The organism is Vibrio sp. 10N.247.311.14, assembly GCF_041467715.1.
GTDB classification, from domain to species: Bacteria; Pseudomonadota; Gammaproteobacteria; order Enterobacterales; family Vibrionaceae; genus Vibrio; species Vibrio crassostreae_C.
This window is the reverse complement of record NZ_JBFSVE010000001.1, coordinates 213,316-254,815: the sequence shown is the minus strand read 5'-3', so window position 1 is coordinate 254,815 and position 41,500 is coordinate 213,316. Positions and strand designations below refer to the sequence as shown.

General features: G+C 44.7%; 35 protein-coding genes and 2 tRNA genes. 28 read left to right on the top strand and 9 right to left on the bottom strand.

Going from position 1 to position 41,500, the window contains the following annotated elements; translation table 11 throughout:
* Nucleotides 1-386: 386 nt before the first annotated feature.
* On the top strand, nucleotides 387-1,511 hold the full coding sequence (locus AB6F11_RS01185) for an efflux RND transporter periplasmic adaptor subunit (RefSeq protein WP_102393170.1): 1,125 nt from the start codon (nucleotides 387-389) through the stop codon (nucleotides 1,509-1,511).
* Between the two features lie 10 nt (nucleotides 1,512-1,521).
* A complete protein-coding gene (locus tag AB6F11_RS01180; RefSeq protein WP_102393171.1) occupies nucleotides 1,522-4,614 on the top strand; it encodes an efflux RND transporter permease subunit in 3,093 nt (1,030 codons plus the stop codon).
* 84 nt (nucleotides 4,615-4,698) lie between these two features.
* On the opposite strand, the gene AB6F11_RS01175 is transcribed toward AB6F11_RS01180, so the two are convergent.
* The gene (locus AB6F11_RS01175; protein ID WP_065584911.1) at nucleotides 4,699-5,988 is read right to left on the bottom strand and encodes a peptidoglycan DD-metalloendopeptidase family protein; all 1,290 of its coding nucleotides are present in this window, start codon (nucleotides 5,986-5,988) and stop codon (nucleotides 4,699-4,701) included.
* Between the two features lie 129 nt (nucleotides 5,989-6,117).
* Between AB6F11_RS01175 and tyrS the strand changes: the two genes are divergently transcribed.
* The gene (tyrS, locus tag AB6F11_RS01170) at nucleotides 6,118-7,305 is read left to right on the top strand and encodes a tyrosine--tRNA ligase (RefSeq protein ID WP_017059402.1); all 1,188 of its coding nucleotides are present in this window, start codon (nucleotides 6,118-6,120) and stop codon (nucleotides 7,303-7,305) included.
* Nucleotides 7,306-7,686: 381 nt separating this feature from the next.
* Complete coding sequence (locus AB6F11_RS01165; RefSeq protein ID WP_102393172.1) at nucleotides 7,687-8,532, top strand: magnesium transporter; 846 nt, start codon at nucleotides 7,687-7,689, stop codon at nucleotides 8,530-8,532.
* Nucleotides 8,533-8,642: 110 nt separating this feature from the next.
* Here the strand turns inward: AB6F11_RS01165 and dacB are convergent, their stop codons facing one another.
* Nucleotides 8,643-10,070 (bottom strand): serine-type D-Ala-D-Ala carboxypeptidase, encoded by a 1,428-nt coding sequence (dacB, locus tag AB6F11_RS01160; protein ID WP_102393173.1) that lies wholly within the window; start codon nucleotides 10,068-10,070, stop codon nucleotides 8,643-8,645.
* A gap of 111 nt (nucleotides 10,071-10,181) precedes the next feature.
* Nucleotides 10,182-11,255, bottom strand: coding sequence for a porin (locus tag AB6F11_RS01155; protein WP_102393174.1), 1,074 nt, complete (start codon nucleotides 11,253-11,255; stop codon nucleotides 10,182-10,184).
* Between the two features lie 512 nt (nucleotides 11,256-11,767).
* Between AB6F11_RS01155 and greA the strand changes: the two genes are divergently transcribed.
* Entirely contained in the window at nucleotides 11,768-12,241 is a 474-nt protein-coding gene (greA, locus tag AB6F11_RS01150; protein ID WP_017059397.1) for a transcription elongation factor GreA, read from the top strand.
* Nucleotides 12,242-12,366: 125 nt separating this feature from the next.
* Here the strand turns inward: greA and yhbY are convergent, their stop codons facing one another.
* A complete protein-coding gene (yhbY, locus tag AB6F11_RS01145) occupies nucleotides 12,367-12,663 on the bottom strand; it encodes a ribosome assembly RNA-binding protein YhbY (protein WP_004738252.1) in 297 nt (98 codons plus the stop codon).
* A 114-nt stretch (nucleotides 12,664-12,777) separates the two neighbouring features.
* Between yhbY and rlmE the strand changes: the two genes are divergently transcribed.
* From rlmE to AB6F11_RS01060, 17 genes are all read left to right on the top strand, one after another.
* On the top strand, nucleotides 12,778-13,407 hold the full coding sequence (gene rlmE, locus AB6F11_RS01140) for a 23S rRNA (uridine(2552)-2'-O)-methyltransferase RlmE (RefSeq protein ID WP_017059396.1): 630 nt from the start codon (nucleotides 12,778-12,780) through the stop codon (nucleotides 13,405-13,407).
* Between the two features lie 107 nt (nucleotides 13,408-13,514).
* The gene (gene ftsH, locus AB6F11_RS01135; RefSeq protein WP_017068905.1) at nucleotides 13,515-15,482 is read left to right on the top strand and encodes an ATP-dependent zinc metalloprotease FtsH; all 1,968 of its coding nucleotides are present in this window, start codon (nucleotides 13,515-13,517) and stop codon (nucleotides 15,480-15,482) included.
* Between the two features lie 88 nt (nucleotides 15,483-15,570).
* A complete protein-coding gene (gene folP / locus AB6F11_RS01130) occupies nucleotides 15,571-16,401 on the top strand; it encodes a dihydropteroate synthase (RefSeq protein ID WP_102393175.1) in 831 nt (276 codons plus the stop codon).
* A 21-nt stretch (nucleotides 16,402-16,422) separates the two neighbouring features.
* Nucleotides 16,423-17,763: a phosphoglucosamine mutase gene (glmM, locus tag AB6F11_RS01125; protein WP_102393176.1), complete on the top strand. Its 1,341-nt coding sequence runs from the start codon at nucleotides 16,423-16,425 to the stop codon at nucleotides 17,761-17,763.
* A gap of 294 nt (nucleotides 17,764-18,057) precedes the next feature.
* The gene (gene secG, locus AB6F11_RS01120; protein ID WP_017059392.1) at nucleotides 18,058-18,390 is read left to right on the top strand and encodes a preprotein translocase subunit SecG; all 333 of its coding nucleotides are present in this window, start codon (nucleotides 18,058-18,060) and stop codon (nucleotides 18,388-18,390) included.
* A gap of 16 nt (nucleotides 18,391-18,406) precedes the next feature.
* A tRNA-Leu gene (locus AB6F11_RS01115) sits at nucleotides 18,407-18,491 on the top strand.
* 53 nt (nucleotides 18,492-18,544) lie between these two features.
* Nucleotides 18,545-18,621: transfer RNA gene (locus tag AB6F11_RS01110), tRNA-Met, on the top strand.
* Between the two features lie 234 nt (nucleotides 18,622-18,855).
* Nucleotides 18,856-19,311, top strand: coding sequence for a ribosome maturation factor RimP (gene rimP, locus AB6F11_RS01105; RefSeq protein WP_004738265.1), 456 nt, complete (start codon nucleotides 18,856-18,858; stop codon nucleotides 19,309-19,311).
* 35 nt (nucleotides 19,312-19,346) lie between these two features.
* Complete coding sequence (nusA, locus tag AB6F11_RS01100) at nucleotides 19,347-20,834, top strand: transcription termination factor NusA (RefSeq protein WP_017059230.1); 1,488 nt, start codon at nucleotides 19,347-19,349, stop codon at nucleotides 20,832-20,834.
* A gap of 22 nt (nucleotides 20,835-20,856) precedes the next feature.
* A complete protein-coding gene (gene infB, locus AB6F11_RS01095; RefSeq protein WP_017059231.1) occupies nucleotides 20,857-23,547 on the top strand; it encodes a translation initiation factor IF-2 in 2,691 nt (896 codons plus the stop codon).
* Between the two features lie 134 nt (nucleotides 23,548-23,681).
* Nucleotides 23,682-24,095 carry a 30S ribosome-binding factor RbfA gene (gene rbfA, locus AB6F11_RS01090; protein WP_017065964.1) on the top strand — a complete coding sequence of 138 codons (414 nt, stop codon included), beginning with the start codon at nucleotides 23,682-23,684 and terminating at the stop codon, nucleotides 24,093-24,095.
* The gene (gene truB, locus AB6F11_RS01085) at nucleotides 24,095-25,048 is read left to right on the top strand and encodes a tRNA pseudouridine(55) synthase TruB (protein WP_017059233.1); all 954 of its coding nucleotides are present in this window, start codon (nucleotides 24,095-24,097) and stop codon (nucleotides 25,046-25,048) included. The genes rbfA and truB overlap by 1 nt, the downstream gene beginning before the upstream one ends.
* Before the next feature lie 218 nt (nucleotides 25,049-25,266).
* Entirely contained in the window at nucleotides 25,267-25,536 is a 270-nt protein-coding gene (gene rpsO / locus AB6F11_RS01080; RefSeq protein ID WP_010436144.1) for a 30S ribosomal protein S15, read from the top strand.
* Nucleotides 25,537-25,914: 378 nt separating this feature from the next.
* Complete coding sequence (gene pnp / locus AB6F11_RS01075; RefSeq protein ID WP_017059234.1) at nucleotides 25,915-28,035, top strand: polyribonucleotide nucleotidyltransferase; 2,121 nt, start codon at nucleotides 25,915-25,917, stop codon at nucleotides 28,033-28,035.
* A gap of 124 nt (nucleotides 28,036-28,159) precedes the next feature.
* Nucleotides 28,160-29,083, top strand: a complete 924-nt coding sequence (nlpI, locus tag AB6F11_RS01070) for a lipoprotein NlpI (protein ID WP_017059235.1) — start codon at nucleotides 28,160-28,162, stop codon at nucleotides 29,081-29,083.
* A 153-nt stretch (nucleotides 29,084-29,236) separates the two neighbouring features.
* The gene (locus AB6F11_RS01065) at nucleotides 29,237-29,644 is read left to right on the top strand and encodes a MarR family winged helix-turn-helix transcriptional regulator (RefSeq protein ID WP_017056675.1); all 408 of its coding nucleotides are present in this window, start codon (nucleotides 29,237-29,239) and stop codon (nucleotides 29,642-29,644) included.
* 89 nt (nucleotides 29,645-29,733) lie between these two features.
* Nucleotides 29,734-31,071: an MATE family efflux transporter gene (locus AB6F11_RS01060; protein ID WP_050633591.1), complete on the top strand. Its 1,338-nt coding sequence runs from the start codon at nucleotides 29,734-29,736 to the stop codon at nucleotides 31,069-31,071.
* 85 nt (nucleotides 31,072-31,156) lie between these two features.
* Here the strand turns inward: AB6F11_RS01060 and AB6F11_RS01055 are convergent, their stop codons facing one another.
* The 3 genes from AB6F11_RS01055 to AB6F11_RS01040 all read right to left on the bottom strand — a co-directional run bounded on the left by AB6F11_RS01055 (nucleotide 31,157) and on the right by AB6F11_RS01040 (nucleotide 35,275).
* Entirely contained in the window at nucleotides 31,157-32,035 is an 879-nt protein-coding gene (locus tag AB6F11_RS01055) for a U32 family peptidase (RefSeq protein ID WP_017059237.1), read from the bottom strand.
* An 18-nt stretch (nucleotides 32,036-32,053) separates the two neighbouring features.
* Nucleotides 32,054-33,067 (bottom strand): peptidase U32 family protein, encoded by a 1,014-nt coding sequence (locus AB6F11_RS01050; protein WP_017068227.1) that lies wholly within the window; start codon nucleotides 33,065-33,067, stop codon nucleotides 32,054-32,056.
* Between the two features lie 168 nt (nucleotides 33,068-33,235).
* Nucleotides 33,236-35,275, bottom strand: coding sequence for a bifunctional diguanylate cyclase/phosphodiesterase (locus AB6F11_RS01040; RefSeq protein ID WP_017072096.1), 2,040 nt, complete (start codon nucleotides 35,273-35,275; stop codon nucleotides 33,236-33,238).
* A 258-nt stretch (nucleotides 35,276-35,533) separates the two neighbouring features.
* On the opposite strand from AB6F11_RS01040, the gene AB6F11_RS01035 reads away from it, so the two are divergent.
* From AB6F11_RS01035 to AB6F11_RS01010, 6 genes are all read left to right on the top strand, one after another.
* Nucleotides 35,534-36,061 carry an SCP2 domain-containing protein gene (locus AB6F11_RS01035; RefSeq protein WP_029235120.1) on the top strand — a complete coding sequence of 176 codons (528 nt, stop codon included), beginning with the start codon at nucleotides 35,534-35,536 and terminating at the stop codon, nucleotides 36,059-36,061.
* Complete coding sequence (locus AB6F11_RS01030; RefSeq protein WP_017063279.1) at nucleotides 36,045-36,548, top strand: GNAT family N-acetyltransferase; 504 nt, start codon at nucleotides 36,045-36,047, stop codon at nucleotides 36,546-36,548. The genes AB6F11_RS01035 and AB6F11_RS01030 overlap by 17 nt, the downstream gene beginning before the upstream one ends.
* 198 nt (nucleotides 36,549-36,746) lie before the next feature.
* Nucleotides 36,747-37,145 (top strand): DNA polymerase III subunit psi, encoded by a 399-nt coding sequence (locus tag AB6F11_RS01025; RefSeq protein ID WP_102393177.1) that lies wholly within the window; start codon nucleotides 36,747-36,749, stop codon nucleotides 37,143-37,145.
* A complete protein-coding gene (gene rimI / locus AB6F11_RS01020) occupies nucleotides 37,138-37,593 on the top strand; it encodes a ribosomal protein S18-alanine N-acetyltransferase (protein ID WP_017059243.1) in 456 nt (151 codons plus the stop codon). The genes AB6F11_RS01025 and rimI overlap by 8 nt, the downstream gene beginning before the upstream one ends.
* Nucleotides 37,594-37,765: 172 nt before the next feature.
* Nucleotides 37,766-39,346 (top strand): peptide chain release factor 3, encoded by a 1,581-nt coding sequence (prfC, locus tag AB6F11_RS01015; protein ID WP_017059244.1) that lies wholly within the window; start codon nucleotides 37,766-37,768, stop codon nucleotides 39,344-39,346.
* A 106-nt stretch (nucleotides 39,347-39,452) separates the two neighbouring features.
* Nucleotides 39,453-40,283: a LysR family transcriptional regulator gene (locus tag AB6F11_RS01010; RefSeq protein ID WP_102393178.1), complete on the top strand. Its 831-nt coding sequence runs from the start codon at nucleotides 39,453-39,455 to the stop codon at nucleotides 40,281-40,283.
* Here AB6F11_RS01010 and AB6F11_RS01005 read toward each other — a convergent pair.
* Nucleotides 40,280-40,969 (bottom strand): hypothetical protein, encoded by a 690-nt coding sequence (locus tag AB6F11_RS01005; protein WP_102393179.1) that lies wholly within the window; start codon nucleotides 40,967-40,969, stop codon nucleotides 40,280-40,282. The genes AB6F11_RS01010 and AB6F11_RS01005 overlap by 4 nt on opposite strands.
* Before the next feature lie 96 nt (nucleotides 40,970-41,065).
* On the bottom strand, nucleotides 41,066-41,500 hold a 435-nt coding region (locus AB6F11_RS01000), incomplete at its 5' end, for a hypothetical protein (protein WP_372179351.1).

Here is a 41,500-nt window from a genome sequence, read left to right as displayed (position 1 = left end):
AATGCAGCGACCCCTTTTGACCCTCAATACCAAGAATATTTGGTGAAGAGAAAATCTAAAAGGCTAGCTCGTAACTCTTGGAAAGAGCCTGTCCCGACTGCGTTATAAGTTGCTGGGTATCAATGATGCCTTAGTGGAGGCTTGAGCCGTATGCAGTGAAAGTTGCACGTACGGTTCTTAGAGGGGCGGCACTTGGTAACAAGTGTCGTCTACTCGACAAAGCATTCCTCTCATTTTTAGTACACGGCATATTTTTTAAACTGTCGATAGCGTCCAACTTCGTTGAGGATTGGTCTGTTAAGGTTACCTTTGTGCATAAGGAAGTTGCACATCACGCTATTAAGCCAACTAGCGCGCCTGAATGACATCGGACAAAAGGATTTGTTATGCCCACTCTATTTTCTAACTCACCACTTTTTCAGAAATTGAAGCAGCCGTGGCTGGTTTCTCTGACTCTAGTCGTGTTGTTGTCGATCTGGCTTGGTTTAGGCGTAGGGCAAGCAGAAGAGTCGCCTGAGAAAAAAGCAACAGAAATTCCGCTGGCTAAGGTTTCCTTTCAAACCTTCACCTCATCACCGACCTTTAAAACGATTGATCTATATGGAAGAACGGCGCCCGATAGGCATGCTCGTCTAGGTGCAGAAGTCGCGGGTAAGATTGTCAGATTGAATGTTGTTAAGGGGAGGGTGGTTAAAGCAGGACAAGCCATTGCCCAGATAGATAAGGGTGATTTAGAGATTCAACTAGAGCGAGCATCTGCGTTATATCGCTTGAAGCAGAAAGAGTTCAAAGCGGCGCAGTCACTGAAGAAAAGAGGACTGCAAGGTGAAATCGCCTACACCACAGCTGAGGCTTCATTAACAGAAGCAAAAGCCATGATGCGCAATGCGGAGTTGGCTTTAAAGAATACTGTGATTACTTCGCCTTTTTCGGGTGTGGTTCAAGATTTGATGGTGGAGCTCGGTGATTTCGTTAGTGTTGGCGATCCTGTTGCTGGCGTGATTGACCTCGATCCTTTGGTTATTGAGGCGGATGTCAGTGAGCGTCATATCCAACATTTGCTAGTCAATCAATCTGCTTTGGTTCGTTTGTTAGGGCGAGAAGAAGCGGAAGGCCGTTTACGCTATGTTTCTCGTATCTCTTCTGTTGCTACTAATACCTTCCCAATCGAGATAGAAATCGATAACTCTAAAGGCCTATTACCAGCAGGTGTCAGTGCCGAAGTTAAACTCAACCTAGAAACAAGAGATGCAATAAAGATAACACCGGCGATGCTAGCATTGGATGAGGCGGGTAACCTAGGGGTCAAAACCTTGGTTTCAGTCGATGACTCACCAACGGTGAAGTTTGTAGGCATTCAGCTAGTAAAGGCCGAACAAGATGGAGTGTGGCTCACGGGGCTAGGTCAACGCGTCGATATCATCACAGTAGGCCAAGGGTTTGTGCGTGATGGTGATTCGGTGATTGCTGTTGAGCAAGTCGCTGAACTCTCTAACGTAACCGCAGAGTAGGAGATAACCGATGTATTCAATTATTGATGCAGCCTTGTCTCGTGCTCGAACAATGCTCTCCCTTTTAGCGTTAATCCTTGTAGCCGGTGTCGTCACCTATATCACGATACCTAAGGAATCGAGCCCAGACATTACCATCCCAATTATCTACGTTTCAGTCGGGCATCAAGGGATCTCGCCAACGGATTCAGAACGTTTATTGGTTCGACCTATTGAGCAAGAGCTTAGGTCAATCGAAGGCGTAAAAGAGATGACAGCAACCGCAGCAGAAGGGCACGCCTCTGTGGTGTTAGAGTTTAATGTTGGCGTCGATCTTACTAAAGCGATGGCTGATGTTCGTGACGCTGTTGATCTGGCTAAGCCCAAATTGCCAGAAGATAGCGATGAGCCGACTGTAAATGAAGTTACCCTCGCTTCTGAGCAGCCTGTGTTGTCTGTGGTTCTGTTTGGTACCGTGCCTGAGCGCACCATAGTGCAAATTGCTCGAGAACTTGGGGATAAGCTCGAAAGTTATCGTCAGATCCTTGAAGTCGATATTGCGGGCGATCGCGATGACATCGTCGAGATCATTGTCGATCCGCTGTTGATGGAGAGTTACAGCCTAGATCAAGCGGACATCTATAATCTGATCGCTCTGAACAATCGAGTGGTGGCCGCAGGTTTTGTTGATACTGGCTACGGACGTTTTTCTGTCAAAGTCCCTTCGGTATTTAACTCCTTAAAAGACGTGCTTGAGTTGCCTATTAAAGTGGATGGCAAGCAGGTGGTCACTTTTGGCGATGTCGCTACGGTTCGTCGAGCGTTTCGAGATCCTGAAAGTTTTGCTCGTTTAGATGGCAAATCTGCGGTGGTGTTGGATATCAAGAAGCGTGCAGGTGAGAACATCATCGAAACCGTTGAGCTAGTCAAAGCGGTAATGGCTGGTGCTCAGCAGCAAGCGGAATGGCCAAATAACCTGTTGGTCAAATACACCTGGGATGAATCTAAAGATGTGAAGATCATGCTTAATGATCTGCAAAACAATATCTTATCCGCCATTATTCTGGTGGTGATCGTTATCATCGCGATTCTTGGTGTGCGTACCGCTTTGTTAGTGGGTATTTCCATTCCAGGCTCATTCCTAACCGGGTTATTGGTTCTTTCGGTGTTTGGCTTAACCGTCAACATCGTAGTGCTGTTCTCTCTGATTATGGCGGTGGGGATGCTAGTAGACGGTGCGATTGTGGTGACCGAATTTGCAGACAGGCGAATGCAAGAGGGTGAAGGGCGCAAAGCCGCTTACCGAGATGCAGCGAAACGGATGGCGTGGCCGATAACCGCATCGACTGCCACAACCTTAGCCGCATTTGCTCCGTTACTGTTTTGGCCTGATGTGACGGGCGAATTTATGAAGTTCTTACCACTAACTCTGATCGCGACTTTAACTGCATCATTGATCATGGCGTTGTTGTTTGTGCCCGTGCTGGGCGGTTTGATTGGCAAACCTCAATACGTATCGTCTAAAAGCCAAGCTCGAATGGTCGCACTGCATAATGGTGACTTTTCACAGGCTACTGGTTTAACCAAGGCTTACTACCACACGCTTTCTTTAGCGATTAAACACCCCTTTAAGATTTTGTTCAGTGCGATACTGCTCGCGGTTGCAGTTGGTTTTACTTATTCAAAAGCGGGTCTAGGTGCAGAGTTCTTCCCAGAAGTTGATCCGCCATTCTTTAATGTCAAAGTTCGCTCGCATGGGGATCTGTCTATCCAAGAAAAGGATGACATCATGCGTGATATTGAACTGATGATGCTCAATCATGATGAGTTCGATACCGTTTACACGCGTACTGGTGGTGACGACCAGATTGGTTTGATCTCAATTACGCCTGTTGACTGGCAATATCGACGCAGCGTTAAGGCGATTATTGATGAGTTGAAGGTACAAACCGATCAATACGCTGGTGTTGAGATTGAATATAAGTTCCCTGATGCTGGGCCTCCGGTTGAAAATGACTTAGTGATTGAGCTGTCGGCAAGAACTCCAGAGCAGCTCAATCAAGCTGCAAAAATTGTGAGAGGTTGGGCTGATGGAAATAAAGCACTGACCAATATCAGCGATACTGCGAGTAAAGATGGCATCGATTGGAAGGTGGATATTCGCCGCGACGATGCTGCGCGCTTTGCAGCTGATGCGACCTTAGTGGGTAACACCGTTCAATTCGTGACTAATGGTCTCAAGATTGGTGATTATCTGCCCGATGACTCTTCAGAAGAGGTCGATATCTTGGTGCGCTACCCTAATGATAAGCGTGATATCGGGCGCTTCGACCAGCTTAGGGTGAAAACGCCAGCAGGTTTAGTACCTATTACTAATTTCGCTCAGATCGTTCCCGACCATAAGCAAGACACCATTAAACGCCTTGATGGCAAGCGTGTGGTGAACATCATGGCGGATATGGAAGAAGGGTATAACCTTGCTCTCGAACTACCAAAGATCGAACAAGCATTGAGTGAGCTAGGGCTGCCGAGTAGCGTGGAATTTCGCATCCGTGGTCAAAACGAAGAACAAGAAAACTCGTCAGCCTTTTTACAAAGTGCTTTCTTGGTTGCTTTGGCGGTAATGGCTTTGATTCTGATTACTCAGTTCAATAGCTTCTATCAAGCGTTTTTGATTCTGAGTGCTGTATTGTTTTCGACCGTTGGCGTGTTCGTTGGCTTACTGATCTTCCAACGTCCGTTTGGCATTGTGATGTCGGGAATTGGGGTAATAGCGCTCGCCGGCATAGTCGTGAACAACAACATCGTGTTGATTGATACTTATAATCAGCTCATCAAAAGAGGCTTGGACAAGCGAGATGCGATTCTAAGAACCGGTGTTCAGCGTTTAAGGCCAGTAATGCTCACGACGGTTACGACTATCTTAGGTTTAATGCCGATGGTGTTAGAGATGAACATCGACCTGATTAATCAAAAGATAGAGTTTGGCGCGCCAAGTACACAATGGTGGTCACAGCTTGCGACCGCTATTGCTGGTGGTTTGGCGTTTGCCACGGTGCTGACTTTAGTATTAACCCCTTGTTTGTTAATGCTTGGACGGAACAACAAACCTGAAAAACAGTAGCTAGTTGTGGTATGTGAGCATAAAAAAGAGCGCCTTGATGGGCGCTCTTTGCATTTTTCTATTTTGCAGTGAAGCTACAAACGCCTAGTTAGTCGCTAGTAACTGACCGTATCGCTCAAGGTTTCTTAATCGAATCTCTGAGTTGGCAATAAAGGTTGCTTTTGCTTTACCAGTTAACGACTTGGATTGAGGCAATTTCACGGTACGCGCATTTTTATGTACGCCATTAACCAAGAATTCATAATGTAAGTGCGGGCCAGTCACACGGCCTGTACCGCCCAAAGTACCAATGGTTTGGCCTTGTTTTACGCGCTGACCGGTTTTCACCATACGTCGCTTCATGTGCAGGTACTTGGTGATGTAGGTGTTGCTGTGGCGGATGAACACGTAGTTACCATTGAATTGGTTGTAACCTGACTTCTGAACAATACCGTCACCGGCTGCCCAGATAGGCGTGCCAACAGGGGCTGCGTAGTCAGTACCGCGGTGAGCTCGAATCTTACCGGTTACTGGGTGTCTCCTGGTAGGGTTAAAGTTCGATGTTACGCGACGAAAATCAATTGGTGAGCGCAAGAACGCCTTCTTCATCGCACGACCATTTTCATCGAAGTAGTTGCCGCTTTTATCATCCAATACCGCGGTAAATGAATCGCCTTGGTTTTTGAACACGGCTGCCATGATCTTACCGCGACCAACTACTTCACCTTCAACCACTTTCTCTTGGTATAAGATTTTGAAGCTGTCGTTCTTACGAATATCTAACGCAAAGTCGATATCCCAACCGAAGATGCCGGCCAGTTCCATAATTTGGTTTGCGGTTAAACCTGCGCTGACGCCAGCGTTCCAGAAGTTAGAGGTGATGTTGGCTTCGGCATAATTGTATTGGTATACCACTTCTTTTTTGTCGAAACTTGATGAGAAAGAATCGCCAGATTTAGTGATCTTGAAGCTTTCAAACGCACTAAGTTGTCGTTTTAACTGAATAAGGTCGTTGTTTTCATCAAAGCCGAACTGCAAGACATCACCAGGTCTTAGGTTAGACAGCTGCTTCTTAATATCATTATTGGTATTGAGTAGCGTGATCAGCAGACGGTATGAGAGGCCAATACGTTCAAATAAAACAGAGGTGCTTTCGCCAGAACGAACGGTGTATTTCTCCCAATTGAGCACTGCCGTCGGTGGAGCGTCACTTGAGCTAATAAGTGCAGAGGCATTGATAGTCAGTGGGTAATGTTTTCCCACAACTAAAGCGCCCGAATCGTCACGCAAACTGTTGACGTCGGGGAGTAAGAAAATCGCGACGAAAATTATGGCACTAAAAAATGCGATAAAAGCCCGGTGCAAAATAGGAAGGCGTGCAAAAATAGACAACATGTTCCGGTTCGTTCTGTAAATATTATGAAAATCGACGACGGAATAGTGTAACTGGTTTCAAAATACATCGCTATTCAAGTAAGATGTCTAATTAATGTATTTTTGCCAAATCTGTGGGAGTGAACAAGAATGGCGAGTATTGAAGCTGCACTAGCCGAGATCAAACGTGGCGTAGAAGAACTGATTCCAGAAGACGAACTGATTGCGAAACTAAAAGAAGGTCGTCCTTTACGCATTAAGCTGGGTGCCGATCCAACAGCTCCAGATATCCACCTAGGCCATACGGTTATCTTTAACAAGCTTCGTGCTTTTCAAGAGCTTGGTCATGAAGTGACATTCCTTATCGGTGATTTCACTGCAATGGTTGGTGACCCATCAGGTAAAAACTCAACACGTCCACCACTAAGCCGTGAAGACGTATTGAAGAATGCTGAAACTTACAAAGAACAAGTATTCAAAATTCTAGATCCTGCGAAAACGCAAATTCGTTTCAACTCTGAATGGCTATCTGAGCTTGGTGCTGAAGGCATGATTCGTCTTGCTTCTAACCAAACTGTTGCTCGTATGCTTGAGCGTGATGACTTCAAAAAGCGTTACGCTGGTGGTCAACCGATCGCAATCCACGAATTCATGTACCCACTTCTACAAGGTCACGACTCTGTTGCACTAGAGAGCGACGTTGAGCTTGGCGGTACTGACCAGAAGTTTAACCTTCTAATGGGTCGTGAACTGCAAAAAGCAGCAGGTCAAAAACCACAAGCGGTACTAATGATGCCACTACTTGTTGGTCTAGACGGTGTTAAGAAGATGTCTAAGTCTGCGCATAACTACATCGGTATTAGCGAAGCACCAAGCGAGATGTTTGGTAAGATCATGTCTATCTCTGACGATCTAATGTGGAGCTACTACGAGCTGCTGTCTTTCCGTCCTCTTGAAGAAGTTGCGGAACTGAAAGCTGGCGTTGATGCAGGTAAGAACCCGCGTGACGTTAAAGTGCTTCTTGCTAAAGAGATCATCGCTCGTTTCCACAGTGAAGCAGATGCCGAAGCCGCTGAGCAAGAGTTCGTTAACCGTTTTGCTAAGAACCAAGTTCCTGATGAAATGCCGGAGTTTGAATTCGAAGCAGGCCTGCCAATTGCGAACGTTCTAAAAGAAGCGGGTCTTGTAAACTCGACTTCTGATGCGATGCGTATGATCAAGCAAGGTGCGGCTAAGCTTGAAGGCGAGAAGATTGAAGACAGCAAATTCGTGCCTGAAGCAGGTACTGCCGTTTACCAAGTAGGTAAGCGTAAGTTTGCTCGTATTACTATTAAGTAATAATGCACATCAATAATTGAACCAAAGGCATCCACGGATGCCTTTTTTATTGACTTAAAATTGACGAAACTTTGAAACGCCTATTGCTACACTATGCGCGCTGTCAAATTGACAGTAATTCTGGAGATTTTTATGAACAATACCGACCATCCTCCTAGTTTGAATGGAGAAGAATAACCTGTCTCGGTATTGATCTATTGTCCTGCCGTTCAGGTAGGGTATCTTTGTTTTCCCCCGCATTCTTTTCCACACACTAGATTCTAACAAGTAGACACATCAGTAGCTTTCAGCTCTTGGTGCGCTTAGCTGTACGCTCTTGGTGTATTAGCTATAGGCTATTTGTTTTGATGGTCGTTACCTTTGCCAATCGGGAGATTCGCCATGACGGTAATGAACAACACTTTTTTATCTATTGAAGCTCTGTACTCAGAGCAAGACATCCAAGCTGTATCGAATGCATTTCAACAGTACGGACGTGAACAACAAATTAATCTTTTGAATCGAATGCCGCTCGAAGATGCGGTGCTAGTGCTGGGGCAATGCTCTTTGAGTACGATTCAGACTTTACTTAGTGAGCTAGAAGAGCAGGGCTTTGAGAAGCGCTCTCGACATCTAGCTCACCAACTAGGGCTGATCTACTCTGAGGTAGAACCTCAACAGGGTTACCTTTCGACTGGCGTCATGAGCCACGTCAGGCAGCGTATCGGTTGGATTATTGCGTTAGCACTATTGGGAATCGTCTCAGGGCTTATCATTGCTCAGTATGAAGACATTCTCAGTCAGTTGGTTCTTTTGGCAATCTACATGCCGGTAATTGCTGCTGCTGGTGGTAATACCGGAACACAAGCCGCGACTTTGGTGATCCGAGCCTTAGCCACCGGTGAGTTGAAAAAACGCCAATGGGCTAACGTGCTGTGGAAAGAGTTTAGAGTTGCTATTTGTTTAGCTCTAGCGATTGCCGTAGTTATGATTGGGCGCATTTTGCTATTCAGTGAAAACCAATCGACAGGTGGTTATGACATCAACATGATTGCATTAGCGATTGCGGTCGCGCTGTTTATTCAGGTGACCATATCAACTGTACTCGGCGGAGGGTTACCGATAGTTGCTAGGCTATTTAAGCTTGATCCAGCGGTGTTAGTGAGCCCAGTACTTGCATCGATAGTGGATATCTCAGGAATGTGGATCTACTTCACTGTGGTGAACTTATTTCTAGGAATCGCTTAAAAGCTGATAAAAATAGCTAAATACATCTGAGAAATAAAAATGGCGCTGAAGATTGAAGGTCTTCAGCGCCATTTTTGTTATTAAAGTAGAAGTTTACACAGAGCTAAGCATTACTTAGATTTGCTTTGTGTTTGACTGAACTCGACCACATCTTTGTAGAAAGCACGTTCAAACTGGGTGATAGGTGCTTCCACTGGTTTGTCTGGATCTTGTTCTTCAGGGAAGTAATCACGAACAAACTGCACAAACAGAGAGCTTGGTTTTCCCGCCTTATCTAATCCGTATCCCGCCATGTTGTAACTGCCGTATAGAGAACCACTTTTGGCGATAATGTTGCCTTGAATCGGTGCTTTTCTCATGCTTTGACGGTATTTGAGCGTTCCATCAGTGCCAGATGTAGGCATAGCCTCAATCAGGTTGAGCTGTTGATCGTTTTCCCAGATATAACGAAGCACTTGAGCCATGGTCTGTGACCTCATTCGGTTATTTCTGGATAACCCTGAACCATCGACGAGCTGCGCTTTACGGAGGTCAATATTAGCCTTGGTCAGTAATATCTGTTTTATCGCTTCAGTACCGTTATTGAAGCTACCCGGTTGAACATAAAATGTCGCTCCTAGCGTTTTAGTTAGATTATCTGCGATAAGGTTATCCGACTTTTTGAGCATGATATCGAGCAGTTCAGGAAGCTTTTCTGAGTTGTGACTAGCGACTAACGTGGTTTTGTCTGCTTTCGCTTTTTTACCAATAATCACATCACCTTTTACTTCTATTTTCAGTTCTTTGAGAAGCGACGTAACGACTTGATAGGTATAAAGTTCTGGATTTTGAATCGCGAACTTGAGTGGCAGTGGCTTTTTACGTTCAACTAAGCAACCAGAGAGCTTGTAAGCGTTATCTGGTGTGGTGATGAGCTCTAAGTCGCATTGTGTTGCCTTTTGCCCAGAGCGAGTTACCGTGGTGGCAGTGGTCGTCACGTCTATCGGATAGTGAGCGGGAATATAAACGCGTGTCGTACCATTATCTTTTGTATAAATAGAGGCTTGTGCGCAGTTGCTGTCTAAGGTCATTGCACTAGAAGGCGCGCTGTAACAAACGCCTAGAATGTCCCAAGGCCAACCCACCGCTCGCTGATAGCCCGTAAAAGTCGAGTTATCGAGGTATAAGTTGCCCTTTATGGTTCTTGATTGAGACTTAGCGTATTGAGCCAAAAGGCTTTTAAGCTGTTCTCGTTGCAGCGTTGGGTCGCCACTAAATGAAATGATTGAGTCATTCCCAGAACGGGCAATGCTGGTCATGTAGTGAAAGTCATCCCCTAATTCCAACTTAGCCGCCAAAGCTGTCACCAGCTTTAAAGTACTGGCGGGTGGATAGAAGCCATCACTGTTGGAATTCATTTTATTTGAGACGCCACTCAGGGATTCCAAAATCACACTGGTGCTACTGCCATCAGGCAGTTTATCTAAAGGGGCGTAAGCGTTAACTGAGAAAGCGCTAATGGAAAAACTACATACAAGTAGTGTGGATAGAAGGCGCATAGAAGATTTCTTGGATGGCTGATGTTTTCAGTATACAGATATAAAAAACGCCCGCTAGATAGCGGGCGTTTTGATTCTCAATTAACTAATTAATCAATTAGATAATCAGAATTAGAAGTCGTAACGTAGACCTAGAGCGATTTCGTCTTCAGCTTGAGCAGAGGTTGCGTTGCCGTTTGCCACTAGGTTTGTTGTACCGATCTTGTCGCCTTCAGAGATTAGGTTGAAGTTGTACGAGATGTAAGTACGGAAGTTAGGCTTGAAGTAGTAAGTTGCATCGATTGCAACGTTATCTGCAGAAGTTTCACCGTCAGTTTCTGCATTGTTGTACGTTAGCGTGAATGCAGTTTGATCTAGTGTGTAAGCCGTTGCAAATTCGTAACCTGTGTAATCTACAGATCTGTTGTTGTATTCAGCGCCAGTTGCTGTCGTCGCTTGTTTTTCACCATCAGTGAATACACCTGCGAAGTAGAAATCGCTCATGCGGTAAGATGCAGAAAGCATGTACTCGTTAGATTGATCTTGGTCTGCGTAACCAGCACCTAGTTTAACGCCAGAATCACCGATTGCGTAGATAGCAGATAGAGAGTAGCCATCTTTGCCGTTGTCGTTGATTTCACCGTTTACTTTACCGCCATCACTGTCAGCGAAGCGGTAGCTTGCTTTAACGCCTAGATCTTGGAATTGACCTTTGTACGAAAGCATGTTGTCTGAACGGTCAGCAACTGCGATTTTGTCTGCCGCTGAGTTACCGTGGTAAGACATGATATCGGTAAAGTCAGTGATAACGCCTAGCGCACCGTCGTTTTTACCGTATGTAACTTCACCGAATGTACCGCCAATACCAGCGTATGTGTAACGGTTTGTGATGCTGTCGCTGTTGCTGTCTGTAGCACCACCGTTTTCAGCAGTTGTGAATTCGCCTTCGTAGAAACCAACGCCGTATAGGCCGTCTTGGATTTCAACTTTACCTAGGAAGTTAAGACGTACACGTGTTTTGTCTTCAGCTTTGCCATCTTTCATCGATAGACGAGCTTCCGCACGACCACCGATCTCTAGAGAAGTGCCGTTTGAGCTGTATACAGAAGTACCGGCAATATCACCAGCTTGTTTACCGTCGGCTGCCACTGCGTTAGTAGCAAGAGCTGCAGCAGATACAGCAAGCGCGATCATAGTCTTGTTCATGTTATAATTTCCTAATTACTGTCCATAGAAGTTTTATTAAGGATTTGAACCCTTTTGTGTATTGCCTGTATTAATCAGGCTTCATAATCATGATTAGAACAGAAGTCTGAAAATGCCAGTGCAATCCATGGGTTACTTTTTACCTCTAAAGTTCCATGGTCAGTTAGTAAAATGATATAAAACTAAAAAATGAACACTGTTTTATTATGTTCTTTTTTGTTTAAGTAGTTGTTTTTGAGTGTATTTTATAAAAGTGTGATCTGTGTTTATTTTGTTTGTTTTTTGTTTTTTTAGGTATTTAACTCTCCACTTATTGATGGGGAAGTTATTATTCATTTTTGTGATGTCTGTAATTTAGACCTAGATAAAGCTTTTATAACGCAAAGTGGAATAAAGGTGATTTAGCCATAAAGTTTGTTTACACTAAGCCAAATCGTTTTGTTTCTATCACCCAATAAATACGTTGGGTGTATTTATGTTGGCCAAAGAAAGCTTTGGCATAGAGGTAAAAAATGGAAAAGGTTCCAATGACAGTACGTGGCGCTCAGCAGCTACGTGACGAATTAGATCGCCTACTTAAGCTACGCCCTGTTATCTCAGCAGCTATTGGTGAAGCACGTGAACTAGGTGACCTGAAAGAGAATGCTGAATACCACGCCGCTCGTGAAGAGCAGGGTATTTGTGAAGCTCAGATCCGTGATATTGAATATAAGCTATCACTGGCTCAGATCATCGATGTAACGCAAATGGATAATACGGGCAAGATTATCTTTGGTACGACAGTGACACTGATTGATGTGGATACCGATGATGAGTTCCGCTACCAAATCGTTTCAGAAGACGAAGCAGACATCAAAACGGGTCGCATTTCTGTGAAATCGCCAATTGCTCGCGGTCTTATCGGTAAAATGGAAGGCGACGAAGTCATGATCTCTACCCCTGGTGGTGACAAAGACTTCGAAATCGACAAAGTAGAATATATCTAATTGAATTTTCTTTGTTTCTGATAAGTAAAAAGGTCGCTAAATGCGACCTTTTTCGTTTCTCACGCTACACTAAAAGATAAGCGCTGTGGCTTCCTATTAGTGAAGTTAGCTTATATCAAACTCGCTTATTTACGTGGAATCTCGATTTTACGTGCTTCTGACTGGCGGAACAGTACTAGAACTTTACCGATAGTCTGTACTTTCTCAGCTTTAGTTTCACGTACAATTGCATCGATAATCAGTTGCTTAGTCTCACGGTCTTCTGATGCAACTTTAATCTTGATCAGTTCGTGGTGGTCTAGAGCTAATTCGATTTCCGCTAGAACAGCTTCAGTAAGTCCATTTGCGCCCATTAGCACAACAGGTTTTAAACTGTGAGCTAGGCCCTTTAGATGCTGCTTTTGTTTGGTACTTAGGTTCATTACGCGGCCAATTTTCTTTACTATTAGGGTTGAAAAAACCTATTTTAACGCCATCTAAAGCTGAAGACTATAATTTATTCAGCAATTAGTACTTTCCTCCAATTTAGGTATCCAATGAGCAAACAGAAACACTCGGCCAGTTCAGGCCGTTGGTTGAAGGAACACTTCGACGACAAGTACGCAAATGAAGCAAGAAAGAAAGGCTATCGTTCACGTGCTTATTTCAAAATGGAAGAGATTCAAACGAAAGATAAATTGCTGTCTCCTGGGATGACCATTGTGGATTTGGGTGCAGCACCTGGCGGTTGGTCTCAATATGCTGCTAAGATTGTTGGAGACAACGGACAAATCATTGCGTGTGACTTGTTACCAATGGATCCGATTGCTGGTGTTAGCTTTTTACAAGGCGATTTCCGCGAAGAAGCTGTGCTAGATGCCTTGTTGGAACGTATACAACCAAACATGGTTGATGTCGTGATGTCAGATATGGCACCTAATATAGCAGGCAACAACTCTGTGGATCAGCCAAGAGCTATGTATTTAGTTGAATTAGCTTTGGATATGTGTCGACAAGTTCTAGCTACCAATGGTAGTTTTGTTGTAAAAGTATTCCAAGGCGAAGGGTTTGACCAATACGTTAAGGACGTCCGCGAGATGTTTAAAACAGTAAAAGTTAGAAAACCCGACTCTTCTCGAGCTCGATCTCGTGAAGTGTTTATCGTAGCCACTGGTTACAAAGGTTAACGATTCTCTTCCAAGAGTGAGAGTTAACAACATGGCTACAGGTTACAAACTGTAGTACCCTACCTTTAATTACAATTAGTTATCGAGAGGCTTACACCTTGAGTGACATGGCAAAAAATTTAATTCTGTGGCTTGTTATCGCGGTAGTGTTGATGTCGGTATTCCAGAGCTTCGGCCCTGGGGAGAGTAACGGCAGAGCAGTAGATTACACCACGTTTGTACAGGAAGTTGGCCAAGGCCAGATTCAAGACGCACAGTTCAATAACAGCGAAATCACTTTCACACGTCGTGGTGGTGGTTCTAAGTATGTAACTTACATGCCTGTTTATGATCAAAAGCTACTTGATGACTTAATTAATCAAAACGTAAAAGTTCAGGGTACACCACCTGAAGAGCAGAGCCTGCTTGGCACTATCTTCATCTCATGGTTCCCAATGATCTTACTGATTGGTGTATGGATTTTCTTCATGCGTCAAATGCAAGGCGGCGGCGGCGGTAAAGGCGCGATGTCTTTCGGTAAGAGTAAAGCTCGAATGATGAGCGAAGAACAAATCAAAACCATGTTTGCTGATGTTGCTGGTTGTGACGAAGCAAAAGAAGACGTGAAAGAGCTTGTGGACTACCTTCGTGACCCAAGCCGCTTCCAAAAGCTAGGTGGTAAGATCCCGACAGGTATCCTGTTGGTTGGTCCTCCTGGTACGGGTAAAACATTGCTTGCAAAAGCGATTGCCGGTGAAGCGAAAGTACCGTTCTTTACTATCTCTGGTTCTGACTTCGTTGAAATGTTTGTTGGTGTTGGTGCATCTCGTGTGCGTGACATGTTCGAACAAGCGAAGAAAGCGGCACCTTGTATCATCTTTATCGATGAAATTGATGCTGTAGGTCGTCAACGTGGCGCTGGTGTTGGTGGTGGTCACGATGAACGTGAACAAACACTGAACCAAATGTTGGTTGAGATGGATGGTTTCGAAGGTAACGAAGGTATTATCGTTATCGCTGCGACTAACCGTCCAGACGTACTAGACCCTGCATTACTTCGTCCTGGTCGTTTTGACCGTCAAGTTGTGGTTGGTCTACCGGATGTACGTGGTCGTGAACAGATTCTTAAAGTACACATGCGTAAAGTGCCACTATCAGGTGATGTTGAACCGTCGCTGATCGCTCGTGGTACTCCAGGCTTCTCTGGTGCAGATCTTGCGAACCTTGTGAACGAAGCGGCGCTATTTGCTGCTCGTGGTAACAAGCGCAATGTATCTATGGTTGAGTTTGAACTTGCGAAAGACAAAATTATGATGGGTGCAGAGCGCCGTTCAATGGTTATGTCTGAAGAAGTGAAAGAGTCAACGGCTTACCACGAAGCGGGTCATGCAATTGTTGGTCGTTTGGTACCTGAACACGATCCAGTGTACAAGGTGTCAATCATTCCACGTGGTCGTGCGCTTGGTGTAACCATGTATTTGCCAGAGCAAGATCGTGTGAGCATGTCTCGCCAACATCTAGAGTCTATGATTTCTAGCCTGTACGGTGGTCGTCTTGCTGAAGAACTGATTTACGGTAAAGACAAAGTGTCAACTGGTGCGTCTAACGATATCGAACGTGCAACTGATATTGCTCGTAAGATGGTTACGCAGTGGGGCTTCTCTGAGAAATTGGGTCCTCTTCTTTACGCAGAAGAAGAAGGTGAAGTTTTCCTAGGTCGCGGCATGAGCCAAGCTAAGCACGTTTCTGATGACACGACTAAGCTTATCGATGAAGAGATTCGTATCCTTATCGACCGTAACTACGATAGAGCTAAGAAGATTCTTGAAGATAACATGGATATCATGCATTCGATGAAAGACGCTCTAATGAAGTTCGAAACGATCGATGCAGGTCAAATTGATGACTTGATGGAGCGTAAGCAAGAGATTCGTGATCCAGCTGGTTGGGGTGATCAGGTAAAAGCTGAACCTACAAAGGAAGAAGCAAAACCTGAAGCTAAGGCAGAAGAAGCTAAAGCGGAACCAAAAGCTGAAGAGTCGAAAGTTGAAGAAGTTAAATCTGAAACAGATGATGCTCAAAACAAAGATTCTTAATCGCTAAGTTATAAATTAAAACCCTGAGTACGCTCAGGGTTTTTCTGTTTCTAGCCCTAGATGTTTTTACCTTTAAGACCCACCTTCCATGATATTAAAAGCACATAATAAAACGCTCGTTTTAGACCGCCCACATGTGATGGGTATCCTCAATGTTACGCCTGACTCTTTCTCTGATGGCGGAAAATTCAATTCATTAGATAATGCTTTACTGCAAGCAGAGCGAATGATTCAAGCTGGTGTTAGCATTATTGACATTGGTGGTGAATCAACTCGCCCGGGAGCGCCTGACGTTCCTTTAGAAGAAGAGCTCGCTCGCGTTATTCCTGCCATTAAAGCAATTCGCGCTAAGTTTGATGTGTGGATCTCCATTGATACCAGTAAAGCTGAAGTGATGCGCCAAGCCGTTGAAGCGGGGGCTGATTTGATCAATGATGTGCGCGCACTGCAAGAGCCCGGAGCTTTAGAAGCGGCCGCCGATGCTAATGTGCCCGTTTGCCTGATGCACATGAAAGGTCAGCCAAGAACCATGCAAGCTAACCCTAATTACGATGATGTCCTAATGGATGTTGAAGCGTTCTTAAAAGAAAGGGTGGAGGCTTGTGAGGCTGTTGGTATATCAAAAGATCAGCTGATTCTGGATCCTGGTTTTGGTTTTGGTAAAACCATTGAGCATAATTACCACCTATTAGCGCACCTTGAAAAGTTTCATTCGTTAGGCTTACCTGTTTTAGCGGGGATGTCGAGAAAATCGATGATCTTTAAATTGCTAGACAAGGTTCCGGCCGACTGCATGGTCGCAAGCGTCACTTGCGCGACGATTGCCGCGATGAAAGGCGCACAAATTATTCGCGTTCATGATGTCGAGGAGACACTGGAAGCGATGAAAATAATCGAAGTGATGAACAACAATCACTAAATATAATTAAGGAAAATCACTATGTCTGATAAAAGACGTTATTTCGGCACAGATGGTGTGCGTGGCAAAGTAGGCCAGTACCCGATTACACCTGATTTTGTTCTGAAGCTTGGCTGGGCTGCGGGTCGTGTTCTTGCGAAGCAAGGCACAAAGAAAGTCATCATTGGTAAAGATACTCGTATCTCTGGTTACATGCTTGAGTCAGCGCTAGAAGCTGGCCTTGCTGCTGCTGGTCTTCAGGCTACGTTTACTGGCCCAATGCCAACACCTGCTGTGGCTTACCTAACTCAAACCTTCCGCGCTGAAGCCGGTATTGTTATCTCTGCATCACACAACCCATACTACGATAACGGTATCAAGTTCTTCTCTTCTGAGGGAACAAAACTGCCGGACGATATCGAGTTGGCAATTGAAGCAGAGTTGGATAAAGACATCGAATGTGTTGATTCTTCAGAGCTAGGTAAAGCCGTACGTTTGAACGATGCGGCTGGCCGTTACATCGAGTTCTGTAAAAGTACGTTCCCACATAAAATGACATTAGCTGGCATGAAGATCGTTATCGATTGTGCACATGGTGCGACTTACCACATTGCGCCTGCTGTATTTAAAGAACTGGGTGCTGAGGTCGTTGCGATTGGTGTTGAGCCAAACGGTACTAACATCAACCACGAAGTCGGTGCGACGGATGTACGTGCTCTGCAAGCAAAAGTGCTTGAAGAAAAAGCGGCATTAGGTCTTGGCTTTGATGGTGATGGTGACCGTATCATCATGGTTGACGAGCTAGGCAACAAAGTTGATGGCGACCAAATCGCTTACATTATTGCTCGTGATGCACTGCGTCGTGGTGAGTTGAAAGGCGGCGTTGTTGGTACACTAATGACCAACCTGGGTATGGAAAACGGCCTTAAGCAGTTAGGTATTCCGTTTGTACGTGCTGCTGTTGGTGACCGTTACGTAATGGAACAGCTTCTTGCTAAAGGCTGGAAGATCGGCGCTGAAAACTCGGGGCACGTTATCCTACTAGATAAAGTGACGACGGGTGATGCTATCGTTGCTGCTCTGCAAGTTTTGGCTTCAGTTGTTGATAGCGAAATGACACTGAATGAGTTGTCTCAGGGCATGACGTTGTACCCTCAAGTTCTAGAAAACGTTCGTTTCAGCGGAGATTCAAACCCACTAGAAGCCGAAGCGGTAAAAACAGCGGTTGTTGAAGTAGAAGCTGAGCTTGGCGAGAAAGGTCGTGTGCTATTACGCAAGTCTGGTACCGAGCCACTACTGCGTGTCATGGTTGAAGGCGAAGATGCAGAGCTTGTTCAAGCATCAGCGCTTAAGATTGCAGATGCAGTAAAAGCAAACTGCTAATTTAACCTTTTACTTAGCTGGCGCAGCGAATAGCGCCTGTGATTAGAAGTGATTGAGTTATCTCACGGTCAAAAGATATAACGGTCAAGAGAGACGTAAATGAGTTTTGTGTCGCTTTTGACCTTTTTTTGACCACTCACTTGGTAAAGGCTTATTTTTTAGCAAATTCTCCTTGTCAGCCATCGTCGCATTCGCTAGTATTGCTCGGCCTTCAGTTAGGAGGTCGCTAGCCTTGTTCTTAAAAATAGTTTTTTGAACGGCGCTGGCTCAACAATTAGGAACATAGGTGGAAAAATGTTTACAGTTCTACTTGTGATTTACCTGTTGGCAGCGCTTGGTGTAATTGGCCTAGTGTTGATTCAACAAGGTAAAGGCGCAGATATGGGAGCCTCTTTCGGTGCTGGCGCTTCAAACACTGTGTTTGGTGCTGGTGGCTCAGGAAATTTCCTTACCCGAATGACTGCAATTTTTGCAACTACATTTTTTATCCTTAGCTTAGTGCTTGGTAATATGTCTACACATAAAACTGAGTCACAATGGATTGACCCGACCCAAGGTCAGGTGATTCAACAAGCTGATGATGCAGTGAGTGAAGTTCCGGCGCAAGGCGACGAAATTCCACAATAATCTGTAAAGATTTGATGCCGAGATGGTGAAATTGGTAGACACGCTAGCATGAGGTGCTAGTGCCTTAGGGTGTGAGGGTTCGAGTCCCTCTCTCGGCACCATGTTTACAAACTTGTAAAACATCTTGTTGGGCGTATAATGCTCGCAAGTCGGACGCGGGATGGAGCAGTTTGGTAGCTCGTCGGGCTCATAACCCGAAGGTCGTCGGTTCAAATCCGGCTCCCGCAACCAATTTCAATGCTATTATATAGCTTGTATTGGTAGCAAGTTTGCACAGTGTGAACCTCACTGTGAGTTAGGTGCGATATCGAATGTGATGGCACTTAACATATAAGGGTCCAGCAACAAAAACCCCGGCTTATACGGGGTTTTTTGTTATCTAAGCATTTGTAAATGTATTTAGATAATGTTTGCTTGGAATTTAAATTGGGCTTTGAGCCCTTTTTTTGTTTCTGGAGTGGTTAAATGACTGGTTTAGAAAGACAACTTACTGAAATGCTTGACGCTCCAGTAGCAGCATCAGGTTATGAGTTAGTTGGATTAGAATTTATTCGTGCTGGTGAGCACTCAACGCTACGTATTTACATCGATTCACCAAACGGTATCAATGTAGATGATTGCGCTGAAGTTAGCCACCAAGTAAGTGCTGTAATGGACGTTGAAGATCCAATTTCAGTGGCTTATAACCTTGAAGTGTCTTCACCAGGTTTAGAGAGACCACTGTTCAAAGCAGAGCATTACCAACAATTTATTGGTCACGAGGTAAGCATCGTTTTGAAAATGGCTGTCGGCAACCGTCGTAAATGGAAAGGTGATATCCAATCTATCGAAGGCGAGACAGTGAAAGTATTGGTTGAAGGACAAGAAGAAGAATTCGTCCTTAGCAATATTGCGAAAGCTAACCTGATCCCTAAATTTTAGTTCTCCTAGAGAGAAGAGCTTAAGAGGCTAGATTAATGAACAAAGAAATTTTGGCGGTAGTAGAAGCTGTTTCAAATGAGAAAGCAGTTCCTCGTGAGCGTATTTTTGAAGCGCTTGAAATCGCGCTTGCAACGGCAACAAAAAAGAAAAGCGAACTAGAAATTGAAGTTCGTGTTGAAATTGACCGTAAAACGGGTGATTTCGAAACTTTCCGTCGTTGGGAAGCTGTTGAGGAAGTTGAATTCCCAACAAAAGAAATCTCTATTGAAGCTGCAAAGTACGATGACCCAGAGATCGAACTTGGCGGTTTCATTGAAGATGATATCGAATCAGTAACGTTTGACCGTATTACGACTCAAACGGCTAAGCAAGTTATCGTACAGAAAGTACGTGAAGCTGAACGCGCTCAAATCGTTGAGCAGTTCATCGATAACGAAGGCGAGCTAGTAACTGGCGCAGTTAAGAAAGTTAACCGTGACACTATTATTCTAGACCTAGGTAACAACGCTGAAGCGGTAATCCTTCGTGATGACCAACTTCCTCGTGAAAACTTCCGTCCAGGTGACCGTGTTCGTGGTCTTCTTTACGCAGTTAAACCAGAAGCTCGTGGTTTCCAGCTTTTCGTTACTCGTTCGAAGCCAGAAATGCTAGCTGAACTATTCCGTGTTGAAGTGCCTGAGATTGGTGAAGAGCTAATTGAACTTAAAGGTGCTGCACGTGACGCTGGTTCTCGTGCTAAAATCGCTGTGAAAACAAACGACAAACGTATTGACCCAGTTGGTGCGTGTGTTGGTATGCGTGGCGCACGTGTACAAGCTGTTTCTAACGATCTTGGTGGTGAACGTATCGATATCGTTCTTTGGGATGATAACCCGGCTCAATTCGTAATCAACGCAATGGCTCCTGCTGATGTTGCTTCAATCATCGTTGATGAAGACGCACACTCTATGGATATCGCTGTTGAAGCGGATAACCTAGCACAAGCGATTGGCCGTAGCGGTCAAAACGTACGTCTAGCGTCTCAACTTACTGGTTGGGAACTGAACGTAATGACTGTTGCTGATCTTGAGAAGAAGCACCAAGAAGAAGCAGTTGCCTCTATTGAAAACTTCATGAAGCACCTAGACATTGAAGAAGACTTTGCTCAAATGCTTGTTGAAGAAGGCTTCTCTACGCTTGAAGAAGTAGCATACGTTCCTGTGAACGAGCTTCTTGAAGTAGACGGTCTAGACGAAGGTATCGTTGAAGAACTACGTAACCGCGCAAAAGACGCACTGACTACTCTAGCGCTAGCGAAAGAAGAAACTTTCGACGGTGTTGAGCCTGCTGAAGACTTACTTGCACTTGAAGGTCTTGAGCGTGAAATGGCTTACAAGCTAGCAGCAAAAGGCGTTGCGACACTGGAAGACCTAGCTGACCAAGGCGTTGATGAACTAGAAGGCATCGAAGACCTAACTGCAGAGCGTGCAGGCGAGCTAATTATGGCTGCGCGTAACATCTGTTGGTTCGGCGACGAAGAATAATTCAGCAAGGAGAGAAAGCGGTATGACACAATTAACAGTTAAAGCACTGAGTGAAGAGATTGGTACGCCAGTTGACCGCTTAATTGAACAACTTGCTGATGCAGGCATGAAGAAAGCAGGGTCGGATCAAGTGACTGATTCAGAGAAGCAAACATTGCTAACGCACCTTAAAAAGGAGCACGGCGATACTTCAGGCGAAACAGAACCGACTCGTTTAACTCTTCAACGCAAGACCCGCAGCACGCTAAGTGTTGCCGCTGGAGGCGGTAAGAGTAAGGATGTTCAAGTAGAGGTACGTAAAAAGCGTACTTACGTGAAGCGCAGCACTATTGAAGATGAAGCGAAACGTGAAGCTGAGGAAGTAGCTAATCGTGAAGCGGAAGAGAAAGCACAACGCGATGCTGAAGAGCAAGCGAAACGTGATGCTGCAGAGAAAGCACAGCGCGAAGCTGAAGAAAAAGTAACACGTGAAGCGGATGCAAAACGTGAAGCTGAAGAGAAGGCTCAACGCGCACAAGCTGAAAAGGCTAAAAAAGACATGAATTCAAAAAATGCAGACGCTAACGCACAAGCGAAAAAAGAAGCGGATGAACTTAAAGCTCGTCAAGAGCTAGAAGCAACTCGTAAAGCAGAAGCTGAAGCAGCTAAGCTTGTTGAAGAAGCTCGTAAGTTAGCAGAAGAGAACCAAGAACGTTGGTCTGAAGAAGAGAAGAAGAAGAAAGAGCAAGAGAAATCTGCGGATTACCATGTGACTACTTCTACTTACGCTCGTGAAGCTGAAGATGCGGCAGATAAGAAAGATGAGAAAGCACCTCGTCGTCGCAAGAAGAAAGCAGCTCCTGCTAACCAACCTGCAAACAACCGTGGTGGTCGTAACCAACGTGGTCGTGGCGGTAAAGGTAAGCTTGCTAAACCAACTTCAATGCAGCAAGGCTTCGATAAGTCAGCAACTGTTGCTAAATCTGACGTTGCTATCGGCGAAACTATCGTTGTTTCTGAACTGGCTAGCAAAATGTCAGTTAAAGCAACTGAAGTTATCAAAGTAATGATGAAGATGGGCGCTATGGCGACTATCAACCAAGTGATCGACCAAGAAACAGCACAACTTGTTGCTGAAGAAATGGGTCACAAGGTAATCCTACGTAAAGAAAACGAACTTGAAGAAGCAGTACTAGCTGACCGTGATAGCGATGCTATCGCTGAAGGTCGTGCTCCTGTTGTTACTATCATGGGTCACGTTGACCACGGTAAAACTTCAACACTTGATTACATTCGTAAAGCACACGTTGCTTCTGGCGAAGCTGGCGGTATCACGCAGCACATTGGTGCTTACCACGTAGATACTGACAACGGTATGATCACTTTCCTTGATACTCCTGGACACGCGGCGTTTACAGCTATGCGTGCTCGTGGTGCTCAAGCGACAGATATCGTTGTACTTGTAGTTGCAGCAGACGATGGCGTAATGCCACAAACAATCGAAGCAATCCAGCACGCGAAAGCGGCAGGCGTTCCTCTGATTGTTGCTGTGAACAAGATCGATAAAGAGGGTGCAAACCCAGACAACGTTAAGAATGAGCTAGCTCAATACGACGTTATCCCTGAAGAATGGGGTGGTGAGAACATCTTCGTTCACATCTCTGCTAAACAGGGTACAAACATCGATGGTCTTCTAGAAGCTATCCTTCTTCAGTCTGAAGTTCTTGAACTTACAGCGGTTAAAGAAGGCATGGCGTCTGGTGTTGTTGTTGAATCTCGTCTTGATAAAGGTCGTGGTCCAGTTGCAACAGTACTAGTACAGTCTGGTACTCTAAACAAAGGCGATATCGTTCTTTGTGGTCAAGAGTACGGCCGTGTTCGTGCAATGCGTGATGAAAACGGTAAAGACATCGAAACTGCAGGTCCATCTATTCCTGTAGAAATTCTAGGTCTTTCTGGTGTTCCTTCGTCAGGCGATGAAGCGACTGTTGTACGTGATGAGCGTAAAGCACGTGAAGTTGCGAACTACCGTCAAGGTAAATTCCGTGATGTTAAACTAGCTCGCCAACAAAAAGCGAAACTAGAGAACATGTTCGCGAACATGACGGCTGGCGAAGTTGCTGAGCTTAACGTGGTACTTAAAGCTGACGTTCAAGGTTCTGTAGAAGCGATTGCTGACTCTCTACTGAAACTGTCAACTGACGAAGTGAAAGTGAACATCGTAGGTTCTGGTGTTGGTGGTATTACTGAAACTGATGCAACGCTTGCTGCAGCTTCTAACGCTATCATCCTTGGTTTCAACGTTCGTGCTGACGCAACTGCGCGTAACACGGTTCAGAACGAAAACCTAGATCTACGTTACTACTCAATCATTTACCAACTAATTGACGAAGTTAAACAGGCGATGGGCGGTATGCTTGCTCCTGAATTCCGTCAAGAGATCATTGGTCTTGCACAAGTTCGTGACGTATTTAAGTCGCCTAAACTTGGTGCAATCGCTGGTTGTATCGTGACTGAAGGTACGATTAAGCGTAGCAACCCAATCCGTGTACTTCGTGAAAACGTTGTTATCTACGAAGGTGAACTAGAGTCACTTCGTCGCTTTAAAGATGACGTTCAAGAAGTTAAGAACGGTTACGAGTGTGGTGTCGGCGTTAAGAACTACAACGACGTTCGCGTTGGTGACCAGATCGAAGTATTCGAAATCGTTGAGGTTAAACGTACTCTAGACTAATCAGTCTGTACGACTCGACATATTGACTAAGGTTACTAACATTACTAGTAAAGGTAATAAGTAATCGGTTGTTGAATACACCATGGGGGGCTGGTTATTACCAAGCCCCCCATCTTTCTAAGTGAGAAAAGAAAATGTCAAAAGAATTTAGCCGCACACAACGTGTGTCTCAGCAGCTTCAAAAAGAGCTTGCGCTTATCCTACAACGTGAAGTTCGTGACTCACGTATTGGTATGGTAACTATCTCAGACGTAGAAGTGTCTCGTGACCTTGCTTACGCAAAAGTGTTCGTGACTTTCCTATGTGTTGGTGAGCAAACACCGGAATCATGCCTTAAAGCTCTTAAAGAGCATGAAGTGCCAGTTCGTATGGCTCTTGGTAAGCGTATTCGCCACCGTCTAACGCCTGAAGTTCGTTTTACTTACGACAACACACTAGTAGAAGGCATGCGTATGTCTAACCTAGTAAGTGAAGTTCTGAACGACGACAAGCGTAAGCAAGAAGAAGCTGGCCGCACTGACGAAACTCAGTCTAAGGGCGAAGAGTAATGGCTCGCCGTCGTAAAGGTCGCCCTATCAACGGGGTAATTCTATTAGATAAGCCGACTGGTATTTCGTCTAATGATGCACTGCAAAAAGTAAAGCGTATTTACTTTGCAGAGAAGGCAGGGCACACCGGTGCTCTGGATCCTCTTGCGACTGGCATGCTGCCAATTTGTCTTGGTGAAGCGACGAAGTTCTCTCAGTTTCTTCTAGATTCTGATAAGCGCTACGTTGTTATCGCTAAGCTTGGTGAGCGTACCAATACCTCTGACTCTGATGGTGAAGTGGTAGAGACACGTGATGTTAACGTGACTCAAGAACAGCTTGAGCGTTGCATTGCGAGCTTCAAGGGTGAAACCGATCAGATACCATCAATGTTTTCGGCATTGAAGTATCAAGGTAAGCCTTTGTACGAATACGCACGTGCAGGTATTGAGGTTCCTCGTGAGTCTCGTAAGATCACTGTGTACTCTATTGAACTGCTTCGCTTTGAAGGTGATGAAGTTGAAATGGAAGTGCATTGTTCGAAAGGCACATACATCCGCACAATTACCGACGATCTTGGTGAGATGCTAGGTTGTGGTGCTCACGTGACCATGCTTCGTCGTACAGGTGTCGCGAAGTACCCATACGAGCGTATGGTGACTTTGGAGCAGTTAAACGAGATCTTAGAGCAAGCACAGGCGCAAGAAATTGCACCGAAAGAGCTGCTTGATCCACTGCTGATGCCAATGGACACTGCCGTTGAAGACTTACCAGAAGTAAACCTGAACGCGGAACTGACTGACCTAGTTCAGCACGGTATGCCAGTTCAGGTTGCTGGTGCGCCAACTGAAGGCACGGTTCGTATGACAAGTGGCGAAGAGAAGCTGTTTGTCGGCGTAGCTCAGATTGCTGAAGATGGCCGAGTTGCACCGAAGCGTTTGGTTGTTTTCAGAGATGAAGAGCCACAAGCTTAGCGCTTATATCGAGTCAGATCTTAGCGGTTTGCCTTGAAATGCGAGCAAATAAGACAGAAAGCGAACGCCTAATTTAGGTGGTTCGCTTTTTTTGTTTTTAATGGGTTCGATTGTTATTGCACCAACTGACAAACTTCCCTATAATCCTCGGCTCGCGTAGCGGCTGAATCAGAGATTGGCTGCTACAAATATAAACTTACTCTTATCAGGAGAGAATTATGTCTCTGAATGCAGAAACTAAAGCAGCAATCGTTGCTGAATACGCACAATCTGAAGGCGACACAGGTTCACCAGAAGTACAAGTAGCACTACTTACTGCTTCTATCAACCACCTACAAGGTCACTTCAAAGCGCACAAACACGATCACCACAGCCGTCGTGGTCTACTACGTATGGTTTCTAGCCGTCGTAAGCTTCTTGATTACTTGAAAGGCAAAAACCTTGCTCGTTACCAAGACCTAATCAAGCGTCTAGGCCTACGTCGCTAATAGCGATGTCTGCAAAGACAGTTTGAAGAAAAGGAGCATTTATGCTCCTTTTTTTGTGCCTGTAAGAAAATGCTAGGCTGGATGCTCAGAATATCATCTGGCTTTTTCTGATAGGAAATATATCTCCTAATAAAAATAGTTTATACTACGCCCGCCTATAGCGTTTTCAGCGTTTGGCAATCAACCTCTCAAGAGATTACAGTCACAGATGTCGGCCAATAGGTCGCGACTATTCAAAGGCGGATTTGGTCTTAATTCGGCGTATGAACACATACAAAGAGTCACCATCCTAAGTCCCTTTTCACTAGTCGCGATTGGTAATGTCTTGAGTCATTATTCACTTAATCTAAAGTCTGACTTTAGAGCTAAGGATATACAATGTTTGAAAAACCAGTTGTAAAATCGTTCCAGTACGGTAACCACACCGTTACTCTAGAAACGGGCGTAATTGCACGTCAAGCTACTGCTGCTGTAATGGCGACTATGGACGATACTTCAGTATTCGTTTCTGTTGTTGCTAAGAAAGAAGCAGTTGCAGGTCAAGACTTCTTCCCACTAACAGTAAACTACCAAGAGCGTACATACGCTGCGGGTAAAATCCCTGGTGGTTTCTTCAAGCGTGAAGGTCGTCCATCTGAAGGCGAAACACTAACAGCTCGTCTGATTGACCGTCCAATTCGTCCACTTTTCCCAAGTGCGTTTAAAAACGAAGTTCAAGTTATCGCTACGGTTGTTTCTATCAACCCTGACGTAAACCCAGACATGATCACTATGATCGCAACATCTGCTGCGCTTGCTATCTCTGGTGCTCCATTCAATGGTCCTATCGGTGCTGCACGTGTTGGTCACATCGACGGCGAACTTGTTCTTAACCCATCAAATACTGAGCTTGAAAACTCTAAACTAGACCTAGTTGTGTCTGGTACAGAAGGCGCAGTACTTATGGTTGAATCTGAAGCAGATAACCTATCTGAAGAAGAAATGCTTTCAGCTGTTGTTTACGGTCACGACCAACAACAAGTTGTAATCAAAGCAATCAACGAGTTTGCTGCTGAAGTTGCAACTCCATCTTGGAACTGGGAAGCACCAGCAGTTAACACTGAGCTTAAAGCTCAAGTTGCTGAACTTGCTGAAACTCGTCTATCTGACGCGTACCAGATCACTGAGAAAATGGCTCGTTACGAGCAAGTTGGCGTAATCAAGAACGACGTTGTTGAAGCTCTAATTGCACAAGACGAAAACCTAGATGAGCGCGAAATCCGCGGCATGCTTGGTTCTCTAGAGAAAAACGTAGTACGTAGCCGCATCATCGCTGGCAACCCACGTATCGATGGCCGTGAAAAAGACATGGTTCGTGCGCTAGACGTACGTACTGGTGTTCTTCCACGTACACACGGTTCTTCTCTATTCACTCGTGGTGAAACTCAAGCACTTGTTACTGCAACGCTTGGCACACAACGTGATGCTCAAATCATCGACAGCCTGATGGGTGAGAAGAAAGACAACTTCCTTCTACACTACAACTTCCCTCCATACTGTGTAGGTGAAACTGGTTTCGTTGGTTCTCCTAAGCGTCGTGAAATTGGTCACGGTAAGCTTGCTAAACGTGGTATCCAAGCAGTAATGCCTTCTGTTGAAGAATTCCCATACACAGTTCGTGTTGTATCGGAAATCACAGAATCTAACGGTTCTTCTTCAATGGCTTCTGTATGTGGTACATCTCTAGCTCTTATGGATGCTGGTGTTCCAATCAAAGCTTCTGTTGCGGGTATCGCAATGGGTCTTGTTAAAGAAGGCGACGATTTCGTTGTTCTTTCTGACATCCTTGGCGACGAAGATCACCTAGGTGACATGGACTTTAAAGTAGCAGGTACTAACGCTGGTATCACTGCACTTCAAATGGACATCAAGATCGAAGGTATCACTAAAGAGATCATGCAAATTGCACTTAACCAAGCGCAAGGTGCACGTAAGCACATCCTTTCTGTAATGGATGAAGCTATCTCTGGTGCTCGTGAAGATATCTCTGAATTCGCTCCACGTATCCACACAATGAAAATCAGCTCTGATAAGATCAAAGATGTTATCGGTAAAGGCGGCGCAGTTATCCGTGCTCTTTGTGAAGAAACTGGTACTACAATCGAAATCGAAGACGATGGCACAATCAAGATTGCTGCTACTGAAGGCGCAGCTGCTAAAGAAGCTATCCGTCGTATCGAAGAGATCACAGCTGAAGTTGAAGTTGGCCGCATTTACCAAGGTAAAGTTGCTCGTCTAGCTGACTTCGGTGCATTCGTTACTATCCTTCCAGGTAAAGATGGTCTAGTACACATCTCTCAAATCGCTGACAAGCGCGTTGAGAAAGTGTCTGACTACCTAACTGAAGGTCAAGAAGTTCCTGTTAAGGTTCTTGAAATTGACCGTCAAGGCCGTGTACGTCTAAGCATGAAAGAAGCAGTTGAAACGCCAGCTGAAGGCGAAGCACCTGCTGCTGAGTAATTCTCAGTGTGTCGATGGTGATATCGCTTTTTAGTGATTTCTAACCTATCGTCAACAAAGCATGTTATAAAGGGGAGCATATCGCTCCCCTTTTTTATTGCGGTCATAACAGGAGTAATTATTTGTGAAATGGTTTCAAACCGCGAGTATGTGTTTACTGCTTGTACTAACAGGTTGTGCGACAACATCAGATAACACCTCAAGTTGGGTTTATCCACCGATGGCTGTGCCACTGCAACCAAGCGTTCAGCAAGAAGTTCAAATTGCACGTCTTAGTCAGTTATTACAGCGCCCAGATTTGAACGATGAAGTTCGAGCTAAGATGCTGTTTGAACGTGGTAACTACTACGACAGTGTTGGCCTGCGTGATCTCGCGCGTCTCGACTTCAACCAATCTCTTTCATTGAACCCTGCTCAACCTGATATCTTCAATCTTTTGGGTGTTTACTTTACGCAGGTAGGGGAGTTTGATGCGGCTTATGAATCTTTTGATTCTACGTTAGAGCTTGATCCTGCAAACTCTTACGCAGAAAGGAACCGCTCTATCGCGCTTTACTATGGCGAGCGTTACGACTTAGCCAATGAAGAGATGATGAAGCACTATGCCGACGATCCTAGCGATCCGTTTCGCGCTCTGTGGTTGTACATCATTCAGCATGAGCTGACGCCAGAGCAGGCTAAGCTTGATTTGCAAAAACGTTACGAGAGCCGTGATGAGCAGTGGGGTTGGGTATTAGTCGCGATTATGCTTGATGACATTACTGAAGAGCAGGCTTTCAAGGCGATCTTAACCGGTACTCGTGACAACACGTTACTTGCGCAGCGTCTAACAGAGACGTACTTCTACCTTGCTAAGCGTTACCATATGAATGGTGATTACGCGAATGCTATCTCTTTGTACAAGTTAGCGGTTTCTTTTAACGTGTATGAATACGTAGAACATCGTTACTCTTTCTTAGAGTTAAGCCGTATCTTCACTACACTTAAAGCTGAGCACTTAGCGCAAGTTAAGCTGGCTGAGGCCGAAGAAGAAGCCAACGCTAAGTAAGCAACACATTTTGATTCCGAAAAGCCGCTGTCTGTCAGCGGTTTTTTTATGCTCCTTTTTTATGATCTTCATCTCGTTTTGATTGCTTTTTATTTAAACAACACTAAAATAGTTAGCCTTGCTAACTAAATGCTATTCTTTGATTAGGTGAGTATGCTGAACCAGAATTTAGAAAAGATTGAGCGCTTCGCCTCTAAGATATGGCGCACTCAGGTAAATGAAGATCCTATTTGCCAATTGAGCTTCAATGAATATGACTATTTGAAGGTCATTCAAGCCTCTCCTGAACCGATCCGATTGACAGATCTGGCGATTGAAATGCAAGTAACCAAGCCTTCAGCAACTACTATGGTTCAAAGGTTAGAGAGAAAAGGTCTCGTTGAGCGTAAAGCTTCGCTCGAAGATGCGAGGTCTAAGTTGGTCGTACTGACCAGCAAAGCGGAAGTCGGCTTGGAAGAAGAAAGTAAGATCTATCAGGTCATGGCACAGATACTGGAAAGCCGTTTGTCTGAGCAAGAATCTCAGCAGTTAAACCTATTATTAAATAAAGCTTTAAAGTAAATAATTTAGATATTTAGTTAGCCTTGTTAACTAATTTTTCGAGTCATATCTTGTTGATATGCGACTCACAAATGAAAGTAGAGTAAGAAATGAGTAACTCAATTAGTCGTCAATTTTGGCGATACACAATCCCTACCGTGGCGGCCATGTTGGTTAATGGCCTGTACCAAGTGGTGGATGGCATCTTCATTGGCCGCTATGTGGGGGCTGATGGACTTGCAGGTATCAATGTTGCGTGGCCTGTGATTGGTTCGATTCTTGGTATTGGTATGTTGGTGGGTGTGGGCACAGGTGCGCTTGTCTCGATTCGCCAAGGTGAAAAAGATACTCAAGGCGCTAAGCAGATCTTAGCAACGGGCTTAACCTTGTTGTTAGCGATAACGCCTATTGTCTCTGCATTGCTGTTCTTGTTTGCTGATAACTTCTTGCTTTGGCAGGGCGCTGAAGGGCGAGTGTATGAACTTGGTCTGCAGTACTTACACATTCTGATTGGTGCTAGTGTCTTCACGCTAGGTTCGATCGCGATGCCGTTTCTACTGCGTAACGATGACAGTCCGAACTTAGCGACGATACTGATGATCGTTGGTGCGGTGATTAATATCGTGCTCGATTACCTGTTTATCGCTCTCTATGGCTGGGAGTTGATGGGTGCAGCATTAGCAACAGCGATTGCCCAGTTTGTAGTAACGGCTCTCGGCTTGGCTTACTTCTTCTCGCGTCGAGCAAACCTACGTTTACGTTGGAATGAGTTGAGATTGAAGCTGGATGTGATTCCACAAATCTTCGCCATTGGTACATCAAGCTTCTTTATGTACGCTTATGGTTCGATGATGGTGGCGTTGCACAATGCGTTGTTCTCTCAATATGGCGACCAGTTGATGATTGGTGCGTACGCGATTTTGGGCTATATCGTGACGGTTTATTATCTCACGGCTGAAGGTATCGCCAACGGCATGCAACCTTTGGTGAGCTACAACCATGGTGCGCGTAACCAAGCGAACATCCGCAAGTTACTTAAGATAGCGATGATGAGTTCAGTATTGATTGGTGTGGCGTTCGTGCTACTTCTGAACGCGTTCCCACGGGAGTTTGTATCAGTATTTAACTCAGACGAACCTCAGTTAGTTGAGTACACGGTGTTGGGTATTCGACTACACATGTTTGCATTGGCGCTGGACGGTTTCTTAGTGGTAGCGGGTGCTTATTACCAAGCGGTAAACAAGGGCAGCAAGGCGATGTTTGTAACGATAGGCAATATGCTAATCCAACTGCCGTTCCTGTATATCATGCCTAAGTTGTACGGTGTGCCGGGGATCTGGATTGCGTACCCACTGTCTAACATCGCACTAAGTGTGGTGGTGATGGTAATGCTCTACAAAGACTTAAAGAAGCTCGATGCCTCACCGATGGAAACAGCGACGGCATAGGCCGTGTTTCTTAAGTCGCATTAAAAAGGTCTAGCGAACGCTAGACCTTTTTTGTATCTGTTGCTGGTTAGTCCAATGCGAGGAACTAGATGTTCTTAACGTCTAAACCTGCAAGCTGATGCCAGTAACCATTACATTGGCGGCTTTCAATCTTCATCGGTTTTTGACCTTGCTCGTTCGCTCTGAAGTTATTGATTTCAGAGAAGGTATCGATACCGAGAGGGCTTAAACGAACCACATCAACCAGGTCGTGCATGTTCGGTAAATCATTGACTAGGTTGTAGCAGTAGCCTGATTGCGTCTGAATACCGTTAAGGTTGAAGACTGATTGGCCTTCTTGGCTTTCTACTTGTAGCCCTGTTGGGTACTTGATACAGCAGGTTTCGCAATCGTCTTTAGCTTTGTTTTCAGCGCGAGCGGTAAAGCAGCGTGCTGAGTAAGCAAGCGGCAGGTAGCCGTGGCTAAACACTTCAACTTCGAACTTGTTACGAATATTTAGCTCTTCGCACTGGGTCATTACGTTGCTTAGCCATTCGCGAGAAAGCTCAACCGGCATACACCAACGCGTCATGCCTTGTTTCAAGAATAGGTTCAGGGTGCGTGCGTTGTAGGTGTTTACTGCCGGGCCAACCACGAAAGGTACTTTGCTTTCGCTGGCCAGTTGAATTGCAGACACATCATTGGCTTCGATCGCAAAGTCACCGTTATCGATGTACTTCTTCATGATGTTGACTTCGCTTGGTGCTTCTAGCAATGCCATGGTGGAAAGTACGACTTGCTTACCTGAAGCCGACAGCTCTTTAGCAATGTCCATCCAGTGTTTCGCTTTCATCTCACGACGCTTTGAACACACCGCTTCACCTAGGTAGATGATATCGGCTGAGCTTGATTTCGCTTGCTCATAGAAGCTTTCAACGTCTTGTTTTGGCCAAAAATAAAGTAGAGGGCCTAATGCGTATTTCATTGAGTTCTCCATTTGGCTCTATTGCCATTTACGGTGATAAGCGCCAAGCGTGGTTTGTGTACCTTCAGATACATTCGCCAGTGTCGCATTCCAAGCTTGTTCCACTTGGTATTGTTCTGGGTTCGCTAAGTAGCGATCGATAGCTGCGCGCCAAGTGCGAGTGACTTGTTCAACATAAGCAGGGCTACGTTGGCGACCTTCAATCTTCACTGAGGCAACGTTTGCCGCGAAAAGCTCAGGCAACATGGATAGCGTGTTGAGGCTAGTTGGCTCTTCAAGTGCGTGATAACGCTTACGTTCACCATCGATCTCGGCTTCAAAGCGGCCTTTACACAGCGTTGGGTAACCTGCGTTCTCACCTGCTTCATACTTATCGATAAGGATTTCGTTCAAGCGAGACTCGAGGCCAGTTTCTGTTTCTTGCCAGCGAACGTATTTTGCGGGAGAACAAGCACCAACGGTATTTGGTGATTCGCCTGTCATGTATGAAGAGAGGTAGCAACGGCCTTCTGCCATGATGCACAAGCTACCAAAAGCGAATACTTCAAGGTCAACGTCAGAAGTGATGTTACGAGAAAGCTGTTTGACCTGATGAATCGACAACACACGCGGTAGTACGACACGCTTAACGTTGAAGTTTTTATGGTAGAAGTCGATAGCCGCCGCATTGGTCGCAGATGCTTGCACTGATAGGTGCAGTTCGAGATCTGGATACTTATTTGCTGCGTACTCAAGCACCGCGATGTCTGCGATGATCAGCGCATCAACACCCAGAGCAGCGGCGTTGTCTACGGCATTAGTCCAACGGTCGAAGCCATTTGGGTGAGCAAACGTATTTAGGGCAACATGAATTTTCTTGTTGTGGTCATGCACATACTGCACAGCACGATCGAGCTTTTTACCCGCAAAGTTTAGGCCTGCAAAGTGTCGGGCATTGGTATCGTCTTTGAATCCGATATAGACAGCATCCGCACCACAATCAATAGCGGTTTTCAAAGCAGGTAAGTTACCCGCTGGGCATAAGAGTTCCATTTGCTCACTACCAGTAGAATTAAGTTGAAGCGAGCATTTTATGAAGAATTGTGAATGACGGAATTGATGTAAGGCAGGTTTAGATGGATAAATCTGCTTTTACTCCGTTTGAGGTACTGACGAGTGACCGTTTTACATGTTGGCTTGGTTTAAATATGAGGTACTTGATTAGTTCTTATGACGGCGGTTTTGGGCAAACAACTCTTCGACATCTTGTTTTGGTTGCGGACGGTAGAAGTGGAAGCCTTGAATCGAACTGCAGTTGAGGTTCGATAGCAGAGTTGCTTGCTCACTGGTTTCGACACCTTCAGCAACCACGGTCAAATCGAGAGATTTACCTAGGTTGATGATGTTTTCAATTACGGTGATTTGCTTTGGTAGGGTATCGATATCAGAGATGAAAGCACGGTCTATCTTAAGCTCATCAATTGGGAAGCGAGCAAGGTAAGACAGTGAAGAGTAACCTGTACCAAAATCATCAATGGAGAGAGCAAAGCCAAGTTTCTTGATGGCGTTAAGCATTTGGAGTGTGTGTTCACTATCACTCATCACCGCACTTTCCGTTAGCTCGAACGTAATCGCACTTGGATCAAGCTCAGTCGAACGCAGTAGCTTTTCCATGTAATCAATCAGTTTCGGGTTACCAAACTGTTCTGGTGAAAGGTTGATAGCCACTCGACCTGGAAGGATACCTTGCATCTTCCAGCGCTTAACCGTAGCAAATACTTCACGCATTACCACTCGGCCAAGTTGTTCAATAAGCCCTGCTCGTTCCGCCACAGGAATGAACGCGGCCGGACTGATATAACCTTCGACAGGATGCTTCCAACGTACCAGAGCTTCAGCGCCGTTGATGGTGAAGTCACGGGCATTGACCTTAGGTTGATACCAAACCTCAAGTCCATTTTGTTGCAGTGCTTTTTGGAGCTCTATCTCAAGCCACAGTCGCATACGCGCTTCTTTATTCATCTGTTCGTTGAACTTGATCAGACGATTACGACCACGATCTTTCGCTTCATACATTGCTGTGTCTGCATTTTGCAGCAAGATACGAGCATCAGTACCATCTTGAGGAAAGCTCACACTACCAATAGAGCAGGCTAAGCGCTTGCTAAAGTGGTGAAGATCGAAGGGTTGATTGATCAGGGAAATGATCTTTTCAGCGAGCATTTCAGGTGTTCGCTGATGTTCAGGTTCTGGAAGGATAATACCAAACTCATCCCCGCCTAAATGTCCAATCACGGCCTTACGAGGCAGTAAGCGTTTAAGACGCGAAGCGACCTCTTTAATCACCTTGTCACCGATGTGATGACCAAGTGAGTCATTGATATTCTTGAAGTTATCAATGTCTAAGTAGAGCATCACCACCGGCGTATCGTTGTGAATGAACTGCTCAAGACGCTTAGTAAACCCAACTCGGTTGTAGAGCTTGGTCAGTGCATCGATGTAGGCATCTTCACTGTTTGCCGGTGTGTATTGTTTTGCGGTTTCTTGTGCGTCTTGGATAAGCACCAACTGAGTGTTGCTTCCAAGAACAGTGGTGGAGTCGATGTTGAGCTGAACCTTACGTTCAAAGCCGCATCGTGCACCCGTTAAGCAAACCAAACCAGACTCAGAAATAATAGAGCTGAGGTTATTATTGAAGACTGTTTTGGTTTGTTCATCGATAAATAGGCGTCCCAGCTGTTCGCCAATTAACTCTGTGGTTGAGTTAAAGCCAAGCAGGCGCGCTGCCGCTGGGTTGGATGACAAGATATAGTCACTTTCAACGAGCAGTAATCCGTCAGGGAGTAGTTGAGATAGTTTGTGGAATTTGGCTTCGGATTCTTCTAAAGAACGGACAAGTACTTGGTTTTCTGATGTATCGAAGGCGTGAAAGACGATGTAGTCGGTTTTGTTGCCATTGGTAAGCGGAGATAGGCTGAAATGAAGGCTGGTATCGAGGTCTGTTTCGTTGAGGGTGACTTCGGCCTCAATCGTTTCGCCACTGAATGCACGCTCATAGTAAGGCTTGAGATGTTGGTAGAACTGTTCGCCCAATGTTTGGCGATCATTCATGCCTGCAAGCTCTGGTTGACTCAAACCAGCAATATCGCAGTAACGCTCATTCACCATAAAATAGTTATGTTGAGCATCAAGTACTGCAAAAAAGAACGGACTATTTGCAGTTAGCTGGGTAAACCAATGTTGTAGTTGTTGGGGAGGCATCAAAGTACTACCAATTCTCCAAGAGCTTGAATATTCACTATCGATAAATATTTATTACTTTTTGTGTGGCTATCGATATTTACCTGTGAGTGCAGCGATCCGCTGTAATTCTCATTACCTGAGTTACTATAACTGTGATTTTCAGGATATTAAAGGTCGAGTATCAAACAGAAGTTAATTTGATACATAACAGTAACTGAGATCTCAACATCATCTATGATGCATTCCATATTATTGACAAAGTTACGGATAAGTCACGTGATAAACAAGATTCGCACTCAACTAGTTCAAAATGCCGCATCAATTTTGCGATCTCCAGTCCAGTTATTGCCTAAAACAGTACAAAAAAGAGCCTTATTGGAGGCGCTTAAGAATGTATTCAAGGAAGCTTTAGAGGACGGTGACTTTGAGTTTTTAGAAGACAAATGGCTGAAAGTCTCAATAAAAGACATGGGGTTAAGTTGGTGTATTAGCTACAAAAATGAGCAACTGGTTGTAGCTGATAAAGAGGTGGTTGAAGATGTAAGCTTTAGCGGCAATCTTAACGATCTTGTGTTGATTGCGGGGCGTAAAGAAGACCCAGATACGCTTTTCTTCCAACGTAGACTGTCTATTGAAGGCGATACCGAGCTCGGTTTAGAAGTTAAAAACTTGATGGATAGCGTAGATTTGGACTTATTGCCGACTCCTATGAAAACTTTGTTAAATCAATTAGCTGATTTTGTGCAGAAGGGAGTACAATCCCCAGATACACAAAGTGAGGTAATGAATGCTTATTCGAACTGAAGCACCGGCAGATATACTTGTCATTGATCGTTTATTGAAATCTGTTTTTGAAACAGATGCAGAAGCTAACTTGGTTATGAGCTTGCGTGAGAATAGCCATTTAACGCTATCGCTGGTGGCTTGTTCTGATGAAGGCGAGGTGGTTGGTCACCTGATGTTTAGCCCTATCACTCTTGATGGCGACGATCATAACTGGCAAGGGCTTGCGCCTCTCGCTGTGAAAGAAGAGTTCCGCAACCAAGGCATTGCCAAATCTCTAGTTGAAGATGCGTTTTCCACTTTGGTTGATTTTGGTTACCCAGCTTGCGTTGTGTTGGGTGACCCTGCTTATTACAGCCGCTTTGGTTTCAAGGCTGCGAGCGAGTTTGGCCTGAGTTGTGTTTGGGATGTGCCTGAAGGTGCTTTCCAAGCGATTGAATTGGTAAACGGTGCGTTTGCTGGACATGCTGGTGAGATTGCTTACAGCCCCGAGTTCAACGACTTATAAGCTGATTTATCACGCAACAAGATACAAACTGATTTAGTCTAAATAAAGGAGCTTGATGCTCCTTTATTTTTTGTTAGTATCAGCCCTGCTCTAATAAGCGCTCTTTCAATAGAGGCAGCTTTCACAAAACTAGTTCTAACAAACTTCTGGTTTCAATAAACTTTGGCTCCAATAAACTTAAGGTTACTACCGCTAGATATGTCACAAACACACGCGCAATACCTACATGAGATGGGCATTAGCCAATGGGAACTAAGTCACCCAGGGCGTTTAGCAGGTTATGAATCTGAATTGACTCCGCTCTCGAGCGATTGCAAGTTACTGTTGGTTTCGCCTGAAAAACCTCAGGAAGATCTCGCCGTGATGTTTGAGCGAGTACTCAAAAGTATCAAGCTCGACTTATCTCAGGCTTTACACCTTCAACCGCAACACTTGTCTACTGTGGATTTAGGTTCGGTTGAGTGGATATGGTTTGCTGGTTGTGAGTCGGCTCAAGAGCTGAAGGCTAAAACACTTCAATCGCCATTACTGTCTGACATTAACGGTAACAACCAACACCGCCGCGACTTATGGCAACAAATTTGTGCTTATGACTAATCAATTTTTACCGACTTCACAACAACACCTAGACGCCATTTGGAAGATAGAGCAGGCCGCGCATTCTCACCCTTGGTCTGAAAATATGATCCGAGATCTTGATAGCCGAGGCGCTTGTCATCATGTCCTTGAAGTTGATGGACAAGTGGTGGGCTATTTCTTCGCTCAAAATATTGTTGGTGAAGTGACGCTGCTTAATATTGCGGTAGACCCAAGCAAGCAAGGCAAAGGTTATGGTAAGGCACTAACTGAACATTTCCTTGATATATGTGAACAAGCTGATGCTGAAAGCGCTTGGCTGGAAGTTCGCGAAAGTAATGTGAACGCGTTTAATCTTTACGAAAAGGCAGGCTTCAACGAAGTTGATCGCCGTCGTAATTACTATCCAACTAAACAAGGCAACGAAGATGCCATCATTATGAGCTATCTTTTTATGTCTTTTAGCTAGTCATGTTACGTCTTTTCGCTAACTAGATAGCTAATCACAAAATTAGCCAAAAAATAGGGTGTAAACTGACCCTTTAGAAAGTGATACGCTTTCTGTATAATCCGCACACAGAATTCAAGGGCAAGTATTATCTACTTGCCCTTTTTACGCTTTAGATCAGCAAAGGGCGACTATGTCTTTCCAACAAGAAGTGAGCAAACGTAGAACGTTTGCGATTATCTCTCACCCGGATGCGGGTAAAACCACGATTACTGAAAAAGTTCTTTTATTCGGAAACGCGATTCAAAAAGCGGGTACCGTAAAAGGCCGTGGCTCTAACCAGCACGCTAAATCTGACTGGATGGAGATGGAAAAAGAACGTGGTATCTCGGTAACTACGTCGGTAATGCAATTCCCATACAATGATTGCCTAGTAAACCTACTAGATACTCCAGGACACGAAGATTTCTCGGAAGATACGTACCGTACGCTAACAGCGGTTGATTCATGTTTGATGGTTATCGATGCTGCGAAAGGTGTCGAGGATCGTACTCGTAAACTAATGGAAGTAACACGTCTGCGTGATACGCCAATCGTAACGTTTATGAACAAACTTGACCGTGACGTTCGTGACCCAATGGAAGTGCTTGATGAAGTAGAGAGCGAGCTAGGTATGGCTTGTGCTCCAATCTCATGGCCAATTGGTTGCGGTAAAGAGTTTAAAGGTGTTTACCACATTCACCGTGATGAAACGATCTTGTATGAATCTGGCCACGGCCACGAGATCCAAGAAGTTCGTATCATCAAAGGTCTAGATAACCCTGAGCTAGATGAAGCAGTAGGTGCTGATCTTGCGGAAAGCGTACGTGAAGAGCTAGAGCTTGTTATCGGTGCTTGTCCTGAGTTTGACCATGAATTATTCCTAGCGGGTGAACTAACGCCGGTTTACTTCGGTACTGCATTGGGTAACTTTGGTGTTGACCACATGCTTGATGGTCTAACGAAATGGGCTCCAGCACCTCAAACGCGTCAAGCGAACGAGCGTGATGTTGAAGCGACAGAAGAGAAGTTCTCTGGTTTCGTATTTAAGATCCAAGCAAACATGGACCCTAAACACCGTGACCGTATCGCATTCATGCGTATCGTTTCGGGTACTTACAACCAAGGTATGAAGATGAACCATGTTCGTACAGGCAAGAGTGTAAGTATCTCTGATGCGGTAACCTTTATGGCGGGTGACCGTGCACGTGCTGAAAAAGCATACGCGGGTGATATTATCGGTCTACATAACCACGGTACTATCCAGATTGGTGATACCTTTACTCAAGGTGAGAGCCTTAAGTTCGCTGGTATTCCTAACTTCGCACCTGAGCTATTCCGTCGTATCCGTCTACGCGATCCACTGAAGCAGAAGCAACTTCTAAAAGGATTAGTTCAGCTTTCAGAAGAGGGCGCAGTACAAGTATTCCGTCCTATGCAGAACAACGACCTGATCGTTGGTGCGGTTGGTGTCCTTCAGTTCGACGTGGTTGTAGCGCGCTTGAAAGCGGAATACAACGTAGAAGCTATCTACGAAGGTGTTAACGTTGCAACAGCTCGTTGGGTTGAATGTGATGACGCTAAGAAACTTGAAGAATTCAAACGTAAGAACCAATCTAACCTAGCGCTAGATGGCGGTGATAACCTGTCTTACATCGCACCAACTATGGTGAACTTGAACCTAGCTTCTGAACGCTTCCCTGAAGTTCAGTTCCGAGCGACGCGCGAGCACTAATAGCGACAGTTCTACATAACACTGTTGGATAATATTAAAGCCGAATTGCTTCTAGCATTCGGCTTTTTTGTTACACTAAGAGTACACCGTTTTGATGGAGTAAAGCGTGTTTGATCTCAATTTAGTAAAGCCATTCCTCTCTGTATATCAACAAAGATCGATAACCAAAGCGGCTGAATCGTTAGAGCTAACTCAACCTGCGGTCAGTGCTGCAATCAAGAGGTTTGAAGCGGTGGTAGGCTATGCGTTGTTCGTAAGAGTAGGGCGTTCAATAGAACCAACGTCAATGGCTCACAAATTGGCAGGTCAATTATCTGATGCTTTAGAGTTGATGGAAGGTGCAGTATCAAGAAAGCGTGATTTTACCGTTTATATGCCTGCGAATCTGCTCCACAAGATGCCCATGCTTAATGGTGTTCAGTTAGTTGAATCCCCAATTTCTGTAGAGAATGTTGTCGAGGATATCCGACTCAATCGAGTAGATTTAGTGGTCGATACTGGTTTACCTAAACAGTCAAGTTTAGCGTCTGAATTTGCAACTACTGATAGATTGCTTGTTATGAGTGATCCTGAAAACAGTCAATTTGGTGAGAAGATTTCGATGGATGAGTTTCTTGAAGCACGGCATGTAACCTTGAAGTTACTTCGCCAAGATACTCAAATAGTCGACTTTCTTTCCGAAAAGAACTTCACTCGTGATGTTGCTATTGAAGTAAGAAACATCACTAACTTGATATTGGCGGTAAAAGGGACTGACTACATTGCTGCGGTTCCGGTTAGCATGACCCATTTGGCTAAAACCATCGGTTTACAAATTCATGAGCCTCCATTCTTAATGCGTCCCGTGGAGTTTGAGTTTTTCTATCACAAAAAGTATCAAACTAATGGGCAACACCAAGAGTTACGAGATGAGCTTAAACAGTTATTAAATAGCTAGAAATCGAAGGCTAAACCAAACTCAACGTAATTATCGGCTTCAGGTCTTATAGTGTAAGTGACGGAAGGCTTGATGTACTTGAGGTTTATGAATGTTGCTAACTCGTAGTAGTGAGAGTTTTCTCTTGAGCTCAACCTATCGATATTATTATCTTTCCAATGCCACTCGTCGTCTTTAATACCTATTTCTTGATTGTACTTAATAAGGAAATCAGCATAGCGAATAGGGCTCCACAGAAAGCCAGCGCTATAGTCTATAGAATCTGCAGCAATTTTTTCTACGCATACATTTAACTTACAATACTCTTGAACAAAGGCGTAGCTGTAATTGATATCTCCGATTAAAGTCCAATTATCGTGGACTAGCTTTGCCAAGAAAATACCGGTTGTAACCTCTTGTTCGCTGACTTTTAACGTGTTTTCAGTGTAGTACGTATCTCCCTGCCAAAAAGAGTAGCCAACACCTGCCTGCCAGTATTCTTGAGTATCAACCTCTCCAAAAACACGCAATTTATCATTGATTTGATAGTTTATATCAAGTGTAGCGACCGTTTTATCATTGTCTGGATTTTGAGATAAGCTGACGGAAAAAATATCCGTAAAACGCTCAATAGATTCAACCAGAGTGTCATTTGCTGATGAATGAAAAGGGAAGGTGGAAGCAAGTATTAATAGAAGGCGTTTCATATTCAAATTCCGAATCGCTTTCCTTAGCTAGTGAGTAAAAACACCCGATAATAGCGTTCACTATTATCGGGTGAGAGGATTTAACTTGGTTTTAGATTAACCGCGCAAACGCTGTTGAATTGCTGATTTAGCTTTTTGTAGCTTGGTTGGGTCGATAGATTGCACTCTGTCTTTTACGTTGTTTTTAACCGCTGGAGGAAGTGTTACATCACCTCGGTCATTTACAACAATACCGTTCCCAAAAGTGACTGTTCCATTTACTTCATCTATGTAGCCTTCACCCACAATATTTCCATGACGATCTTTGATGTGAACCACACCACGATCATCAGCCTCTGCTGTGTAGTCAGTCGTTTGGGATCTGCCATTTACCGTGATTTCAACATAGCCATCGTTAATATCAACTGACACAGTGTGATGACCGTAACCTGGAGGTGTTGGTTCTAAAGGGAGTTCATCTGTTGGTGGTGTAATTGGACGGTCACCAGAAACTAGATAAAAAGATTTGCCATCAAAGCCATACATTTTACG

What these genes read in the sequence shown, in the direction of transcription:
- AB6F11_RS01185 (WP_102393170.1), top strand. Translation starts at nt 387, where the DNA reads ATGCCCACTCTATTTTCTAACTCACCACTTTTTCAGAAATTGAAGCAG.
- AB6F11_RS01180 (WP_102393171.1), top strand. Translation starts at nt 1,522, where the DNA reads ATGTATTCAATTATTGATGCAGCCTTGTCTCGTGCTCGAACAATGCTC.
- AB6F11_RS01175 (WP_065584911.1), bottom strand. Translation starts at nt 5,988, where the DNA reads ATGTTGTCTATTTTTGCACGCCTTCCTATTTTGCACCGGGCTTTTATC.
- tyrS (WP_017059402.1), top strand. Translation starts at nt 6,118, where the DNA reads ATGGCGAGTATTGAAGCTGCACTAGCCGAGATCAAACGTGGCGTAGAA.
- AB6F11_RS01165 (WP_102393172.1), top strand. Translation starts at nt 7,687, where the DNA reads ATGACGGTAATGAACAACACTTTTTTATCTATTGAAGCTCTGTACTCA.
- dacB (WP_102393173.1), bottom strand. Translation starts at nt 10,070, where the DNA reads ATGCGCCTTCTATCCACACTACTTGTATGTAGTTTTTCCATTAGCGCT.
- AB6F11_RS01155 (WP_102393174.1), bottom strand. Translation starts at nt 11,255, where the DNA reads ATGAACAAGACTATGATCGCGCTTGCTGTATCTGCTGCAGCTCTTGCT.
- greA (WP_017059397.1), top strand. Translation starts at nt 11,768, where the DNA reads ATGGAAAAGGTTCCAATGACAGTACGTGGCGCTCAGCAGCTACGTGAC.
- yhbY (WP_004738252.1), bottom strand. Translation starts at nt 12,663, where the DNA reads ATGAACCTAAGTACCAAACAAAAGCAGCATCTAAAGGGCCTAGCTCAC.
- rlmE (WP_017059396.1), top strand. Translation starts at nt 12,778, where the DNA reads ATGAGCAAACAGAAACACTCGGCCAGTTCAGGCCGTTGGTTGAAGGAA.
- ftsH (WP_017068905.1), top strand. Translation starts at nt 13,515, where the DNA reads ATGGCAAAAAATTTAATTCTGTGGCTTGTTATCGCGGTAGTGTTGATG.
- folP (WP_102393175.1), top strand. Translation starts at nt 15,571, where the DNA reads ATGATATTAAAAGCACATAATAAAACGCTCGTTTTAGACCGCCCACAT.
- glmM (WP_102393176.1), top strand. Translation starts at nt 16,423, where the DNA reads ATGTCTGATAAAAGACGTTATTTCGGCACAGATGGTGTGCGTGGCAAA.
- secG (WP_017059392.1), top strand. Translation starts at nt 18,058, where the DNA reads ATGTTTACAGTTCTACTTGTGATTTACCTGTTGGCAGCGCTTGGTGTA.
- rimP (WP_004738265.1), top strand. Translation starts at nt 18,856, where the DNA reads ATGACTGGTTTAGAAAGACAACTTACTGAAATGCTTGACGCTCCAGTA.
- nusA (WP_017059230.1), top strand. Translation starts at nt 19,347, where the DNA reads ATGAACAAAGAAATTTTGGCGGTAGTAGAAGCTGTTTCAAATGAGAAA.
- infB (WP_017059231.1), top strand. Translation starts at nt 20,857, where the DNA reads ATGACACAATTAACAGTTAAAGCACTGAGTGAAGAGATTGGTACGCCA.
- rbfA (WP_017065964.1), top strand. Translation starts at nt 23,682, where the DNA reads ATGTCAAAAGAATTTAGCCGCACACAACGTGTGTCTCAGCAGCTTCAA.
- truB (WP_017059233.1), top strand. Translation starts at nt 24,095, where the DNA reads ATGGCTCGCCGTCGTAAAGGTCGCCCTATCAACGGGGTAATTCTATTA.
- rpsO (WP_010436144.1), top strand. Translation starts at nt 25,267, where the DNA reads ATGTCTCTGAATGCAGAAACTAAAGCAGCAATCGTTGCTGAATACGCA.
- pnp (WP_017059234.1), top strand. Translation starts at nt 25,915, where the DNA reads ATGTTTGAAAAACCAGTTGTAAAATCGTTCCAGTACGGTAACCACACC.
- AB6F11_RS01065 (WP_017056675.1), top strand. Translation starts at nt 29,237, where the DNA reads ATGCTGAACCAGAATTTAGAAAAGATTGAGCGCTTCGCCTCTAAGATA.
- AB6F11_RS01060 (WP_050633591.1), top strand. Translation starts at nt 29,734, where the DNA reads ATGAGTAACTCAATTAGTCGTCAATTTTGGCGATACACAATCCCTACC.
- AB6F11_RS01055 (WP_017059237.1), bottom strand. Translation starts at nt 32,035, where the DNA reads ATGAAATACGCATTAGGCCCTCTACTTTATTTTTGGCCAAAACAAGAC.
- AB6F11_RS01050 (WP_017068227.1), bottom strand. Translation starts at nt 33,067, where the DNA reads ATGGAACTCTTATGCCCAGCGGGTAACTTACCTGCTTTGAAAACCGCT.
- AB6F11_RS01040 (WP_017072096.1), bottom strand. Translation starts at nt 35,275, where the DNA reads ATGCCTCCCCAACAACTACAACATTGGTTTACCCAGCTAACTGCAAAT.
- AB6F11_RS01030 (WP_017063279.1), top strand. Translation starts at nt 36,045, where the DNA reads ATGCTTATTCGAACTGAAGCACCGGCAGATATACTTGTCATTGATCGT.
- AB6F11_RS01025 (WP_102393177.1), top strand. Translation starts at nt 36,747, where the DNA reads ATGTCACAAACACACGCGCAATACCTACATGAGATGGGCATTAGCCAA.
- rimI (WP_017059243.1), top strand. Translation starts at nt 37,138, where the DNA reads ATGACTAATCAATTTTTACCGACTTCACAACAACACCTAGACGCCATT.
- prfC (WP_017059244.1), top strand. Translation starts at nt 37,766, where the DNA reads ATGTCTTTCCAACAAGAAGTGAGCAAACGTAGAACGTTTGCGATTATC.
- AB6F11_RS01005 (WP_102393179.1), bottom strand. Translation starts at nt 40,969, where the DNA reads ATGAAACGCCTTCTATTAATACTTGCTTCCACCTTCCCTTTTCATTCA.